This window comes from Yoonia ponticola (genome assembly GCF_014199395.1).
In the GTDB taxonomy this organism is placed as follows: Bacteria; Pseudomonadota; Alphaproteobacteria; order Rhodobacterales; family Rhodobacteraceae; genus Yoonia; species Yoonia ponticola.
In genome coordinates this window covers 1-53,375 of record NZ_JACIJM010000017.1, presented here as the reverse complement: position 1 = coordinate 53,375, position 53,375 = coordinate 1, and the positions used below count along the sequence as shown (strand labels likewise).

Below are 53,375 nucleotides of genomic sequence, written 5' to 3'. Positions count from 1 at the left end.
AACTCGTCTGTAAACCGTATTCCTTTGTTCATATCCGTCTCTCCTTGGTTCCAAAATTACCAAGCAAAGCGTCTACAAATCTAGGGGCACCTCAATGTTTGATTGATCTGAAGTTTTGAATTTCTATGTTTTTTATTTTCAAGTGAACGCCAACGCATGAATATAAGTGTTTCAAATAAGCCGCCCAAACCCAATTTGAGCTGGGGCTACTCAGTCAAGCGCCATACTGATCACGGACGTGATCGTTAAAAAGTTCCCTTGGACCGTGCTTCAAGTAAGCTCTCATAGAGCGCTTCTGGGACATTGTAGTAATGGTACTTTCCCGAGCCTGTGAACCAGATCGAAAGTGTGCCACTATCCCATTCGACACGCGACATTGCAGATGAATTTACATAGGGCATACAAAGTTCACGATTTTTTATTTATTCAACGTCAATAAGTCACGGGTTGTTTGAAGTTGCAAGGCACTCGGGTTTATGGTGTTAATTTTTCAGAATTGATTGCGGGAGGTACTGTTTAGAATGCGCTTTGTTCATGTTGCGGATGTCCATCTGGGTAAGCCCTTCGGTAACTTCGATGAAGATACACGCGCCTCATTGAAGACAGCGCGCCTCGAAACATTGAAAGCAATAGGTGCTCTCGCCGTTGACCACGGCGCGGACTTTGTTGTGATCGCGGGCGATACTTTTGATGCCGAGGCCCCACCATCAAGGCTGGTGAAACGCGCGTTAGATGCGATGGCTGCATTTCCTGATCTGACTTGGGTCTGGCTGCCGGGTAACCACGATTCTTTGGCAGCCGTTGATCTTTGGGAACGTTTGGAGCGAGACAGGCCTGACAACGTGATCTTAGCGACCTCCCCTCAGGTCGTTGAAATCGGCACTGACGTTGCGATCCTTCCAGCGCCTCCGTCAGTCAGAGCGCCAGGCTACGACCTGACAGAATGGATGGATACCGCCGAAACCGGTGTCCGCATGCGGATTGGTTTGGCCCACGGCGGCGTGACGGATTTTGGATCAGAAGACGGCGGGCTGGCGACAATTCCGCCAGATCGCGCCGAGACGTCAAACCTTGATTATCTGGCGCTCGGTGATTGGCATGGGCAAATGCGTGTCACATCGCGGACGTGGTATGCAGGCGCACCTGAGGCGGATGGTTTCAAAGGTCACGCAGCTGCAGGTGTTTTACTTGTTGAGATCGATGGGCAGGGTGACACTCCTCGTGTCGAACAGGTTCCGCTGGGAAGGTACGCGTGGCACCGCATCGAAGTTGGGTTCTTTCCGGGCAATGATCCGGTGGCTGTTTTGGAAGAAGCGCTGCCCAAGGATGATCGTAGCTTTGCACTTGTGCGGTTTTTTGGGACAGGCCGTTTGGGCTTGTCCGAGCTTGCCGCATTGCAAACCGCTTGCCGAAACATCGCTGATGACTTTCACTTTTTCGAGGCCAACTTAATGAAAGTAGGCGTTGAGCAAAATCCGGATGATCTAAACCTGATAGCTGAAACGGGTGCGTTGCGAGTGGCCGCACAGAGTATTTTTGAGGTGACATCGGTGGAAGGCCGAACCGAGGACGACGCACGTATCGCTCGGATGGCGCTGTCACATCTGTTCCATCTGGCGCAAGAGATCACGACGTGAAACTACGTAAACTCACCCTGCATAATGTCCGCCGATTTGCGAACAGGACTGCTGTGCTCGGGCCTTTCGGTGATGGCTTAACAACTATTTCAGCTGAAAACGAAAACGGCAAAAGTACTTTTTTCGACGCGCTTCACGCTTTATTTTTCTATGAATACGGATCGGGCAGGAAGGAACTGAAAGAAATGCAACCGTATTCCGGTGGGGCAATGCGGATCGCCGTCGAGATAGAACTCGACGGCGAGAATTACCTTATCGAGAAGGTCTTTAACTTGAAGAAGGCCGGATCGTCCGTAACGATCACTGCAATGGCAAACGGTACGATCCTGAAACAAGCAGACGATGCTGAGCAGTGGATTCAGCAAAACATTCTGACGGTAAATAACGGACCTTTCGGACTGCTATGGGTTCGTCAGGGCACTATTGGTGTGGACGTCAGCCCTGATGGAATTGACGCACGCAGGAATGTCATGTCGAGCGTGCGGGGTCAGATCGATGCGGTAACGGGCGGACGTCGTATGGACAGCATTGTCCAGCGCTGCAAACAAGACCTTGATGCCATCAGCACTAAGCAAGACAAGCCAAAAGCGGGCAGCCAGTGGAAAGACGCCGTAGACCGCATAGACCAGCTGAGCGAAGAAAATGACAAGCTAGCTAATTTAGTTGCAGCCCTCAGTAATGATTTGGGTTTGAAAAGGCGGGTCGCAACCCGTCTTCGTGAACTGCAAGCGCCTGAACTTCGCGTCTTGAGAACCGATGCGATAGCCAAGGCAGAAGAGCAGCTTACAGCAACGCGGGAACATGACCGCAAAGTGCAGGCGGCGCAAAAGGACATTCAGATTCTTCGCAATGAGGAACAAGGCCTTGAACGAGACATCAAAATCATCACAGACAACCAGGATCGGCGCAAGGCGATTGCGGACGAGATCGCCGTAAAGGAAACCGCTGTTAAAGAGGCCCGTGATGCCAAATCAAAAGCCCAAGACGACATCACCAAATTACAAACCAAGATCAGCGAACATGAACAAGACCGCCGCACTCAAACTGAGGAACTAAGACAAATCCGAAAGTCCGAGCGCGAGACCGACAAGCGCAAACGTTTGGCTACGCTGTCTGATCTATCGCAGCAGTTGAAAGCCCCGAAGCAACAGCTCAGCGATGCGGCCGTTAATTTGGACAGTGATGAGATCACGGAGGCAGTCGTCGATAGGTTGTCTGACCTTGAGCGTCGCCGAGATATCGCAATTGAGACACGTAAAATTCAATTCGCTCGGTTCACTGTGTCAGCGGACACATCACCTGCAAATATTGACAGTACGGATATCCCGAATGGTGAATATCGCCTGATTGATCAAAAACTGACTGTGAAACTGCCCGGTTTTGGAACGATGTCGTTGCAACCCGCTGAAGGTGTTGGGCAAGGGATAGCCGATCCAGAGGCACTACAATCGGAGCTCGATAATGAATTGCTATCACTGGGTTTAGGAACAGTCGTTGCGGCACGGCAGGCACACGCGACGTGGCGAAAGGCGACACAGGACCATCAGGCCGCTCAGCTGCAAATCAGGGCATTGGCACCTGACGGCCTGGAAGCGATTGAGAGGGAGTGGGCCACGCTTTGCGATGAGCTGAGCCATCCAATAGACCAGTTTGCTATGTTTGCAGCAAACAGTGGGCAAGAAAAAATCTCGTCAGAGGCGAAAGAAAGAGGCATTTCAAGTCTTGATGAAGTTATTGCGCAGCTACGTGAAGAACTGTCTCCGCTGCAAGAGGAGTTGGCCACGCAAGCAAGTGCATTGACCGAGGTCGAAGTACTTTCGCTCAGGTTGCGTTCAGATCAAGAAGAGCTTGCGGTATCAGAGGGCGAAAACGAGGCTCTGGACGGTCTTACAAAAGCTAAAGAGGCCAAGGAAGCTGAAATCGTGGAGGAACGCACTAAACTTGAAGCGCTGCAGGTAGCCTCCGCGGACCTTTCGGCTGCAATCTCTCTGCATGAACGGGCAGTGCAAGCGGACAACGAAGACAGAAAAGAAATCCATCGACTGGAACGTGATCTGGCCAGACTCGATGGAGCCATACAAACGCAAACTGAGGGTTCCGTTGAGGAAAAACTGGCTGAGGTTTCGGGAAAGTTGCTTCGTGCCAAAGAACGTGCCGCTCAATTTGAAGATCATGTAAAAGCCTTAAGGCTGCTGGTTGAACATCTCGATGCCGCCAGAACAGATGCGCAAGAGACTTATTTTGAACCTGTCCGCAAGGAACTGCTCCCTTTGCTGCGACAACTACATGCTGGCGCAGACTTTCAAATAGACCCTGACAAGCTTTTGATTGATACGATAACTCGAGATGGTGTGACGGACAGGATCGGCGCCTTGTCTGGCGGGGCATTTGAGCAGATTGCGATCCTCACGCGACTTGCATTTGCAAGGTTATTTGCAAAGCACGGAAATCATGTACCAATTATATTGGATGACGCTTTGGTTCACACTGACGATGAGCGAATTTCAACTATGTTCAATATGCTGGCCCAGATCGCTCGTGACCAACAGATCATCGTATTGAGCTGCCGAACACGCGCATTTTCTGATCTTGGCGGAGAACGCGCTTTCATTGCCGAATTGAAGGATGGCGTAGAGTATCATTGATAGATCGAAATGATTTAGCCCAAGTCCGGCCGATGCTTTGCGAAAAATGAATGTCAGCAATGCGAAAGCTGCACCCCGGCTACTTGCAACGTTATCAAAGTCCGCTCTGGGCCGTGAAGCGGGATCATTCACCAAGGGCGGAGACCAGTCATTCGCTGAATGTGCGCGATGTGATATTTTCAACGGCGACAGCCGACATTCAAGTGGTAAGAGATTGTAGATTCATTCAATGATGCGGTGCGGAAGGCCCCCTCGAGCCAGCACAGTGAATTGCTGTCACCGTGCCGGTTGCACTCGCAAGGGGATAATTGCGGCAAGTGCTATAGTGTTGAACTGCCGCGCAAACGAGGTGGCCAAGAAACACATTCTCAGAAAGCTCTTAGAGCAGTCTCAGCGAAAGCTCACTTTGTCCGCCAAAGAGAAATTGGACGCAGCTCACGCCCCAACACACGGAAGTGTCGGAGCGGATGTTGGCAATTTATCCAGCAATCGCGTCACATCGGAAGCTGCGGATTGATGAGGAGCTTTGCACCCGTCTTTTTGGCATTGTAGCGCGCCACGACTTCGGCCCGTAGCGCATCGGCAAGCGAAATCTCATCAGAGCAGTCATTTGCAAAGGTTGTCGTTAACTCCTGAACAACGCGTGCGCGCATACGCCCAGCAACCTCTTGACCAACGCGGGCAAGAAAGTTGGGCAACTACCATCCGCCAACGCCCCACGCCATACCGTATCCAAGCATGCTCGTCGCTCGTTTTACTATACTCTTCAGCATTGAAGTGGTTTGCCGATTTTATAAATTTTGCGCAGATCATGGGACGTTCTGGGGTCATCCACCGTGAACATCGTTACAGGTCAGCCGAGCCTCGCTGCGATCCACCCATTCTTCCATGACTGCCTCTGCGCGGGCGATGCCCGCGTGACGCATGGCTTGCATGTATTTAACGGAAGCACCATCAGCCCGAGCATATTGCGCAACATTTTCATGAGCAGTAGTCGCTTGGTCCCAGTCTTCCAGAGTGACGCTGGTGCCAAACATATAACATATAAACGTTAAATGTTCGCGATAAGAAGCGGCTTCAACGTCGTGGGTCGCCGCAAAGACAGATGTCGCGGGCAGGATAAAGGAAATCGCAACAAAGATATTTTTCATTATGAAGGCCAAATCACCTAAGCACACTAAAATCAATATGCAGGTTGATGACCATTCACAAAGGAGGGTTTTGGAAGGATATCAAAGGTCCGCTTAGCAGTGTAATTCCGCTCTATTTTTTTCCCACGTTTCGAGGCTCCTTGATGGCATCATGATTGACCACACTCCAAGGTAGCCCAGCATTCCTATATATGCGCATCTTCTTGTGTGGGTAATCGCCCACATCATGCGACAGACGTTCACCAACCACGATGCACCGCAAATTGCGATCTCCGGTATTACGAATTGTATGGGCCACTCCGCCCTTTCGGTATCCTATGAAGTCGCCCGAACTGATAGGGTGTTCCTCGTCGCCGATAAGTGCAGTTGCATCGCCATCAAGCACATAAACGCATTCGTCTTCGTGGTGATGAAGATGATACTCGGTGGTTTCGCAACCGGGTTCGACCTCTATGATATGAAAGCCAAAGCCAGTGAGTCCTGTTAAATCACCCAACGATTTGTTCACTCGTTTCGCATTTGAATTCAGAAAATGGGCCTTGGAGAGTCCCTCCGCAGTTTCAATCTCGGCTGCGCGCACAAGGTAAACGTCATCGCCTTTGTCACGATCATTGCTGTCATTTTCCATATCGACCCTCTTCGTTGAACATTGTTGGTCTTTCTATACCACCATATATGAAAGCTCACGATGGATCAGACAATCGGACATTCGCGGTAAGAGTCTAATCGCTCCAAAAACCACCGTTTGTAGAACAGTTTGCCAAACCGGACATTGAGGCGTCTTCATCGAACGGCAACAAGGTCCGCGATGCAGTCATCCAGCTTGATGGAATGCTGCGCTTATGGGACAATGTCCGCTATGCGGGCTGCAATTGCAGCATCGAGATAACGTGGCCAACGTCCGGTTAGGGCCGTTCGTGTCAATCGATAGTGGCGAGCGGATCCAGATGTTTGACGCCCGGTACACCCATGGCTGCAACGCGGATATTTATAAAGCCCACAGGTGCAAAAAGCCTCCGAGCATCGAGTGTGGCGAGCACTCGCGGCCAAAAAAGGAAGGCTATTGGAAAAAATCAAGCTAGGGCGGGACCTCTGGAGACTTGCCTCGCGGCTCGCCATAAGCTGCATCACAGATAGTAGTCAGCCCTCAAGTGTAAACCACCCGATTTTTGATCAAGGCAGCTACTTGCGACTTAAAAGGAAATTTTCGCAGCAAAAGGAAAATCACTTTGTCGTCTGACAAGTGGTAAGTGGCGGACTGGGGAGGATTCGAACCCCCGACCCCTTGATTCGTAGTCAAGTACTCTATCCAACTGAGCTACCAATCCGTCTTGGGTGCTATAGGCCCGTGGTGAGATAGCGTCAACCACATATTTTCAAAAATCGGACACGTTATAGCATTCAATGTAAACCGCCGCCCCAATCGCGTGAATTTGTGTGCTCCGGCAATGGGTTGGATGCCTTGCGTTGTAAGGAATTGATGCGTTTTGCGGGTAGTTCGACAAGAATTACGACGGGCGCGACGACGCTCTCGTTGGCTTTATTTTCCATCGGGCAGGGGCGTTGAGCTTAAGGTTTTCATCGTATGCATGGGCGGCTACTGCCTGCCACCGCAAGTCCAACCCATTTGCCGATCTGAAAACCCGCAGTGAAACGAACGCTCTTGACACGATCGCAACATAGCACTGTCCTGTCCGCATATATTTGGGAAAGCATAAATGACATTCGACATCCGCGCGACGATGTTTCTACTCGCCTTTGCGACGCCATCATTGGCGGAGGTGACGATCAGCCATGGCTACTCTGCTTTCGGTGATCTGAAATACGAAGCAGATTTCACACATTTCGACTATGCAAATCCCGATGCGCCACAGGGCGGCACCATGAGCCAGCGGCATCTTTACGGTACGCCCACGTTTAACAATCTCAACACCTTTACCATCAAAGGCGACAGTGCGCCCGAAGTGGGCCAGCACATGTACGATAGTCTGATGGTCCATGCGTATGATGAGCCCGATGCATTGTACGGGCTGATTGCCGAAACCATCGAATATCCCGACGATTTGTCCTACGTTATTTTCAACATTCGGCCTCATGCGCGTTTCCACGACGGCATACAGATCACGGCCCAAGATGTGGTCTTCACGATCAATGCGCTGAAAACCGAAGGGCATCCTTTTTACCGTAATCTGCTCTCGGATGTGATTACGGTCACCGCTGAAACCGATCTACGTGTGCGGATCGATCTCGCGCCTGGTGCGGGCAGTGCATTCCCTGGCGATATTGGTGAGCTTCCCGTATTGCCTGCCCACTTTTACGACGACACGCCATTTGACGAAAGCTGGATGACTGTGCCTTTGGCGTCCGGTCCGTATCTGCTCGACACGATTGACGCGCCACGGACGATCAAATTTTGCAAAGATCCGGATTACTGGGCGGATGACTTGCCCGTGAATGTAGGGAAGAACAACTTTGACTGCTACGCTTATGAATACTTTGCAGACGACACCGTAGGATTAGAGGCGTTTGCCGCTGGCGAGTATCTGATGCGGGTTGAATATCGCTCGGCTGCTTGGGCGACGGCCTATGATTTCCCTGCTGCGCAACGTGATTGGGTGCAACAGTTGCTCCTGCCTGATGCACGTCCTGCTAATGCGCAGGGCATTTGGTTTAACCTGCGCAAACCTGCCTTGCAGGACGTGCGGGTGCGCCAAGCGCTTGAATACGCGTTCAATTTCGAATGGACAAATGAGACGCTGTTTTACGGCACTTATTCACGCAACGACAGCTTCTTTGAAAACACTGAGATGGAGGCGACGGGCATCGCAAAAGATGCAGAATTGGCGGTGTTGGAAGAATTCCGCGATCAATTGCCGTCTGAGGTTTTTACCGAACCGGCTTATATTCCCTACGCGGGCGTCGCGTCGCCGCGTGACCGGACCGCGATGCGCAAAGCGTCACAACTACTGGATGATGCCGGCTGGATCGTGGGTGATGACGGCAAGCGACGCAATGCTGCTGGCGAGGTGTTGTCGTTAGATTTTCCGGACAGTAGTCGCAGCCTAGAGCGTGTGATGCTGCCCTTTACCGAGAACCTCAACAGCCTTGGGATCGACGCCACTTTTGACGTGATCGACCCCAGTGCGTGGACCGAGCGGCGTCAGGTATTCGATTTTGATCTGTCCTCAACCGCATGGCAGGTCAACGTCACTCCCGGTGCCGAACTGCGAGCTTTTTACGGCTCAGATGCAGCGTGGTCCGAGGGCAGCAATAATCTCAGTGGTATTGCTGATCCCGTGGTCGATGCGTTGATCGAACGGGCGGTTTCGGCCAAGAACCGCGACGAGTTGATTGCCGCAACACGCGCGCTGGACCGTGTCCTGCGGTCAAAACATATCTGGATTGGTAACTGGCATCTCGGTGCCCACCGCGTCGCCGTTTGGGACGTCTTCGGCATGCCCGATCAACCCGCGAAATACGACTTTAACCGGGGCGTTGATTTCTGGTGGTTTGACCGCGAAAAATATCAGGCTTTGATTGACGCGGGCGCGTTGAGTGACGACTTTTGACGGGCACGCTTTTTGGCTGAATGTCGCCAGTATTTTAATCATTTCCGTAGATGGTCTTGATAAACCTTCATCCGACCCCGAGATTACGCAAGCAACGTGACCTGTGTTACACGTCTGCACAAACGGGTTCTGTGCGAGTGAGACGACTGTTATGACGTTTGATCCATTTATTGCGGCGACACGATTTGGGACGGGGCTGTCGCCTGTCCATGCGCCGCCTGCGTCTGTACAAGATTTGCTGCGTGACCTCTCTGGCGAGGATGTGATCGCACGAGCCATCCCAATCGTGCCATTCGCGACAGCCGAACCACGTCCAGAAGAATACGTCCGGCTGCGTCGCGCTGAAAATGCAGCGGAAACTGACGGGGCTAAAGCCGTAGCCAATGCCGACGTGCAGAAATGGCGTACGGATGCGCGGGCCTTAATGTACGCAAATACGATGAAAACCATTGGGCGTAGCATCGCGGCTCCGATTGGTCTGCGCGAACGGTTGACCGCGTTTTGGGCCGATCACTTCACCGCCAAAGGGCGCAATGGCCTGCTGCGCCACATGATCACACCTTTCATCGAAGAAGCGATCCGACCACATATTGCGGGATCGTTCGTGGATATGTTGCGCGCCGTCACGACGCATCCGGTCATGCTGCAATACCTTCAACAAGACGAAAGCCACGGACCGTCCAGTCCACGCGGTATTCGGCGGGGTAGGGGGCTGAACGAAAACCTTGCTCGTGAATTGCTGGAACTGCACAGCCTTGGTGTGGCGGGACGCTACACGCAGACCGACGTCACAGAGCTGGCCGAGCTGCTGACCGGATTGACGTATAACCCAACGACGGGTTTTCAGTTCGACGCGTCAATGGCCGAACCTGATAGCGAAACGGTTCTGGGCATCACTTACGGTCCAAAAGCGACACTGCAGACGATTTATACCGCGATTGGAAATATCGCGCTCCATCCAGACACTGCCCAGCATATCGCGCGAAAATTAGCGGTCCATTTTGTCAGCGACACACCAGATACAGACCTTGTGGCGGCTATGAGCGATGTCTTTATTCGTACCGAAGGCGACCTGCACGCGGTCATGACGGCAATGCTAGACCACCCCGCCGCGTGGTCGCCTGAGCAGGTAAAGGTGCGTCCGCCGATCGAATTTCTCTCGGCCGCGTTTCGGGCGCTGGACGTCGCCCCTGATGCGTTACTCGCGCTGGACCTACAAAACATGCGCCGCTGGATCGAACGACCGTTGCGGATCATGGGGCAGCCGTTTCAAGACCCCGTTGGTCCTGATGGGTGGCCGGAGGCCGCGCAGGATTGGATTATTCCACAAGGGATGGCGGGCCGGATCAGCTGGGCAATGCGTGCGCCGCAAGAGTTCCGCGACCCCTTGCCCGATCCGCGCGACTTTGTTCGGACCGCGCTGGGCGATAACCCACCGCAGGCCGTTGTTTTTGCAGCCAGTTCTGCCGAAAAAAGAAGCGATGGCGTTGGCGTCATCCTCGCATCCCCCGCGTTTCAACGGAGATAGCCCATGGACCGTCGCACATTCCTTTCCACCATCGGTTGTTCTGTCGCCGCGAGCCCGTGGATAACGCCGATCGCGCTGGCAAATGCCCCGGGCAACAACCGGATGGTTGTGATCATTTTGCGCGGTGCGATGGACGGTATCGACGCGTTCAGGCCGTTAGGTGATCCCGATTACGCACAATTACGTCCCGATCTGAATGACGGACAAGCGCTTGATCTTAACGGGTATTGGGCGTTGCATCCTGCGCTAGAACCGTTGCGCCCGCTTTGGACGGCTGGCGAGTTGGGCGTCGTGCCTGCCGTATCAACGCCCTACCGCGATAAGCGCAGCCATTTTGATGGGCAAGACATGCTCGAGGCAGGCGGCGTAGCGCTGGACGGCACGATCAATGACGGTTGGTTGAACCGGCTTGTGCAGTCGATCTCAGGGGCACCGCCGGAACTAGCCTATGCAGTTGGACGCGAACAAATGCAGATCCTCGCCGGGCCCGCGCAGACCTCGCGATGGTCGCCAGAGGCCCGCCTACATATTTCCCCCCAAGCAGAACGGCTGCTCGAACTCGTTTTGCACGATGACCCTCTGTTTCGCGAAGCATCAGAGCAAGCCATCGCCATTGCGAGCCAAGTTGACATGGATCGCGATGCAGACGTGGCGGCCGTTGAGGATATGGCTGACGATCCAATGATGGGCGACATCGTGCGCACGGGCCAGCACATTCAGATCGCCCAATTTGCTGCGGCACGTTTGCGCGGCGACACGCGGATCGCCAGCTTTTCGATCAACGGATGGGATACGCATCTCAATCAGCAAGGTGGCATCAAACCCGCGCTCGAACGGCTCTCGGATACGATTTTGACCTTGCGCGCAGGCTTAGGCGATCATTGGTCACGGACTGCCGTGTTGTGCCTGACCGAATTCGGGCGGACAGCCCGCCAGAACGGCACAAAAGGCACGGATCACGGCACGGCGGGTGCGATGCTGTACGCAGGTGGGGCCATGCGGGGTGGGCAGTTTGCAGGGCAATGGCCGGGCTTGTCCGAGGCGAACCTTTACGACCGTCGAGATATCATGCCGACTGCAGACGTCCGGGCCATGGCCGCGTGGGTCATGCGTGGTTTGTTCGGGCTGGACCGCAATCAACTGGAAAGCATGGTGTTTCCGGGGCTCGACATCGGGGACGATCCAAAGCTGATTTTGTAGGCCATTGTGAACGTCTCGAGTTTGCCTGTTTATTGGGCGCATCAGGCGAAAGGCTAAGCTTTTTGACCGCATGGCAAGCGATAGACTGCCTTTGCCGCGAAAATGACTGAAAACCTTGAAAACCGACGTCGTTTGCCACTTTATCGAACTATGCAAACGCCCCAAGCCAATTCATTCAGCCGTCGTCTGACGTCCTTGATCCACCGCATCTATCCGGATGTTGATCCCAATATTCTGTCGAGCATGATCGTCGAAGCCTTTTGGCCCGAGGGCACAAAGCCGCGCAAACGTGGGCGGTTGCCAAGCAATAATCTGTGGACCGAAAAAGATGCATTGCTGATCACATACGGCAACTCCATTTTAGATGGAGCGCACAAGCCGTTGGACTTACTACATGATTTCTTGTTGCGACGGATGAAGGGTGTTGTGAACGGCGTGCATATTCTGCCGTTCTTTCCCTATACCTCTGACGATGGTTTTGCGGTTTCCGATTTCCGTGCGGTGAATCCGCAGCTGGGCGATTGGCCTGATATTAACCGGATCAGCGAAGATTTCCACCTGATGTCCGATCTGGTGCTGAACCACGTCTCCAGCCAAGGCACGTGGTTTAACAGTTACCTGCAAGGCCAAGCGCCATATGATAAATTCTTCTTCGAGGCCTCGCCCGATGACGATTTAACGGACGTCGTGCGCCCGCGCACTACTCCGCTTTTACAAAAGGTCGAGACCGCAAACGGGACGCGCCATGTCTGGTGTACGTTCAGCCACGACCAGATTGATCTCGATTTTCGCAATCCCGAGGTGCTTGTCGAATTCTTGCGTATCATTCGCCTGCATGTGGACAACGGGATCAGCATCATCCGGCTCGATGCGGTGGCGTTCCTGTGGAAAGAGGCGGGAACATCGTCGATCCATTTGCCGCAGACCCATGCCATCGTGCAACTGATCCGCATGTTGTGTGATTACGCGGCTGAAACGATCATTTTGCTGACCGAAACCAATGTGCCCAAGGCCGAAAACCTCAGCTATTTTGGGAACCGCAATGAGGCGCATGCGATCTACAATTTCCCGCTGCCGCCGCTGATTTTGCACGCGATGATGTCAGGGTCCGCGCAATATCTAAAACGCTGGCAACGCGGCATGCCGCCCGCGCAATTGGGCTGTGCGTACCTGAACTTTACCGCCAGCCATGACGGCATCGGGATGCGCCCGGCTGAGGGGATTTTACCCGCTGAAGAACAAGCCAAAATGATTGAGACCATCAAAGACATTGGCGGATTGGTGTCGATGCGTGCACTGCCTGACGGCGGCGAGGCACCTTACGAGATCAACACCACGTTCTACGAGGCCACCGGACAAACCTTTGACGGTAAAGACGATTTCCATTTCGACCGTTTCATTTGCTCGCAGACGATTGTGATGTCGCTAGAGGGTATCCCTGCGTTCTACATTCACGCGATGCTCGCCACGCCGAACGACCTCGAACAGGTGGCGCATCGTGGCATGAATCGTGCGATCAATCGGCATCGTTGGGACTATCCGAAGTTAAACGCTCTGTTGGATGATCCGTCATCGCAGCACGCGCAAGTGCTGGCGGCACTGTCCGACAGGCTGCGTATCCGTGCCAAGCAATCCGCATTTCATCCAAATGCGACCCAATTTACCATGCCTTTGGATGACCGTGTGTTTGGCGTTTGGCGGCAGAGCCTTGATCGTCACCAGTCAATTTTCGCGCTACACAACGTCAGCGCTGAAACTGTCGACGTGTCGCATATCGCGATGAATTTGATTGACGACGAGCACTGGTTTGATCTGCTGAGCGGCGAGCCGATCGACGTCAATCAAGACGTCATCACGCTCGCCCCATATCAGTGTCGTTGGATCACTAACCGCACTTAACGATAATCTTCTTCGTCGGCCTTTGCGGCGGCATTCATATCGGCCAAGAACGTCGGATCGGCAGAATGCACGCGGTTCCACGTCGGGATGAATGGTGTCTCGTGCGGGTTGTCCAAAAACACCTGTCCTGCCCGCATGATATTTTCCGCGAACAACTCGATGGATTGTTCTTCTGTGTGGCGATCAATCGACAACCCATTCATTTTCGCGTCGTTGTAATAGGCCTCTAGCAGGTCAAGCGCACAGCGATAATATGTGGCTTTCAGCGTGCGGAAAACGTTGGGCGTGAATACGGTGCCATCGGCGGCGAGTTTGCGGAAAATCGCTTTGCAGATATCCGTGGACATCCGATTTAGACCCGCGTTGGCTTCTTCGGGGCTCAGGGTCTGGTGCTTGTGATCATACGCGTCGGAAATCTCGACCTGACAGACGGCCTTGGGCGCCAGATTGCGCCATGCTTCGGACAGAACGCCAATTTCCAGCCCCCAATCCGATGGAATCCGCAGGTCTGGCAGGATCGCTGTGCGCATTGCAAATTCACCTGACAGCGGGTAGCGGAAGCTGCGCAAATAGTCGATGTAGTCGCGGTCGCCGATCACGCGCTTCAAGGCGATCAACAACGGACTGACCAGCAGCCGCGTCACGCGACCATTCAGTTTCCCGTCGCCAATTCGTGGATAGTACCCCTTTGCCACCTGATACGGAAAATTGGGGTTGGTGACAGGATAGACCAAGCGGGCCAGCATTTCTTTGTCGTAGGTCAGGATGTCACAATCATGGATCGCCATCACCGAACTATCAGCACAGCCCAGCAGATAGCCAAGCGACGCCCAGACATTTTTGCCTTTGCCCTTTTCAGACGGGGCCAAACCCATCGCCTCTAGGCGCGCCCCAAGTGCCAGCATACGCGGGCTATCGTTCCAGATCACGATGTGGTTCTGGTTCAACCCGTCAAAGAATTTTTTGGCATGGCGGAACTGCGCCTCGTCTGCCGCGTCCAGTCCGATAATGATCCGGTGCAGATAGCTGACCTTTGACAGCTCTGACAAGATATGCGGCATCGCGGTACCTTCCAGCTCTGAAATGAGGCAAGGCAGGATCAACGAGATTTTCCGCGATTGGGCGAAAACGGATAGCTCGTGTTCCATTTCATCCGCAGATCGGGCCCGCAGATTGTGCAGGGTTGCGATGTTTCCGTTCTGATGAAAATCAGCCATTTTGGTTGGTCCTAATGCAATTCAAGTCGGTCGAGCAGATCGAGGATTGCCGTATTCCACCCTAAGGGGCCTGCGGCTGTTGTGCGTATGATTTGACCACCGGCTTCGCCTTGCAGTGGCGGCAGCGGCGGGCGATGCGGATTAGCGACCACAACGCCAAATGTAGCGTGTTCCAGCATCGCCACGTCGTTAGGTGCATCCCCAAGGGCCACGGTGTACTTGGGGTGATGGGTTTCGATAATCCGGCGCATTTGATCGACCTTGTTTCCACCAAACGAAAGCGTCAAAAAACGCCCCCCTTGTTGGGCAACAACGCCATGTGCGGTCAATCGTTCCAAGAATTCGGATTTCTGCGAATCCGTTCCTAGCCATTGCCCCGGTTCGGAGAACGCTCTTTGTTTCGCTAAAGCGGCGGCGTCATACGAGAGGCCCGTCATCTCGACCACACCGTCGATTGTGACGTCGCCGAAGCCGCGAAAAAGATCGCGTAGCTCTGTAGGAATGCCGTCTAAAATGCGACGTAGCTCGCCGTATTGCGTAGTGCTTTCAATCGCGTCCACATGGGCCGGCAATAGCCCCGCACCGTTTTCCACAATCGCAGGCCAGCTGCCTAAACCCAACTCTGTCCGCAATGCGCTGACCTCTGGGGCGGTCTTGCTACTAGCCAAGATCACGCCAGCAGAGATGTCCGACAACGCAGTCAAAGCCTGCTGTGCGGCCCCCCATTTGTAGGTGTCATGGTCAATGAGGGTGCCATCAAGGTCGGTAAAGACGATCAGGTCAATATTGGCTGTCATAGTAAATTTATGTCGGGGGACGTTTGCGATCACAAGACTCAGGTGGGGTGGGTTAAAGGTAGTTTCATGGCGAACGGCTGGATTTTCGCCATTTTATTGCGCAATAGGTTAAATATTGTGCGAATGGGTGAGGTGAAGACATTTTTTCAAGCCCCTCAAACGCCATGACGGTTCCGCGTGAACGTCAGATAAGACCTGTTCATTCTACAGATGAGATGGGTAAAATACACCATGGCATCTGATTTCCACATCCATTTCCCGCTTCGCCCCAACCGCGTCCACGAAGCGTGCGGCCCAAGCGCGTTAGGCTTTGCCTTTGCCGTGGCCGGACAACGGCGTGGGACTGTGCTTTGGGTCACAGAGGCGTGGCATGCGGATCAGATTAATCCTGCCGGGTTCGCACCGTATTTTGATCCGCGCAACCTTTTGATTGCAAAGGGCAAGGACCAAACCGACGTTCTGGCAACCGCCGAAGAGGCGTTGCGTTCCGGTGCGATTGCTTTGACCGTCATCACGGTCACAAAACCGATTGGCTTGACCGAAGGGCGGCGTTTGCAGCTTGCGGCAGAGTCTGGGAAATCGATGGGCCTGTGCCTTGTTCCTGATGGCATGGGCAGTAATGCTGCGGAAACGCGCTGGCATTGTGAACCAATCTTTGACGCTGCGGACTCGACTCTTCAGCGGTGGGAAATTATTAAGAACAAATCAGGAACATTGGCAACTTGGATAGTACGCTGGAATGTCGAGGCGCGTCGTATCACTGTGGTTTCCGAGACTGGCGAGCGACCGGTTTCTCAGGTCGCGCCCGATTGATGCGCCCTTTGCGCTAACGCATCGGCAAGGCAACACAGAGCGGCTTTATTGTCTGAACGCAGCGGCATCGCAGCAAGGTTTGCATACCGGCATGGGCTATTCAGATGCGCGGGCCTTTTGCCTTGATCTACAAACGCACCCTGCTGATCCTGCGGGCGATCAGGCGTTTTTGCAGGTGCTGGCGCGCTGGGCGAAGCGGTATTGCCCGTGGGTCGGGTTAGAAGGTGCCGATGGGCTTGTGCTGGATATCACGGGATCGGCGCATCTTTTTGGCGGCGAGGCACCGCTGTTGCATGATATACATCAGCGGTTGGCACGTGCGGGCCTGTTTGTGCGCAGCGGTGTGGCCGATACCCGTGGGGCGGCGTGGGCATTGGCGCATTACGGCAAAGGGATCGCGGCGCGGGCGCAGCAGCTGGATGCGATTGGGCAGCTTCCCGTAGCGGCGCTGCGGTTGGATCAAAAGCCGAGCATTGCCTTGCAACGCCTTGGCGTCAGATCAATCGCTGACCTGCATGCTTTGCCGCGTGCCACGATCACCCGCCGCTTTGGGCCAGAGGTACTGCTGCGACTAGACCAAGCATTGGGCACGCAAGCCGAGACCATCTCGCCCTTACCGGATCCGCCCGCATATCAGGTCCGGCTTAGCCTGCCTGACCCGATTGGCCTGCAAGCGGATGTAATGGCCGGAACGGCACGACTGCTGGATCAGTTGTGCGACAAGCTGACAGCGCAAGAGATGGGCGCACGTGTGCTGCAACTGTGTTTGCGCCGTGTGGACAAGGGGACCCAAGAGATCGACATCCGGTTGGCCCGCGCCATGCGTGATCCCCAGCGCATTCTGACGTTGTTCGAGCGCGGCATCGGCGACATTGATGCGGGCTTTGGCATTGACCAGATGCGGCTCGTCGCGACCTTGGTGGAACCTGTGGCCGTGGAGCAGGTCACACATTCGCAGGTCGAGGCGGGGGATAAACTGGACGACTTGATCACGCGCATTGGCAACCGGATCGGCTTGGATAACGTACAGCGGTTTTTACCCGCAGATAGCCACATTCCAGAGCGTAGTTTTATCGTGGCCCCTGCCGCATATTCGACGCCCGCAGGAAGGTGGGTTAGCCTGCGCGAACGCCCGATACAGATTTTCCCACCAGAACCGATCACAGGGGCAGGGGCCACACCGCCCGCATCCTTGCGGTGGCGGCGTATGTCGTTTCGGGTGGAACGTGCGACAGGCCCAGAGCGCATCGCGCCAGAATGGTGGCTTTCGGACGAAAATTGGCGCTCTGGGGTGCGCGATTACTGGAAAGTGGAAACCAAACAGGGGCGACGGCTCTGGCTGTTTTATACCCCGCAAAATCCCGCTTGGTTTGTGCAAGGGCAATTCGCATGACCTACGCAGAGCTTTGTATCACCACGAACTTCACTTTTCTGACGGGGGCATCTCACCCTGAAGAAATCGTTGCGCGTGCAGCCGAGATCGGATTGCCGGCAATCGCCATCACGGACCGCAATTCACTGGCAGGTGTCGTGCGGGCCTATTCTGCCCTTAAGATATTGCACGAAGAGGCCGAAGACCCAGCGGCATTGCCAAAGCTAATCGTTGGGTGTCGTCTGGTCTTGATGGATAGCCGCGTTGACTGGGTTGCGCTACCTTGCGACCGTGACGCCTATGCGCGGCTCAGCAGGCTTTTGACTTTGGGCAAAAGACGGGCTGAAAAAGGGGAATGCCGTCTGGATCAGCACGACATTCTCGAAGGGTGTAGGGGGATGATTTTGATCGCCTTGCCGCAGGGCAGTCTAAAGGACGGCGCCCATCATATCAAAGAGATGCAGCGGCGCTATCCCGGTCATGTATTTCTAGGCGCTGCCCCGCAGTATGACGGCAGCGATCAAGCCTATTTTGACGCTTGTGCTCATCTGGCCCATCACACCGCCACGCCGATGGTCGCGGTTGGGGATGTCTTGATGCACCACGGCAATCGCAGACAACTGGCCGATGTGCTGACCTGTATGCGCGAACATATCACAATCGACGATATCGGCACGCGGGCGCTTTTGAATGCGGAACGGCGGCTTAAAGGGCATGCCGATATGGCCCGCCTGTTTCGCAATCATCCTGCCGCGATCCGGCGATCTTTGGAGATCGCGGCACGCTGCTCGTTTAAGCTAAGTGAACTGTCATACGAATACCCCGATGAAATCTCGAAAGAAGAAAGCCCGCAACAAAGGCTGACCCGCTTAACATATGACGGTCTCAAGCGGCGTTATCCGAATGGGGCGACGAATAAGATCCATGCTCAGGTCAAAAAGGAATTGGCGCTGGTCGCAAAGCTGAAATTCCCGGCCTACTTTCTGACCGTCCATGACATTGTGCAGTTTGCCCGTTCGCAAGGTATCTTGTGCCAAGGGCGGGGGTCGGCCGCGAATTCAATCCTCTGTTATCTACTGGGCATTACCGATGTCAGCCCAGACACGATCGCCATGGTGGTTGAACGCTTTGTCTCGGAATTTAGGGGCGAGCCACCGGACATTGACGTCGATTTCGAACATGAACGCCGTGAAGAGGTGATTCAGCATATTTACAAAAAATACGGGCGGCATCGCGCAGGGCTTTGTGCAACGGTGATCCACTTCAGATCTCGGGCTGCGATCCGCGAGGTGGGCAAGGTGATGGGGCTTAGTCAGGACGTGACGGCTGGCTTGTCAGGGCAAATCTGGGGCATGTCCGACGGTGGCACTGATCCTGACAGGGTCCGCGAACTTGGCCTTGATCCGGCGGATCGGCGGCTTGCGCAGACCATTCGCTTGATCGGCGAAATTATCGGTTTCCCGCGTCACCTGTCGCAACATGTTGGCGGGTTTGTGATCACCAATGGACGGCTGGACGAACTTTGCCCGATTGCAAACGCCGCCATGGAAGATCGGACCGTCATCGAATGGGACAAGGATGACATCGACGCCTTAGGTATTCTAAAGGTCGATATTTTGGGCCTAGGGATGTTGAGTTGTATTCGAAAATCGTTTGATCTGCTTGCGCAGCATGAGAAGCAAACGTTGTCAATTGCGACCGTGCCGCAAGAAGATACCGCAACCTATGACATGCTTTGCGTGGCTGATGCGGTTGGCGTTTTTCAAGTGGAAAGCCGCGCGCAGATGAATTTTCTGCCACGGATGAAGCCCCGTGAATTTTATGATCTCGTGATCGAAGTCGCCATCGTGCGGCCTGGCCCCATTCAAGGCGGCATGGTCCAACCCTATATCAAAAGACGGCAGGGGTTAGAGCAACCCGAACCGTTTGGCAGCGCCTTGCAAGACGTGACGCGCAAAACGCTTGGCGTGCCGTTGTTCCAAGAACAAGCCATGCAGATTGCCGTCGTCGGCGCGGGCTTTTCACCAGAAGAAGCGGACCACCTCCGCAGGTCTTTGGCGTCGTTTCGCAGGATGGGAACAATCGGCACCTTCAAGGACAAGTTCGTCAATGGGATGCTCAAGAACGGTTATGACCTTGAGGTGGCCGAGCGATGCTTTGGTCAGATCGAAGGGTTCGCTGATTATGGTTTCCCCGAAAGTCATGCTGCCGCCTTTGCCATGCTCGCTTATGTGTCTGCATGGCTCAAATGCCATCATCCTGCGATTTTCGCCTGCGCTTTGCTGAACTCGCAACCGATGGGGTTTTATGCGCCTGCCCAAATTGTGCGCGATGCGCGGGAACACCAGATAGAGGTGCGCCCGATCAGCGTGAACCACAGCGCGTGGGATAACACGCTGGAACGGCGGATGGATGGCGCATTGGCGCTTAGGCTCGGGTTCCGTCAGATCAAGGGCTTCAAAGAAGAAGACGCAGGCTGGATCGTGGCAACACGCGGCAACGGATATTCGGATCCCGAAGGTGTGTGGCTGCGAGCGGGGACCGCGCCTGCAACGCTGGAACGCTTGGCCGAAGCGGATGCATTCTGCGATATGGGGCTTAATCGGCGCGACGCGCTTTGGCAGGTCAAGGCGATCCGTGGGCAGCAGCCGTTGCCGCTATTCAATGACCGCATCGAAGGCGAAGGCATTGCAGAACCCTCTGTGAACCTGCCGAGCATGAACTTGGGCGAAGAAGTTGTCGAAGATTACGTGTCTTTGCGGCTGTCCCTGCGGGCCCATCCGATGGAGTTATTACGGCCGTCGATGACCGGACTGACACCTCATGCCGAACTCGCCACCGCACCGTTACGCCGCACAACCGTCTGCGGGCTGGTGATTACACGACAACGCCCCGGAACCGCTTCTGGCGTCATTTTTCTCACGCTCGAAGACGAGACAGGTGTGTCCAATGTAGTCGTCTGGCCCAAAGTGTACGAGCAGTTCCGCCGCATCGTTATGGGCGGGCGGTTGTTGCGCGTGACCGGATATCTCCAACGCGAAGGGATTGTCGTCCACCTGATCGCGCAGCAGATTGAGGATATGTCGCACGGCCTCACGGAACTTGGGCATCCTTTGGACGAGGCGATCGGCGAAACGCAGCCGCAAGCCGATGACACACCGCGTCCCCGCAAACATGCCAGTCGCGCGATGCACCCCCGCGATCAGGCAAAACGGGTGTTTCCAAGTCGGGATTTTCACTGAATGGCACGGCGCGTTTAACATCGAATCCTGCGTTTCGTGCGGTTGATGTACGGAACGCACACAAGGTATATGCAGTATAACTATCGCTGCAATGCAGCATTTACTGCCTGTAAAACGCGCGCGTGCTGGCGATAACGCTTAAAAATCAGGCAGGTCAGCCCGACACGTTTCCAAACGTCTCTCCCGTTATTGCCTAAGGCGTCATTTGGCGCGGACGGTCTACTTGCCTCTAATCAAGAGGCATCAGAGCCGGGCGAGGGCGAAATCATGGAAAATGAGACTTCTCGCAGGGCCGCAACATAAGCTGCGACAAAGCCGACCAGCGACCAATGCCTGCAACATAGGCGGTCACTTGGATCGGAATAGACCGCAGCCCAACTGGGGGACCGAACCTTTGACTACGTCCAAGAGACTTCTTTCTACTATTTCAACTTTGACATTTATGGCCGCAGCGAGCGGCGCTTATGCACAAGATTGCACCATCAAGGTTGGTGTACTTCATTCGCTGTCCGGCACAATGGCGATTTCTGAAACAACACTCGCTGAGACCATGCAAATGCTCGTCGAAGGCCAAAACGAAGCAGGCGGCCTTTTGGGCTGTGAACTGGAAGCGGTTGTCGTTGACCCTGCATCCGACTGGCCACTGTTCGCTGAAAAAGCACGCGAATTGCTGACCGTGCACGAAGTCGACGTTATCTTCGGCAACTGGACATCCGTATCGCGTAAATCCGTTCTGCCTGTGATCGAAGAACTGAACGGTCTGCTGTTCTACCCTGTGCAATACGAGGGCGAAGAAAGCTCTAAGAACGTATTCTACACAGGTGCCGCACCAAACCAGCAGGCGATTCCTGCGGTCGATTACTTCCTTGAAGAGTTGGGCGTTGAGCAGTTCGCACTGCTTGGGACCGACTACGTTTACCCGCGCACAACAAACAACATTCTCGAAGCGTATCTGATCGAAAAGGGCATCGCGCCAGAGAATATCTTTGTGAACTACACACCGTTCGGCCAGTCTGACTGGGCGACAATCGTGAGCGACGTTGTGGCACTTGGCGCAGGCGGCAATCAGGTCGGCGTTGTGTCGACCATCAACGGCGACGCAAACGTGGGCTTTTACAAAGAACTCGCCGCAGCAGGCGTCAGCGCCGACGACATTCCCGTCGTTGCGTTCTCGGTTGGCGAAGAAGAACTGTCTGGCTTTGATACATCCGAATTGGTCGGTCACTTGGCCGCGTGGAACTACTTCATGTCCGCCGATACCCCCGAAAACGAAGCGTTTATCGCGAAGTGGCAAGAGTACACTGGCGACGACAGCCGCGTGACCAACGACCCAATGGAGGCCCATTACATCGGCTTTAACATGTGGGTGAACGCGGTGACTGCGGCGGAAAGTGCCGATGTCGATGCAGTGCGCACAGCAATGTACGGTCAGGAATTTCCGAACCTGACGGGCGGCACAGCCGTCATGTTGCCAAACCACCACCTGTCGAAGCCAGTGCTGATTGGTGAAATCACCGCAGACGGTCAATTCGACATCATCAGCCAAACCTCTGAAGTCGAAGGCGACGCTTGGACAGATTACCTGCCAGAAAGCGCCGTGCTGACCTCTGATTGGAAAGACCTTGGTTGCGGGATGTACAACACTGAAACAGAAACCTGCGTTCAGTTGACGTCCAACTACTAAACCAAACGGGTGGGGCGCGTCGTTGCCCCACTCACACCCGATTTCCCTAACGAAAGACTACCGTGATGCTGCGCCTTTTGCTCGTCTGTCTTGCCCTGTGCTTCGCTGCGCCCTTCGCTCACGCGCAATCGCTCCAAGCGATTTTGCAGGATCACGCTGAGGCGATCGAAAGTCCGTCACGCAGAACCGTTGATGCAGTGATTGCATCGCTTGCCGACGCGCCCGTGGACGGTATCCCGACATTTCTTGAGGATTGGCGCGACAAAAACATCTGGATGCGGACAAGCGACGGTGTGTTTTTCAGCGTGGTTGAGGACGGCGATGGCCTGATCCTGACCGACCTTGATAGCGGCGAAGAGACGACAGTCGCCGACGACGACGGTTTTTCCCAAGCGAAACCCAATGCGGGCGTGCGGCGCGTGATCAGCGGTGCCTTGGTGCAATTTCTGCTGTCCGATCCTGATATTTCGCGCCGCATCGCCGCGCTTGAGTCAATCGGTCGCGACCCGTCCGCCGATCAGCTTGACCCGTTACGCGCCAGCATTGATGGCGAACCCGATGCAGATGTTCTCGCGCGTAAACAACAACTTGAACGCCAGTTAACTGCGCAATTCGGCACCGACACGGATGCGCGTATCGCGGCGATCAACGACCTGTCTGGCGATCTCAGCGTCGAAGTGCGCGGCGTGATCAGTCAAATCCTGACAACACGGCAATTTGTGGCCGCATCCATTCCCGACGATACAAACGTGGCGCAAATCCTCGTGATTGACGAAGACCTGACCGCTGACGAAGCCTACCAATTGCTTGTGGCAGAAGGCCTCGCGCCTGCGACCGTATCCACAGAGGATATCGTCAGCACATTGACCGCGCAGATCGCAGATGGGCAGGTGGCTGGCGTCGCCGTGGCCACACTCGACACCGATGCCGCACGCTATGCAGCTTATGAAACCTTGGTCGCAAACGGCGATGCGGCCCCGTTTGTATCGCCCGAGGAACGCGCCGCAGCATTAGACGCACACACATTCTACACAGCCTACGTAGAGCCAAACAGCGCCATCACCGACGCCGCCGAAGACGCGCAAGCCGCGATTTCGGTGCAGCTAGGTGTTGGGCAAACATTTGACCTGACGCTCGACGCGCTATCACTCGCGTCGATCTATTTCCTCGCGGCGATTGGCCTTGCGATCACGTTTGGCGTCATGGGCGTCATCAACATGGCGCACGGCGAATTTATCATGATGGGGGCCTACACGGGCTACGTCGTGCAACAGATCGTACCCGATTACACCGTGTCGATCCTGATCGCACTGCCGCTGGCCTTTATGGTGACGTTCGCCGCAGGCGTCGCGATGGAGCGGTTGGTGATCCGGCACCTCTACCACCGTCCGCTTGAGACGCTGTTGGCGACGTTTGGGATTGCCATTGTGCTGCAACAATTGGCCAAAAACATCTTTGGCACGCAGGCGCGTCCATTGACGTCACCTGATTGGTTGGCAGGGGCTTGGGTTCTCAATGACGTGGTGCAGATCAGTTATATTCGGATCGCGATTTTTGTGCTGGCGCTGCTGTTCCTTGGGCTGATCCTGTTCATCCTCAAGCGCACGCGGTTGGGCCTAGAGGTCCGCGCAGTCACCCAAAATCCCGGCATGGCGGCCAGCATGGGCATCAACCCTGACCGCATCAATATGCTGACGTTTGGACTAGGGTCCGGTATCGCTGGCATCGCAGGTGTCGCGATTGGTCTTTACGCCAAGGTCACGTCCGAGATGGGCGCGGATTACATCGTGCAAAGCTTTATGACCGTTGTGGTCGGCGGTGTCGGCAATGTCTGGGGCACGCTTGCGGGCGCGTCTCTGATCGGCTTTACGCAAAAGGGGATCGAATGGTTCAACCCGTCGAATACCTTGGCAGCGCAGACCTATATGATCCTGTTTGTGATCCTGTTTATCCAATTCCGGCCAAAGGGCATCGTCGCCCTCAAAGGCCGCGCGGCGGGGGATTGAGGACATGAAAAACACATTCATCGCCCGTAACCCATCTGTTCTTTGGTTCCTGCTCGCGCTTGCGGTGTTTACTGTCGTCGTGACGATCCTGAGCGAGGCCACCGGATTTGGCCTGATCTCAACCTCGTTTCTGAAAACACTCGGCAAAACGCTGTGCCTATGTCTGGTCGCCATCGCGATGGACGTTGTGTGGGGCTATTGCGGCATCTTATCGCTTGGCCATTTCGCATTTTTCGGCATCGGCGGCTACGCAATTGGCATGTGGCTGATGTACGCGCGAACCGAGGGGCTTGTGCAAGTTTCATTGCAATCCGCAGCACTGCCGCCCACGCCGCAAGAAATCACTGACGCCATCGGCAGCCAAATCTTTGGCGTCGTCGGCAGTTCCGATTTTCCGGTGATCTGGGCCTTTTCACACAGCCTGACATTGCAACTGTTGGCAGTGATCTTGGTGCCCGGTTTGCTGGCACTGATCTTTGGTTGGTTGGCATTCCGCAGCCGCGTGACGGGCGTTTACCTGTCGATCCTGACCCAAGCGATGACCTTGGCAATGTCGCTATACTTCTTCCAGAACGATACTGGATTGCGCGGCAATAACGGTCTGTCGGGCTTGCAAAACATCCCCGGCCTAGAGGATCGCAGCCAAGCGGTTGTGTCGCTCTGGTTCTTCTGGGCGTCCGCTGTGGCACTTGCGTTGGGCTATGTTTTGTTCGCCTATGTGGTGTCCGGCAAATTCGGATCAGTGGTACGGGCGATCCGCGATAACGAAGCCCGTGTGCGGTTTCTGGGCTACCACGTCGAGCAGTATAAACTGTTCATCTTCACCCTGACAGCAATGGTCGCGGGCATCGCGGGCGCGCTGTATTACCCGCAAGCAGGCATCATCAACCCCGCCGAAATCGCGCCAATCGCGTCGATCTATCTGGCGGTCTGGGTCGCTATTGGCGGACGCGGGCGGCTTTATGGTGCTGTCATTGGTGCGGCCTTGGTGTCGCTGTTGTCGTCATGGTTCACAGGCGGGTCCGCCCCCGACATCAACCTTGGTTTTTACGTGATCAAATGGACGGATTGGTGGCTTGTGCTGCTTGGCTTGTCGTTTGTATTGGTCACGCTCTACTTCCCCAAAGGCATCGGCGGCATCTTTGACGCGCTGGACCGCAAACGGATGGGCGGGGACGCATCATGAACAACACCCTGTTAGAAGTCTCTGGCGTGTCGGTCACGTTTGACGGTTTTCGCGCGATCAATAACCTGTCGATCCAGATTGCAGAGCCAGAGCTGCGGGCAGTCATCGGGCCGAATGGCGCGGGCAAGACGACCTTTATGGATATCGTCACGGGCAAAACGCGACCGGATGAAGGCCGTGTGATCTTTGGCGAGAAGTCGGTATCACTGCTGGGGATGAGCGAAAGCCAGATTGCGCAGGCGGGCATCGGTCGCAAATTCCAGAAACCAACGGTATTTGAGGCGCAATCTGTGCGGGAAAACATCGCGATGGCGCTGCGCAACGTGCGCGGGCCGTTTGATGTGTTGTTCGGGCGCAAAGCCGATAACAGAGAGGACCGCATTCGCGAGGTCAGCGATGAAATTGGCCTGACAAATGCGTTGGATCAACAATCAGGTGCGCTGAGCCACGGTCAAAAGCAATGGTTGGAAATCGGCATGTTGTTGGCGCAAGATCCACGCTTACTGCTGGTCGATGAACCTGCTGCTGGGATGACACCAGCCGAGCGTGAACATACAACCGATCTGCTCGTACGGGCGGCGAAAACCCGTGCTGTTGTTGTGGTCGAACACGATATGGAATTTGTGCGCCGCCTGAATTGCAAGGTCACAGTGCTGCACGAAGGGTCGGTACTGGCCGAAGGCAGCTTGGATCACGTCACAAACAACAAAGACGTCATCGACGTCTATCTGGGGCGATAAAATATGCTGGATGTCAAAGATTTAACGTTGAAATACGGCCAAAGCCAGATTTTGAACGGGATCAACCTGACCGCGCAAAAGGGGCAGATTACCGCGGTAATGGGCACCAACGGCGTCGGTAAAACGTCATTGCTCAAAGCTATCGCTGGACGGCATCCTTTTGCGTCTGGCACCATATCGTTGGACAATGTGCCATTGGAAAAACACACGGCGGTAAATGCCGCGCGGGCAGGGATTGCGTATGTGCCGCAGGGCCGCGAAGTGTTCCCGATGATGACCGTGACCGAAAACCTTGAAACCGGTTTTGCCTGTCTCGACGGTGGCGGTCATAGCATTCCCGACCACATCTACGATCTGTTTCCGGTGCTGCGCGATATGTCGGGGCGGCGTGGTGGTGATCTGTCAGGCGGGCAGCAGCAGCAACTTGCGATTGCGCGGGCCTTGATCACAAAGCCGTCGGTTTTGCTTTTGGACGAGCCAACAGAGGGCATACAACCCAACATCATCAAACACATCGGAGAGGTTATCGAAACGCTGCGCGATCAAGGCGAAATTGCAATTGTACTTGTCGAACAATTCTTCGATTTCGCCTTCGACCTAGGGGACCGTTTTGTCACGATGAGCAGGGGCAGCGTCACGCTGGACGCGCTTTCAGCAGATGTGGAACGGCAGCAGCTACTCGACCTCGTATCGGTATAATCCGCGTTAAATGCGAAACAACGGCTGCAAAAGTCGTGGGATCAACGTGCTAAACCGCAACGGTGCATCCGTGGCCGCGATACAAATACACGGCGCGCCGGCACCGGCAGTTGGGGTATGCTCCACCTCTTGATCGGCGACCTCAAGATCGCCGACGCCAAAGCTGCCGCCACTGTCGCTAAAGCTGCCCTGCAAAACCAAAGTCAGCTCAAGTCCGCCATGCGAATGATCCGGAACGGCTTGGTTCGGTGGGATATACAAAAGCCGCACAGACCCTTCGTCGTTCGCTTGCAGGATGCTTTGACGCACCCCCATACCCAGCGATTTCCAACGCGGCGGCTTGCCTTTCAAGGCTTCCATAATCGGGCCAGGATAAACACCAGACCGCGCAAAGCTCGGCTTTTCCTTCACTGGCGCATCCAAAAGGGCAAGCGTGTCGGATTTCAAACGGTCAGTCAGAACCTCAGCGCCCACGTTATCTAAAACAACGCCACCAGCTGCTTGATGCGCATCAAACGCGGCACGGCAGTCCAAGCACATGGAGATATGCGCAGCCACAACCAGCGCAAAAGGCTGCGGCAAACTGCCAGCGGCATAGGCGGCAAGCAATGCGTCAGGTATGTGATGGTTAATTGCGGTCATCTTAACGCAGTTCCTTCAAGTCGTGCCGTAATTTCTCTAGACCCAACCGGATCCGTGATTTGATTGTGCCTAGTGGCAACCCCGTTTGCGTACTGATTTCCTGATGGGACAACTCGCCCATATAGGCCTGTTCAATCATTTCGCGCTGTTTGGGTTTGAGCATCGACAGTGCCTTTTTCAGCCTGCTGGCCTCTTGTTCCATCGCAAGGATCTGACTTGCATCGGGTTCAAGATCGGGCTCGCGGGTCAATTCTTCGGGCATCGGGCGGTGATCTTTGCGGAACGTGTCAATCTGCTTGTTCCTCGCAATCTGGTAAATCCATGCTGACACTTGGGCGCGGGTCGGATCGAACTGACCTGCTTTGCGCCATACGGTTAACATCACGTCCTGCACGATTTCCTCAGCCTGCGCCGATCCCGTGCCGGATCGCATGATGAAACCCTTTAAGCGGGGTGCGAAATGATCGAACAGCGCTGCAAATGCAGCACGATCACGTCCGTCGCGCACCGCCAGCATCCAAGTCGTCTGCGGCGATACCTCAGTAGAAGGTTGCGTCACCTGTAATCTGTCCTTTTGCGGCCCCATAGCAGGGGGCCGTTCAATGGTATTTGTATGTGTGCTCGCAATCAACATAAACTGTTTACGGGCATCAAGGGAACTTAGATCATTTTTTGATCCAATTTCTTTTCGGGGTCGTAATTGATTTAAATGAGCCACCGGAGACACCATGCTAATTGATTCCAAACCGATCCACCCGCAACGCATAGCGATCATCGGCGGTGGCATTTCTGGCCTATCTGCGGCGTATCTGTTGACGCCCCATCACGCGGTGACATTGTTCGAGGCAGGACCAAAATTAGGTGGCCATGCGCGGACTGTGATGGCGGGGATGCATGGCAATCAGCTCGTAGATACAGGTTTTATCGTCTTCAACTACGCAAACTACCCCCATCTGACGCGGATGTTTCAGGACCTTGATGTGCCTGTATCGCGAAGCGACATGAGCTTTGGCGCCTCGATCAACAACGGGCAGATCGAATATGGTTTGCGCAGTCTCGGTGCGCTGACGGCACAGAAAAGCAACCTGTTCCGTCCCGGCTTTATCCGTATGTTGCGCGACGTGCTGCGGTTTAACGAAAAAGCGGAAAGCTTGGCATCCGACGATAGCGCCACCATCGGCGACTTGATGGACGACCTCAAGTTGGGCGATTGGTTCCAACGCTACTACCTGCTGCCACTCTGCGGCGCGATCTGGTCTACGCCGCCCTCTGAAATTCGCGCGTTTCCTGCGCGGTCTATGGTGCAGTTCTTCCGCAACCACGCGCTGTTGAACGCTTCTGGACAGCATCAATGGTGGACCGTGGATGGCGGCAGTGTCGAATACGTGCGGAGGCTAGAGCATTATTTGCTCGGGCGCGGCGTAGCGATCCACACTAACACGGCTGTCCGCAGCGTCGTCCGAGACGGCACGCAAAGCACAGTGCACAGCGCCGCTGGTCCACAGGAACCGTTCGACCAAGTGATTTTCGCCTGTCATTCAGACCAAGCTTTGGCCCTATTGGAAAAACCGACACAGCAAGAAAACACAGCTTTGTCCGCAATGCGGTTCCAAAACAACCAGATGATCCTACACCGTGACACCAGCCAAATGCCGCAACGGCGCTCGGTCTGGTCAAGCTGGGTGTACAAGGCCGACACAACCCGTCCCGAACCTGCAATCGGCGTGACATACTGGATGAATCGACTGCAAAATATACCTGAAAGCGATCCGTTATTCGTGTCGCTGAACCCGTCAACGCCAGTGCCAGATCACCTGATCTACGACCAAAACACCTTCCGCCATCCTGTTTTCGATACCAAAGCACTCGCCGCTCAAAAGCAGCTCGCCGCGATCCAAGGTCAAAATAACACATGGTTCGCTGGCGCATACACGCGGCATGGTTTCCACGAGGATGGCTTTGCCAGTGCTGTGCGCATCGCACGACAGCTCGAAAAACAGAGCGTCGTGTGACACATCAACCGCAACATATCGCGGGCGTGACGACGCATACGCGGCTAGGGGAAATCCGGCACAGGTTCAGCTACGGCGTGGACTATGTGCTGATTGACCCCGACGCGCCGTGCGCAAGTCCTGCGTTATTTTCGCGCAACCGTTTGAACTTGGCATCCGTGCATGACGTCGATCACGGCGGCCCGCTAAAGGCTGGACGTGGCGCTGCGTGGGCGCGGGATGTGCTAACCTCGCGCGGGCTTGCGGGACGCGCCGTGAAATTGCTACTTTTGACCCAAGCACGGTTTTTGGGGTATAGTTTTAATCCTGTTAGCTTTTGGCTTGTGATGGATGATGATGCGCTGATTGCAGTCATCGCCGAGGTGTCCACGCCATTTGGTGATCGCCATTCCTACCTGTGCCACGCGCCCGATTTCGCGCCGATCACCAAAGACACGCGGATCACTACGCCAAAGGCGTTACACGTGTCGCCGTTCCAAGATGTTAAGGGGACGTATGAATTCAGTTTTGATTTCAACGCCGACCAGATTGCCATTCGCATTTTGCATCGCAATGGGGACCAAGGCGTTGTTGCAACCTTATCCGGCTCTCGCAAGCCGCTCACGAATGCTGGTTTGCTGCGTACCAGTCTGCGTCGTCCACTTGGCGCATTCCGCACGACGATCTTGATCTACTGGCAGGCCCTGCGCCTAAAACTCAAAGGGGCTGTTTACCGCAACCGCCCGTCGCCGCCTAACTCAGAGGTAACATAATGCTTTTCCTGACCAATCGCGTGAAGCGCGACTTCATCGAAACCTGTAGCCAGATTCACACCGGCAGCCTGCGCTTGCGGACACCTGAGGGTGAAGTGTTCGACTTTGGCCAAGGCAACCCCGCCGCCGAAATGCACATCTTTGATTGGTCGGTGGTATCCACGATTGCGGCACGGGGCGATGTCGGGCTGGGCGAAGCCTATGTCGCAGGGTTGTGGGAATCCCCGTCAATCGAAGACCTGTCAGTGGTCGCGTTGGCAAACCTCGAACATTTCCGCGGTTACGCTTTCGCAGGCTTCTGGCAAACGCTCAAATTCCGCATTGTGAACCGCCTGATGCGCGCTAATTCGCAACGCGGTGCTGCGCGGAACATTCGCGCGCATTACGACGTTGGCAACGAATTCTACCAGCTTTGGCTCGACGAAAGCATGACTTATTCCTCCGCGATCTACACGGCAGACGACACCGATCTTGGTCGCGCACAGGCCCGTAAATATGACCGCATCCTAGACCGATTGGGCGAAGGCGATCAGGTGCTGGAAATCGGCTGCGGTTGGGGCGGTTTCGCTGACCGCGCAGCGGAAAGCGGGCGTCATGTGACTGGCCTGACCATTTCCCCTAGCCAGAAAGGCTACGCTGATGCGCGGCTCGATGGACGTGCAAACATCCAACTTCAAGACTACCGGAAAACCACGGGAAAATACGACAGTATCGTGTCGATTGAAATGATCGAAGCGGTTGGCGAAGAATACTGGCCGACGTATTTCGCAACACTCAAAAGCAGCCTGCGCGAGAATGGACGCGCGATGATCCAAGCGATCACCGTGCCAGACGACTATTTCAAAACCTATCGGCGCGGCACCGACTACATCCGTCAATACACCTTTCCCGGTGGCATGTTACTGTCCAATGCCGTGATCGCCGAACAAGCTAGCCGCGCTGGGTTGGTTGTCAAAGACAGCTTCGCATTTGGCCACGATTATGCCCGCACTTGCAGCGTTTGGAATGACCGTATGCTTGAGAAATCCGACCGCATTCGCAAACTCGGTTACGACGATAGTTTCATCCGTAACTGGCGGTTTTACCTCAGCACATGTGCCGCGTCTTTCTCAACCGACAATACCGACGTCGTTCAGGTGGAGCTGGCACATGCCTAAGTCTGAAACGATCTGGATCATCGGGGCGAGCGACGGCATCGGGGCCGCACTCGCGCGGGAATGGGCAAAGCAGGGCGCGACTCTGATCCTGTCCGCCCGCTCTGAAGAGCCATTAGAGAAACTCGCGGCTGACCTTGGCCCCGATCATGTCGCACTTCCGTTGGACGTCAGCGACCGCGATAGCCTGGACGCCGCGGCCAGCAAAATCGCGGACCTTGGGCAGGTGGACCGCGTGGTGCATCTGGCCGCAATCTACGATCCGGGTAAAATCGCGGACCTCGACCCAAAGACGGCCGCGCAGATCGTGACCGTCAACCTCACGGGCAGTTTTCACATCTCGCAAGTCGCACCAAAAGTGCTGCGCGAGGGTGGCCAGCTGGCGCTCTGCGGGTCGGTTGCCGGATATATCGGTTTACCGCAGGGCCAGATCTATTCAGCGTCCAAAGCAGGGGTGATCAATCTTGCGGAATCCTTGCGTGCGGAAATTGCAGGACGGATCGACGTGCGCCTGATCTCGCCCGGTTTTGTCGATACCCGCCTGACGCAACGCAACGACTTTAACATGCCCGCGATGGTCACGCCGGAGACCGCCGCCACCGCGATCATCGACGGCCTGAACAAGCGCCGTTTCGAAGTCCACTTTCCACGCCGTCTGACCCTTGGGTTAAAGCTGCTCAGCGCTTTACCGTATTGGGCGGCCCTGCCGCTCACACGACGCCTGACGAAATAATCCGAACCACGCGAGCCACCTCAGAAAAAGAGCGACCCCATGAAAATTCTGGTTTTATATTTCTCAACCGCCGCGGTCTTTCTGGTTGCCGATGTTATCGGGCTCCGGTTTATCGTGAAACCCGTGTTCGATCGACATATCGGGCATCTGCTCGCGGACTCGTTTCGCGTCGTGCCTGCTGCACTCTTCTATCTCGGCTACGTCGCGGGCGTGCTGTGGTTCGTCTCGATCCCAGCGCTACGCAATGGCGATCCGTTGGCGGCACTGCTCGGCGGTGCTGCACTCGGTCTGATGGCTTACGGCACCTATGAATTCACCAACTACGCAACGCTGCAAGACTGGTCCGCACAGCAGGTCATGGTCGACACGTTGTGGGGCGGGGTGTTGACTGGCGTGTCTGCATGGGCTGGCGTCATGATCGCCCGCGCAATCGGGTAGGTTCGATCCAGTAATAACGCGTTGTGCATGATCGGAAACGACTGTGCCAATACGGCCCATCCTTGGGAAGTAAAATTCACCTCGGGGAATATTGTAGTATTGACGGGTGGTTGTGTGTCAGGAACAAAACAGTACTGGCCGCAAAACCTCATTCAATGACAGGATTTCCCGCATGAGTAACTACGCCCTGACCGTCACCAGCCCATCAAGCCGTGGTATCGTGGCTGCTATTGCGAATTATCTTGCCGATGCTGGCTGCAACATCACGGATAGTGCGCAGTTTGACGACAAGGAAACCGCCAACTTCTTTATGCGGGTCAGCTTTGACACGCCAGACGGTCCGGATTTGGCTGCAATGGCCGAAGGGTTTGCCAAAACCGCAGAGCATTTCGGGATGACGTTTGAATTCCACGACGAGTCCGAAAAGATGAAAGTCGTGATCATGGTGTCGCGCTTTGGGCATTGTCTGAACGATATTCTGTACCGCTGGCGCATCGGGGCGTTGCCGATTGATATCGTCGCTGTGATCTCAAATCACATGGAATATCAAAAGGTTGTCGTGAACAATGACATCCCGTTCCATTGCATCAAAGTGACCAAAGAGAACAAACCAGAGGCCGAAGCCCAGATCATGGCCGTCGTTGAAGACACAGGCGCGGAATTGATCGTGCTGGCGCGTTATATGCAAATTCTGTCTGACCAGATGTGTCAGAAAATGTCAGGCCGGATCATCAACATTCACCACTCGTTCTTGCCAAGCTTTAAGGGCGCAAATCCATACAAACAGGCGTTCCAGCGTGGGGTGAAACTGATCGGGGCGACATCGCATTATGTGACCGCTGATCTCGATGAAGGTCCGATTATCGAACAAGACACCGTGCGCGTGACCCACGCCCAATCGCCTGACGACTACGTGTCACTTGGACGGGATGTGGAAAGCCAAGTGCTCGCCCGCGCGATCCACGCCCATATCCACCGCCGCGTGTTCTTGAACGGCAACAAAACCGTCGTCTTCCCTGCGTCACCAGGGTCCTACGCATCTGAGCGTATGGGGTAGTCAAACTTGGGTCTCTGTCTCAATGCGAGCCAGAGACCTTTTTCGTTTTAAGCGACAGAAAACAACGCCAGCCAAATCCCGACAAACATCGAAATTCCGCCGAAATTCACCCACATGTGCCATGTCGCATAGCGGTACGGCATGTCCTTGCGAGCGTAGAATATCGTGCCGATAGCGTAGGATGCACAGCCCGCGAAAATCGCCCATAAGGTCGTTATAGGCACGTTCTTCAGGTCAGGAATGGCCAGCAATCCAATTGCCCCCAAGCCGAAATAAGATGCGGTCGACCAACGCGATTTGACCTGTTCGTCGGTGATCTTTTTCCACATCGCGATCGCGGTGACGGTCCAACACACCGCAAGCATGGTCATGGTCCACGATGTCCCCGCCTGCACAAAAAATGGTGTGAAGGTGCCTGCGATGCTGGGATAAATCGCTGCGTGGTCAATCCGGCGCAACTTTGGACGTAAGCTGTGACGCTTTGAAAAGTGATAGGCGAAAGACGCTAAGTTTGATCCGAGAGCCGCTGCGACATAAACGATCACGGCCAGAACAAGACTGGTGTCCAGTTCTGAAAATGCCTTGCGTATCAATGAACTGCCCGCGACTAATATGAGGCAAAGCCCAACGATATGAACGACCAGATCTGCGAAACGGTAGCGCGTGGGCAAGCTTGGGAACGTGACGACAGACATTTCAAAGCTCACCCATGATTTACAACTGATTTATGCGGCGCAGATCGCCACAACCCCAGTAAAAGCCGTGCGGAGATACCAGCGTTGCGGCGTATTTGTCCAGCCGGATCGCGCGTTAACTGTGCGGCAACGATCATCGGCAACTTGCGGCGGCCCCGACATACAACAGGCTAGAATTTCATCCATCGTCGGGCTATCACATCGCAAAACGAACGAGGTCAGATCATCATGCGCAGCCGTACAATTTACACCATCTTTGCCGTTATGCTTGTCGCGAGTTGTAGCGGCGGTGGTTTGGGCCTTGATCGCACAATCGTCGCAGGCACCGGGCCTGACGATCTGCTCAAATTGCGCTCTGGTCCGGGCCTTGGCTTTAACGTAGTCTTAGGTTTGCCGGACGGGACCGCGCTTAATCGCGGCGAATGCGTGACCGAGGTCGGTCAACGCTGGTGCAAGGTTTCACTGGCGGACGCACCGCGCATGTCCGGTTACGTGTCTGCCGATTATCTCGCAGACCGTTAATCGTTACCTGCACCACCCTGAATTATAACGACGAACCAAGGTAGAGACATCATGAGCGGATTATTAGCCCTGTTGGACGACGTGGCAGCGATTGCAAAACTGGCCGCGGCGCAACTTGATGACATTGCCGCGCAGGCAAGCAAAGCTGGCGCAAAAGCCGCGGGCGTCGTCATTGATGACGCGGCAGTGACACCGAAATACGTCACGGGCCTGCCCGCCGCGCGAGAATTACCCATCGTCTGGAAAATCGCGCGCGCCTCGTTTTTCAATAAACTGGTGATCTTGCTGCCGCTGGCCTTGCTGTTGAATGCATTCCTGCCGTGGCTTTTAACGCCACTTTTGATGATTGGTGGCGCATATCTGTGCTTCGAAGGGGCGGAAAAGGTCTGGCACTTGATCTCGCCGCACAAGGACCACGGGCCCCAGCAGGCAGAAACGCTAGACGCAGCCCACCTCGAAGAGCAGCGCGTCAAAGGGGCGATCAAAACCGACTTCATCCTGTCGGCAGAGATCATGACAATCTCGCTCGCACAAATCGAAATCGACACGGTTTGGATACAAGCGGTTGCACTCGCCGTCGTCGCCATCGGGATCACGGCGCTGGTTTACGGTGCCGTTGCGTTGCTGGTGAAGGCAGATGATTTCGGGATCATGCTTGGCGCAAAAGGACGGCTTGCCGCAACCCGTGCTGTCGGGCGCAGTATCGTGAAATCCATGCCTTCGGTGATGGTTGTTATCGCGACGATTGGCACGGTGGCGATGCTTTGGGTCGGCGGTAGCATCATCGTTCACGGGTTGGACGTCTTGGGCTGGCATCTGCCTTACGAGCAGATCAAACACGCAGCCAAAGCGGCAGCAGAGGCTATCGGCACAGCAAGCGGTTTTGTCACTTGGGCAGTTACCGCAGGGTTGGACGGTATTGTTGGGCTGGCAACCGGTTTCGTTCTGATCCCGTTTGTAACCCGTATCTTGGCACCCGTGGCCGGTTGGCTATTTCCTGAAAAGGCCTAATCACTCAGTCGCGGCCAAGACGGGCAGGGGCGTTTATGGCCCGCGCCCTACACTTGGCCGCCTCAAGACATACGCCTATTCGCTCGCGAGAATGACGTCGAAATTCACCGACAGATACGGCTCATTTACCTTGCCTGATATGGCCATACCATCTGGGAAATCAGCGGCGGCTTTTTCATGGTATGTCATCACCAAATCGTCGCGCACACCAAACACCGTATCTTGGTCCAGATATTGATCATCCTCGGGGAACACTTCCGTCACTAGCGTCCGATATCCCGGTGCTTTGATGATGTAATGCAGGTGCGACGGACGCCAAGGGTGACGCCCACAAGCCCGCAGGATATCACCCACAGGACCGTCAGACGGCACGGTATACTCGACAGGCTTCACCGTCGTAAACGCATAGCGCCCGTCATCGCCTACAGTCATCAGACCATGGAACGAAAACGTATCTTGTTCTTCGTCTTGGCTCGCATACAGCCCGTTTGGTGCGGTCTGCCAAATGTCGATCTCGGCACCCGCAATCGGGTTGCCGTCCGTGTCACGAATGACCCCTTCAGCTAGCAGAACGGGGCCGCCAAAGTCGCGCTTCATGTCGCCGCCAACCTCCAAAGGTGGCGCGCCAGACACGTGGAACGGCCCCAAGACCGACGACGAGGTGGCATCATCACGCGAGTGCAGCATGTCGATCAACGACGACAATCCCAGCACATCGGACGCCAGAACAAATTCGTGGCGGTCTTCGGTTTCAATGGCAGCACATCCTTCGAGGAACGCGATACCTTGCCGCCATTCGTCATGCGTCAGTTTCGTGTCCCGTGCAAAATCATGCAGATGCTGCACTAGCGACCCCATGACTTCACGCATACGCGGGTCCATTTCAGGGGCCATATAGCTTTTGAACACATCGGTAATGTTGTCTTTTGTTACGTTGCGCATGGCAGTTATCCTTAAAGTAGAGCGAGGCTGAGTATCGGAAATTCGATCAAAACGAGCAGGATGATCAACATCACGAATGCAAACGGGAGCGCGCCCATAAAGACATCCTTCAGCGTGATGCTATCGTCATCGAGCGTCGATTTAATCACGAAACACGATATGCCGAGTGGGGGTGTAAGCAATCCGATCTCGGCACCAACGACCGTGACAATTCCGAACCAGATCAGTGACAGGTCCAGTGCTTCGACAAGCGGCAGGAACAATGGGACGACGATCAGAATGATGGACGCCGTGTCCAAGATCGTGCCGAGGAAGACCATCAGCAAGATATAAAGCAGCATGATAGTCCAGAAACCGGCAGAGTTCCCAGCAAGCAAGTCTTGCAACTGGTTTGGCAGTCCGGCGAGGCCCAGCATACGCGAATAAATTGACGCGGCTGTGATCAGGAACAAGATGGCGGCTGTGATGTGACCTGTTTCTAACAGTGCTTCCCAGAACCCTTTCAGTGACATGGACCGGCGAACTATCGCGATGATCAGTGCGACCAAAGACCCAGTCGCACCCGCTTCAACGGCTGTCATCCAGCCTGTGTAGATGCCGCCCAGAACAACTGTGATCAGTCCCAATGTTGGCAGCGTTTTCGACGCGATCTCGCGTTTGCTCATCCATTCGGTGTCGTCAACGGTACGACCGCCCACAAAACCGGGTGTGTAGCGACCCATGAACCAGATCGCCGCGACATATGCGATGGCAAGCATGATGCCTGGAATGACGCCAGCAAGGAACATGTCGCCAACCGATTGTTCGGCGACAAAGCTGTAGATAATCAACATCGCGGATGGTGGAATAATCATACCCAATACAGAGGATCCGGCGACCACACCCACCGCGAAACGTGGGTTATAATCCTGCGCGATCATCTGCGGCACGGATACTTTGGTGAAAACCGATGCGGATGCAATCGACGATCCGGTCACTGCAGCAAAGACCGCGTTGGCCCCAACCGTCGCCATGCCGATGCCGCCTTTGACCTTGCGAAAACGCATTGTCATCACTTCGTAGATGTCACTGCCAAGTCCTGCCTTGGCCACTATTAATCCCATAAAGGTAAATAACGGTATGGTCGCAAAACTGTAGACCATCGCGCTGTCGCCTACCGCGACTTTAAGCAGGTTCAAGGACAAGGTGAAATTGTCACGCATGATCCAAATGGACAGGATCGATACCATGCCAAGAGCTACAGGGATGTAGACACCGGAATAGATCAGAAAAACGATGGCGACGACCGAGATGAGGCCGATTTCAATAGGAGTCATGATTTTGGCCCGTTTGATGTGTTGTCGTCATGTTCGGGGGCGCGGATCAACTGTGGGCGATCCTGCGCGGTAATGACTTTGAGAATGAAGATAACGCAGGCTAAGGCGCTGCCGGATGCGATCACCAGCTTGATTGGCCACCACGGCAGGGTGAACAAGCCGCGCACACCGAAGAAATCTTGGGTGCCCCACATTTTGATGAATTCAGGGAAGGTGATGTAGGCGATCAGGAACATAAAGATCGCAGAGATCGCATTGATGATACGGCGCAATCCGGACGTGAAACGTGGACGGCGGCTGTGCATCAGGTTCAGAAAACCGTCTGACCGCGTCAGGCGATCCACCCGCACAACGTCGGCGATTTGTAAGAAGACGATAAACACCACCGACATCTGCACGATTTCATACGTCCCCTTGAGGGGGGCGTTGAACACGCTGCGGGCGATCACGTCGGCGTTCAAGATCACCATCAAGGCGAGAACGGTCAACGTTCCGGCCGCATTGGCGGCGATTGCAAGAGAGTTGGCGACCCGGGACAGGCCTGCCACAAAGGATTTTAGCATGATTTTGGCCCTTTCCCGGGTCGGTCGAAGTTTAAGGTTGTGTCCAGTCGCGAACACCAACAAAGCCTTCGGCTTCGAGTTTTCCGAGGTAAGCGGCCAGCATGCCGCTACCGTCTTCGCCATTCGCATTCAGACCTTCGGCCCATTCTTGTGCAATGTTCGGAATACCCGCAGCCCATGCCGCGCGATCTTCTGGTGACACGTCGATGATTGTGCCGCCAGCAGCGAGGTATGCCGCCTCGGATTCAGCCGCGATATCCATGGCGATTGACGCAAGACGGTCGCGGTAATCGATTGAAACGGCCTGCAATACCTCTTTGACTTCGTCGGGCAAGGTGTTCCAGAAATCTTGGTTCGCTGTGACAGTCTTGGAGTTCACAGCGCCCAAATCAGCACGCAACATGTAGGGTGCAACCTCTGAAAAGTTGAACGTTGCAGCCGCTTCTGGCCAGACCAACGCGCCATCGACCAGACCGGTTTGCAGCATGTTGTAGAAGTCGGTCAAACCACCTGGAACGCCAGCTGAATCCTTGATGCCTTCGAGGTAACGCAAATTCAGACCTGCGCCCGCGATCTTGGCACCTTCGAGATCACTGATGCTGGAAATTTCGCTGGTGTAAAAGATTTCGTAGCTGTTCAGCACGACGCCCGTGGCCAGATAAACTTGGTTCTGGGCTGCAAATTCGTTCTGCATCGCAGGGAATTCACGTGCGATTTCGTCGATTGCTTTGGCGACAGCGCGTGCATCAGACGACACAAACGGTGTGACCGCAGCAAGACCCTGACTAGGCAGTTTGGACGAGTGGAAAATCGTTGTGACGATCCCGATATCACCCAGACCCAGTTGGATACCTTCCAGAACGCCGCGTGGCTTTACGATCGTGCCGTTGTAGTTTTCCTGCCAGTCCATCACGTAATTGCCGGTTTCGGCAAGGCGGCGGTCAACTTCGGGAATAAAGAAGTTCGAAAACTCTTCGATCCAAAGCGATCTGTCTGGATAGCCGTCGATAACGACCGCAGAGATGGTTTCCTGCGCGGCTACCGGCAGAGCGGTCATCGTCGCGAGTGCAACCCCCATAAGGCCGCGTCGTGTCCAATCAGTCATGTGTTTTTCCTCCCAGAAAAGCGGGCGCATTGGCCCAATTTAGTTTATGTTGCCTTCACCCAATTTACTGTCAGGTCTGTGCCGGCTGCTTCGAACAGCTTGGCGATGGCACAGTATTTCGCAGTCTCACGCCCCACCAAATCCAAGTCTTCTTGGCTGGCGGCGGTATTGCAATTCACCGTGAGCGTGACTTCTGGAAACGGCACGTCGATCTCTTCCTCCATGAGAACGCCGCGTCGGTCGAATTTGCAGGCTGCGTCGATATTGATTTCTCCCAAATCAATTCCGAGACGTTTTGCATTCTTATGTCCAATCACATTTGTACATGCGATCAGTGCCGTCATCGCGGCTTCAGTCGGGGTTGGTCCTAAATTGGTACCACCCCGTTCTGTTGGTTCGTCGATGATCACGTGCAGGTCGCGCACCGGAATTTCTGTCCGCGCAGGCGTCGGGCACGCAGCGGATGCGCGATAGGTCACAATCGTTTTGGTTTTGATAGCCATGCTCATACCTCTGCTAAATGACGCTACATACCTGATCGAATTCAAACCGTGGTAGCTTTTGAAACAATGCCGTCTCGTCAGCGTAGCCGATATTGCACAGGAAATTCGACTTTAGCGTCGTCCCTGCAAAAAACTCTTCATCGACAATCGCGTTAGAAAAGCCCGACATCGCACCCACATCCAATCCGACTGCACGGGCCGCGATCATGAAATACGCACCCTGCAATGTGGCGTTGCGATAAGCGGTATCCTCGCAATAGGCATCATTGCCGTCGAACAAGTGGCGACGGTCTTCGTGCGGGAACAAGAATGGCAGCTCATGCCAGAAATTCATGTCCTGCGCGATAATCGCAGTCACAGGCGCGCCCATCATCTTTGACACGTTCTGTGGTTTAAGCGATTTCGCGAGCCGTTCTTTACCCTCTTTGGATTTCACGAAAATGAACCGCGCAGGTAGCGTGTTCATCGACGTTGGCCCATTGATGACGATCTCGTAAATTTCTTCAAGCATACCCTCAGGGATCGGCGTGTCAGTCCACGCGTAATGCGACCGCGCATCGCGCAGGATCAGGTCAATCGCATCATCGGATAGGCGGTCGATCCGGCCACGCAATGCGCGGTGATCGGATTGCGCCTTGGCCCGCAAACGGTCGAGTTCTGCACCTACTGGGGCGTTCATGCCGACGCTCCCGCGGCTTTGTGGTCCTTTTCGTCAACGATAGGGTTTGAGCAAATGCCGATACCTTCGATCTCGACGTCCACAACTTCGCCCGGAACCAACCAACGCGGGTTCGGTTTCTTGGCGTGACCAACACCCGGAGGCGTGCCCATTGCGATCAAATCGCCCGGCTCAAGCGTTGTGTATTCGGAAATCGTCGCAATCGTTTGTGCGACTGACCAAATCATGTTGCCAGTGTTTGATGATTGCAAAATCTCGGTGCCAACGCGGCTTTCGATTTTCAGACCAGCAGCACCTTCTGGAACTTCGTCAGGTGTGACCACGATTGGGCCGATAGCGCCTGTGTCGTCAAAGTTTTTACCCGGTGTCCACTGATGTGTCTTACGTTGATAATTGCGCACAGACCCGTCGTTGAACACGGTGTAGCCGAATACGTGATCCAAGGCGTCGGCTTCGGAAATGTGACGACCGCCTTTGCCAACGATCAGCATCAATTCAGCTTCGTAGTCCAGTTGATCGGAACATGTTGGACGCACCAAAGGCGCACCCGCAGCCATGATCGAATTTTTTCCGCGCATGAAAAGGGCGGGGTAATCAGGAATGTCGTAACCACCTTCTTTGATGTGGTCGGTATAGTTCAGCCCGAGACAAATGATTGTACCAGGCTTTGCCACAGGCAGCGCAGGTGTGATTGATGCGACGGGAACGCTTGGGGCGCCGTCAATCTTGGCAGCGACTGATTCTGCCAGTGCAGGATCGCCGATCAATGCCATCAGATCAGAGCCAACAGCCGCGTCCAAAGCCGTCAAATTAACGGCTTCATCGCCCTTTACCGCGAAAACGGCTGTGCCGCTCTTTGTGTTGCCTACCAGATATTTCATGTGCGTAATCCTTGCCAGTTCACAATATTTCTGGCTACAATATCATCACAAGTCAATAAATATCGATATTTTTAACAGAAGGTAAAAACATGGTAGCGTGGGCAGACTATAAGAAAGAGGCAAAGTCGCGGGGGGCATTGGCTCTGGAACTTTACGCGGCAGTGACAACGCCAGCAGGTGCACCCGAAGCCGTGAAAGCATCGCTCGCGGATCATCTTGCATATCAGGCGACGCTTGAACGGGCGGGCTCATTGGCGTTTGCGGGACCAATGTCCGACGAATCCGGTGACAACATGCAAGGCATGGGGCTGATTATCTATCGGGCTGCGGATATGGACGCCGCACGGGCCCTTGCCGACGCCGACCCGATGCACAAATCCGGTGCTCGTGTATATGTCTTGCGCCGTTGGATGATTAACGAGGGGTCGTTGACGGTTTCAGTCGGGCTATCTACTAACCACGCAACATTGACCTAAAAGGCAATCGGCATGAACATTATGGACGAGACGAGCGGCAAAGAAGCATCTGCTACCCGTGGGGCCTATATGTCCTTGCGCGATATGATCCTGACCGGCGCACTGCCTGCAGGTGAAAAACTAAAGATCGAGCAGTTGCGCAAGCTGCTCGATACAGGCGCGTCGCCCGTCAGAGAGGCGCTGAGCCTGCTGACCTCTGACATGCTGGTGGAACGTATCGACCAACGCGGGTTTCGGGCGGCACCCGCGAGCACCGAAAACTTTGCGGAAATCCTCAAGCTGCGCTGTGTGCTCGAAGACATGGCATTGCGCCAATCGATCACATTGGCCACGCCAGAATGGGAAGAAAACCTTGTGCTTGCGCATCACAGGATGAAGCAGCTGACTGGGGCCGCGACATTCGAGGACGCGCACAAATTGTTCCACATGGCATTGCTCGCCAATTCGTCGTCTCCGATGTTGGAACGCTTTTGCAGTCAGCTTTATGACTTGAACATCCGCTACAGAAACCTCGCGTCCAGCGGCCGCAACTACCAAAAACGCGACATCACAGCCGAGCATGAAGAGATCCTCGCGTGTGCCGTGCGCCGTGATGCTGATGCGACGTCTACTGCATTGCTCAGTCACTATCGCCTCACGGGCGCATACCTGACGACCCAGCTTGTGAACCTGTAGTTTTGCCGATTTAAAATATAAGTTTGCATTAATATCGATATTATCGCAGTGTTGATTCCACAACGGGGGACACCATCGTGCAACGCAATCGATTTCTCAGCGATATCCTAACGACTTTGTTTGACCGCAGCGGGACGATCCGCAGCGTCAATGATACCCGCGACATCTATGCGTTATGCAACGCGCTGTTGTCGGCAGAGGGCACCGTTTCGGGGCAGTCCCTCGCGGCGACTGTGCTTGAACGGTATCGCAAGTTGTCCGACGACGATAAACTGTCGTTTTTCAAGTACTTGAACGACGATCTGGATATCGATGCTACGGACCTGTCCGCGCTTGTCGCCACCTATGCGACCGACCCGACGCCCGACGCATTCAAGAACCTGTCGAACGCGGCCGAGCCCAGACGCCAAGAGTTATTGCGCCGCCTGAACCAACCCGTGGGGGCGACCGCTGATATCGTGGCCATGCGCGTGGACCTGTTGCACGTGCTCAAGGATCATCCTGAACTTGCCCGTACCAACCATGATTTCGTCCACCTGTTTCGTAGCTGGTTCAATCGCGGCTTCTTGGTGCTGAAGACAATCGATTGGGACACGCCCGCGCGCATTCTCGACAAGATCGTCGCCTATGAAGCTGTTCACCAAATTAACGATTGGGATGATCTGCGCCGCCGTCTGTATCCACCCGACCGTTGCTGCTTTGCGTTCTTCCACCCTTCAATGCCAGACGAGCCGCTTATTTTTGTCGAAGTCGCATTAACCAAAACCGTCCCCGGTTCTGTCACCAAACTGCTGTCGAATGGCCGCACGCCGCTGGGTGCTGATGATGCCAAAGTCGCCGTGTTTTACTCAATCTCAAACTGCCAAAAGGGCCTCACCGGCATCAGCTTTGGCAACCTGTTGATTAAACAAGTCGTCGCGGAATTGTCGCTGTCTTTCCCGCAGCTAGAGACTTTTGTCACGCTATCCCCGATCCCCGGTTTGACCCGTTGGCTGGCTACGCAAATCGACGACACGGATCACGGCCACGTCGCAACCACGATTCTAGGCGGGCAGGGCAGTGCTGCGGACATTCGCGCTATGGCGGCCCGTTATTTGCTGATGGCAAAGCGCGGCGACGGCATGCCGCTTGACCCCGTCGCACGCTTCCACCTCGGAAATGGCGCCGAAGTTTACGACATCCACGCGGATGCAGACACGTCTGACAACGGCATTGCCCAATCAAGCGGCGCAATGGTTAACTATCTCTACGACTTGTCACAAACCCAACGCCACCATGCCGATTATGTCTTTAAATCTATCGTCACCGCAGCAAAACCTGCGCAATCTTTGTCCACGGCAGCCTTGTCGCCCAAACCCAAGGAAACCACATCGTGACCAATACTCTTTACGATGCACTTTTCGCGCAACATGCCCAAAATGCGGCTGTGTTTATGACGCTGGATGACGGAACCCAACTGAGCTACGTCGATTTTATCACCCGCGTCGCCCGCATTGCGCATGTGCTACAAGACGCAGGTGTAAAACCGGGTGACCGCGTCGTCGTGCAAGCGCCAAAGCTCATGGATACGATTGCGCTGTACGGTGCCGCCGTGCAGGCTGGGGCGGTCTACCTGCCGCTGAACACCGCTTACACGCAAACTGAACTCGCTTATTTCATCGAAGACGCGGCCCCCGCATTGGTGGTCTGTGATGCCAGCAACGCCGACGAAATTGCAGCGATTTGCAGCGACGACACGAACGTCCTGACACTGTCAAAAGACGGCAGCGGGTCGCTGTCCACACAAGCCAACGACAAGCCCACGACATTTGAAACCGTGCCACGCGGGCCGGACGATCTGGCCGCGTTGCTCTACACGTCAGGGACAACCGGTCGGTCAAAAGGCGCGATGCTAAGCCACAAAAACCTGCTCTCCAACGCACGCGCATTAACTGACTTGTGGCAAATCACCGACGCTGACCGCTTGATCCACGCCTTGCCGATCTTTCACACGCACGGCCTGTTCGTGGCGATGAACACCTCACTTTTGGCTGGCGCGCAACTGCGCTTCATGGCCGCCTTTGATGTCGATACCATCGTGGACGAAATGCCGACCTCCACCATGCTGATGGGCGTGCCGACGTTCTACACACGGCTGCTGGGCGACGCCCGCCTGACAAAGGATCTGGTCGCAAATATGCGGTTGTTCGTATCCGGCTCCGCGCCGCTGCTCGCCGAAACCCACACCGCATTCGAAGACCGCACGGGCCACCGCATACTTGAACGCTACGGCATGACCGAAACCAACATGATCACGTCGAACCCGTTCGACGGCGAACGGCTGGCAGGCACCGTAGGCTATCCGCTACCCGGCACCGAGGTCGAAATCACCGATAACGGCGCACCTGTCGCTGCCGGCGAAATCGGCATGATCGAAGTGCGCGGCGACAACGTGTTTCAAGGTTACTGGAACATGCCCGAAAAAACTGCCGAAGAGCTACGTGATACCGGATTTTTCATCACGGGTGATCTTGGCGTGAAAACCGAAGACGGCCGTATCGCGATTGTCGGCCGTGAAAAAGACCTCATCATTTCAGGCGGCTACAACATCTACCCCAAGGAAATTGAAGACGTCATCAACGACATCGACGGTGTCTCGGAAAGCGCTGTTTTCGGCGTGCCACACCCTGATTTCGGGGAAAGCGTGTTGGCCGCGGTTGTCCTGGAAGATACCACCGTGACCGCCGACGCCATCGCGGCACGCGTTGAACCACACCTCGCGCGGTTCAAACATCCACGTCGCTACATCATCACGGATGAATTGCCTCGCAACACGATGGGCAAGGTGCAAAAGAACGTTTTGCGCACCGAGCACAGCACATAATAGCGACTGCGTTGAGGCGCTAAACGGACACTTAAATGTGGTCCCAACGCCTTAGCATCCAGTACCATTGATCCGGATTTGTCCGAATGCGAGCCGATAGGCTGTCATTAAACGCACGCGTCATCGTGATGTTGTCACTGTGCGGGATCGGCGCCTCAAACTGCACGTCGAAGGTATTCCCGTCTTCATTCCGAATGCCGTAAGCTGGGATCATCGGCAGATCGTATTTCAACGCAAGTTGCGCTGCGGAAAGCGATGTCAGCGCATCAATGCCAAGAAACGGAATGTGCGCACTTTCCGAGTATTTCTCGTCCAGCAAAATAGAAATGATGCCACCAGCACGCAGATGGCGCACAAGCGCCCGCGTGCCCACGCTGCCTGTCGCAAGGATCGGTTTACCGCCAGCCTCGATACCCGCGAAAATACGACGCTCATAATGGGGGTTTTTGTTCGGACGGTAAACAGCACCGCTTTCAAGCCCGTTCATTTTGACGGCAGCACGAACGGCTTCCCACTGACCAAAATGGCCCGACACAATGATCGCGCCCTTACCTGCAGCACTCGCGTCCTTCAGGGCAGCCAATCCGGGGCCCGAGGCGTTAAACTTATGGTGTTGCGTCTGGAATTCGACATCATGGTAAATCTCGAACAGCGTCCGCCCCATCTGCTTGCCCATATTCTGGCCAAGCGTCACGCGATCACGGCGCTTCATTTCGGGGAACACGCGGCGCACTTCACGGTCAAACCGATTTCTGGCAGGTGGAAACCACCGCATGATGATCCCAAATGTTGTACCAAGGCCACGCGACCGCAGGTCAAACGTGCGCCACCGAACAGCCGTGAGGGCCGACCAAAGCGGCAAGTATCTGACGTGATGTATAAGTGATTTAAGCGATGTAGAAAGCATGGCTCCTTATGATCAAATTCAGTGACAAAACCAGCCGAAAATGCTGACGGCCATGGGCGTCGGTCTGATGATCAATGAGGTGGAGGCTGGCGACGCGGATTTTCGGTGGGGGGGAACGCGCTAAACCCTGCTGCGTAACGCGTGCAGTTACGACAGCCATCACGCTACCTGATCGCTATGAAGTGCCTCTAAAGACGTCATTGGTTGTGTGAGGAATTGTTTGCTGGGATGGTAAACTGCTGCAATGGTAAAGGTACTAGCCCAAAGTTGATGTAAAGTTATTTGACGTACAGATTGAAGAAACCGTGCGTTTTTCTATTTCCCACGCCGGAACAGTCAAATCAGCTATAACTGCGTTGCGGACGTGTACAACTTACAACAACTAGGTCCAGAGAAGCAGTCAAAGCGGGCAGGCGGAATGTCTTATAAAATCTCCAGACGAGAAACGTTAAGCGGGCTTCTGTCCTGTGTCGCTGGCCCCATTTTTGCGCAAGAGGGTGGTCACGGATTGCGTGATTGGCAGCCACGGACTTATGACGACGGTTTGATCCCGAACTTTTCGTTTGAAGTGATCGAACTCTCGTTGCGCGGTGCGGTCGGTGTCTTTGCGCTCGACACAGAGACAGGTCGGGCAAGTGGTTGGGGCGAGAATATTCGCGTTCCCTTAAACAGCACTTTTAAAGTGCTGTTGTCAGCGATTGTGCTGCGGCGAATTGATGCGGGTATCGAGAGTTTAGAGCGTAAAGTGGCAGTGCAAGCCTCGGATATCGTGGCTTGGGCACCGGTCCTAGACCATCGCATCGGTCAGTCGATGTCCATTGACGAGCTGTGCAATGCCTGCATGACCCTTAGTGACAACGCCGCCGCTAATATCCTCTTGCGCACAATGGGCGGTCCAGCGGGTTTGACGGCTGCCTTGCGCGAGATTGGCGACGAGGTGACGCGCATTGATCGGTACGAGCCAGACTTGAACAACGCCTCAGACGGCGTGGAGCTGGACACGACAACGCCACATCAAATGGTATGGAACTTGAATGCGTTTCTGCGTGGCAGTCTGTTGAACTCACAGCACAAGGCTTTGCTTTTGTCGTGGATGGTGGGCAACACAACAGGGGGTGACCGCATTCGCGCTGGCACACCCGCTGATTGGAGAGTCGGTGACCGCACGGGAACCGGACCCGCTGGCGAGACATCAACCGTTGCCGTCATCTATCCGCCCAGCCGCCAGCCATTGATTATGGCAGTTTATTTGCGTGGATCACCCCATAGTCCGGCCAAGCAAAGTGAAACCCATGCAGAACTTGCGCGTATCGCCACAACCAACGTCATTTTGCCGCCATACGATCCCTACGCAAATGACTGAATTTTTTGCGCTGCTTCTGTGTGTGTGCTGTGATCGGTTTGTCGCCAATCTCTGCGCCATGCAGTGATGTCTGATGGGCCGAACTTTGTTTAGGTTCACTGCTCAAATCCCTAGTGCTGCCTCCCGTTGTGTCCCTTGTCCTAGCTCGATCTGTTGGACAGGTGCTTGCCAAAAGTGTCGGATGACTCTAATCAGTGATTCGTTATGTTATAACATAACGAATCACTGATTGACCGGAGAAATCTTTTGCTACACTTCACCATCAAACGCGCAGCCGTCATCGCCATTGGTGCGCTGGTCACACTTGCAACGCAGGCCCCCGCCCAAACGTCAAATTCCGCAACAACGGACAGCCAAAGCCACGCACATCAGGCTCATGAACCGTCGCTGGTAGATGAGGCAGACGTGCAGGCACGCGGCCTGTCAGATTGGGAAAACGATTGGCAGTCGATCTACCCCTTTTTGCAAGACGGCACATTGGACGCCGTGCTGGCGCATAAGGCAGAAGACGGTGACAAGACCGTCGAAGAATACCGGGCGTATTACACCACGGGCTATGCCACGGATGTGGATCGCATTCTGATCGACGGGTCCAGTGTGACGTTCTTTCGGGATGGCCAGCCCGTTCAGGGACAATACCAAAACGACGGCTATGAAATTCTAACCTACGAATCCGGTAGCCAAGGCGTGCGTTACATCTTTGAAAAGTCCGGTGGCGACGAAGCCGCGCCGCAGTTCATCCAGTTCAGCGATCACATAACTGTGCCGACTAAGGCGGACCACTACCACCTTTACTGGGGCGATGACCGTGCAGAACTGCTGACGGAAGTCACGAATTGGCCGACATATTTTCCAGCCGATCTTAGCGGTGCTGAAATCGCGGAAAGCATGATTGCGCACTAATCCGCACATCAACACAGCACGCTTGTCACATCAGGCTGGCGTGCCAATCATCCGCTGAACATCTCATCTCAAGGGCTACGCAGAATGAATATCCAATCGGTGACCACAGATACACGCCTTCCTGTTACTGTCCTCTCGGGCTTTTTAGGGGCTGGCAAAACGACGCTTCTCAATGAAGTCCTGCAAAACCGTGACGGACGCCGTGTTGCCGTGATTGTAAATGATATGTCTGAGGTGAACATCGACGCCGACCTCATTCGCGATGGTGGCGCAAACCTAAGTCACACAGAAGAAACTCTGGTTGAAATGACGAACGGGTGTATTTGTTGCACCCTGCGCGACGATCTGCTGCAAGAGGTCAGCCGCCTCGCGGCAGAGGGGCGCTTTGACTACCTTCTCATTGAATCCACGGGTATTTCAGAACCGCTGCCCGTCGCCGCGACATTTGATTTTCGTGATGAAGACGGGGTGAGCCTGTCTGACGTGGCGCGATTGGACACGATGGTTACCGTTGTCGACACGGTCAACCTGTTGAACGACTACGCCAGCCACGATTTCCTGCGTGATCGCGGAGAGGTCATGGGCGAAGCGGATGATCGCACGCTTGTTGATCTGCTGGTCGAACAGATCGAGTTCGCCGATGTGGTGATCCTGAACAAAGCCAATGATGCAGGGCGTGCAAGCGTCGATGCGGCACGTATGATCGTTGTAGCGCTGAACCCGGATGCGCAGATTATTGAGGCGGATTACGGCAAAGTACCCCACGACCGCATTTTCGATACGGGCCTGTTTGACTTTGACACTGCGCATGAAAACCCGCTTTGGGCGAAAGAGCTGTACGGGTTTGCCGATCACATTCCCGAAACCGAGGAATTCGGGATTTCGTCGTTCGTGTATCGTGCGCGCCGCCCGTTTGTCCCAGAAAAGATACACGCGGTTCTGACGGGATCACTGCCCGGCGTCATTCGTGCCAAGGGCCACCTTTGGATCGCCACGCGCCCCGACTGGCTGGCGGAATTTTCGCTTGCTGGTGCGTTGAGCAGCATCAAACCGATGGGTATCTGGTGGGCAACTGTTCCCGAAAATCGCCGCCCGACGACCCCGCAAGCAGTCGAGTATCTGAAGCATCACTGGCAAGAGCCTTTCGGCGATCGTCGTCAAGAATTGGTGTTCATTGGCACAGGGCTGGATAAGGCGGGCATCACTGCCGCGCTGGATGCGACCCTTGTTGAGAATGCGCAGGCATTTACACCCGACGCTTGGGCCAGCCTGCCAGACCCGTTTCAGACGTGGCGCCGCGCACCTGACGGTGTGTGATCGATTTGATCATGCAAAACGATGTTTCGAACCGCCGCAAAAGCAATGCGCGAACAAGTTTGCCGCGCTCGAAACGCGGGGGAAATCCGATGGCAGCATATGACAGATTGCCGTCGGATTTGCGCGAATGGCTCAGGCAAGCCGCGCTTCCGTGGTCACCCCGCTCCGCACTTCGCGTATGGAGGACCGCCCTAAATAACCACGAAAACGACCGAACCGCGGCCCAAGCTTACCTTTGTCAATTAGAACGCAAAATGCTCAAACAGGACTTTAAAAAGACTTGGGGTGTTGAACCGCGCTAACAACCTCTTTTGGAAGTAATCCAACAAAATTGTTTTTGAAACGCGCTCAAGAACGGTGTGCTCGAAAGGCTTCCGGCACAGCTATCAGCAGCAAGAGCGCTGCTGCTAAAATAAAAAGCCAGCTTCCGACAATCTGAAACAACAGCGCACCGCAAAAGCCACCGAAGGTAAAGCAGGCAAGGGTCAAACTGTGCAGCCAGAGCTGTGGCGCTGCCGCGCGCCGCGACGTTTCATTGCCGACCAATGCCGCCAATTCTATCCCGATGTCAGTCGCCATTCCCGACACATGGGTTGTGCGGACCCGCGCCCGCGAAATCATCGTCGTCACAGCGTTTTGAAGTCCCATGACAAAGCTGAGGGCGATGACCAAAAACATCTCGTGTTCTGCGGGCGATGCCATGACAAGTAGGGCGCCTACCAGCAGAAGTATGATTGCCTCTGCGGTAATTGCTAAAGCATAGATCGCGCGAATACGCATTTTTTCACCGGCTTGAATGGCAAGTGCTGCCATACTCGCGCCGCAGATGAAGGCGACGACAAGCCCCAGAAAAGAAAACGCAATAGGGACCGCGCCATTCGCCAAGTGGTCTGAAAAAGCCGCAATGTTTCCTGTCATGTTTGCAGTGAATGAACCGGCAATAAGGAACCCGACGGCGTTCAGCGCACCTGCAATGGACGAAAGTAGAGCAGCCAGAACCAGATCAATATTTGATGTGCGGGCATCGCCAACATTGATGAGCATCATAATTCTCAATAGTTATTTTTATAAGTCGTGGCATTTCACCCAGATTTGCGCAACTGTCACTGAGACGCGGCGCATTCAGCCTAGATTGACGTTATACTCTGTGCTGTATCCTCAATATCAGAAAGTCGAAAGCTTCAGTGGCGCTTCCTATCAAGCAGCTTCGATTTCTGGCGTTTGAACATCGGCGTTCTTAAGTTGCAGCGCCATGATTTCCGTAAAGGGCAGAGACGGGTTCGCTTCGGCCAGCATGCCGACCTTTATCCAAAACTCTGCCTGCGCATTGATCGAACGGCACATGACCGAACTGGATTTGCGCAGCTCTTCGTGCAGCGTGTCTCCGATTTTAACGATGCCCATCGACGTCTCTCCTTTTCTTGGTATGTGAAGTGTATATGATTCGTATACGCCGGCGGCTGCCTGCGGTCAATCTTACCGCGACTGCAACCACGGAAACATGAAAGAGACCGCATGATGAACGGCTATATCAACGTGCCTGACGCATCAAAAACGCAAGGCGCACGGAGAACCGACAGCATAAAGTTATATGGACCGGACGCCTTTGCGGGGATGCGCCGCGCGGGGGCTCTAACCGCCAGATGCCTTGATGGGGTTTTTGACCTTATCCAAAGCGGCACCGCATTGTCGCAGATCAATACCTTCGTCCTCGACTTCGCGGCGACCCATGACGCAAAGCCAGCGACGCTGGGTTACAAGGGCTACCAATACGCCTGCTGCACCTCAGTTAATCACGTGGTTTGCCACGGTTTTCCAAACGAAAAGAAGCTGCGCGACGGCGATATTGTGAATGTCGATGTCACGTTGATCTATGACGGATGGTATGGCGATTCCAGTCGGATGTATGTGGTTGGCAAGCCAAAGCGGGCAGCCGAACGCTTGATCCGGATCGCACATGAAGCCATGATGCAGGGCATCAAAGCGGTGCGCCCGGGTGCACGTCTGGGTGATATCGGCCACGCAATTCAGAGTTACGCACATTCCGAACGGTGTTCGGTGGTGCGCGAATTTTGCGGCCACGGCATTGGTCAGGTCTTTCACGACGCGCCTGATATCCTGAACTTTGGCAAAGCCGGTGAAGGTCCAGAGCTACGAGAGGGAATGATTTTCACAGTTGAACCGATGATCAATCTGGGGCGCGGTGAGGTGAAAATGCTTGCTGACGGCTGGACTGCCGTGGCGCGCGACAAGTCCCTTTCGGCACAATTCGAGCATTCGATAGGTGTGACCTCGGATGGTTTCGAGGTTTTCACATTATCGCCTAGCGGCCTTCACCTGCCTGGAGTTGAACACTGTCTGACGTCAGCGCCTATGGGACCAAATGGCGTTATTTGATAAGAGAGTGTTTCTGGCTCATCGTCACCACTGAGGAGTGGAAGATGAGACAAACAACGACGAGCCCTGGCGAGAAGATCGTCA

General features: G+C 54.8%; 50 protein-coding genes and 1 tRNA gene. 31 read left to right on the top strand and 20 right to left on the bottom strand.

Translation table 11 applies throughout. The annotated features are described in order from the left end of the window. Nucleotides 1–245 precede the first annotated feature (245 nt). A complete protein-coding gene (locus tag FHS72_RS18685) occupies nucleotides 246–377 on the bottom strand; it encodes a KTSC domain-containing protein (protein WP_425511125.1) in 132 nt (43 codons plus the stop codon). A 144-nt stretch (nucleotides 378–521) separates the two neighbouring features. Between FHS72_RS18685 and FHS72_RS17755 the strand changes: the two genes are divergently transcribed. Then, nucleotides 522–1,637 (top strand): metallophosphoesterase family protein, encoded by a 1,116-nt coding sequence (locus FHS72_RS17755; protein WP_183531081.1) that lies wholly within the window; start codon nucleotides 522–524, stop codon nucleotides 1,635–1,637. Beyond that, nucleotides 1,634–4,282, top strand: coding sequence for an AAA family ATPase (locus FHS72_RS17750; RefSeq protein ID WP_183531080.1), 2,649 nt, complete (start codon nucleotides 1,634–1,636; stop codon nucleotides 4,280–4,282). The genes FHS72_RS17755 and FHS72_RS17750 overlap by 4 nt, the downstream gene beginning before the upstream one ends. Nucleotides 4,283–4,776: 494 nt before the next feature. Here the strand turns inward: FHS72_RS17750 and FHS72_RS17745 are convergent, their stop codons facing one another. The 4 genes from FHS72_RS17745 to FHS72_RS17730 form a co-directional block, all read right to left on the bottom strand. After that, the gene (locus FHS72_RS17745; RefSeq protein ID WP_183531079.1) at nucleotides 4,777–4,980 is read right to left on the bottom strand and encodes a hypothetical protein; all 204 of its coding nucleotides are present in this window, start codon (nucleotides 4,978–4,980) and stop codon (nucleotides 4,777–4,779) included. 129 nt (nucleotides 4,981–5,109) lie between these two features. Continuing rightward, nucleotides 5,110–5,433, bottom strand: coding sequence for a hypothetical protein (locus FHS72_RS17740; RefSeq protein WP_183531078.1), 324 nt, complete (start codon nucleotides 5,431–5,433; stop codon nucleotides 5,110–5,112). Nucleotides 5,434–5,545: 112 nt separating this feature from the next. Next, nucleotides 5,546–6,061, bottom strand: coding sequence for a cupin domain-containing protein (locus tag FHS72_RS17735; protein ID WP_183531077.1), 516 nt, complete (start codon nucleotides 6,059–6,061; stop codon nucleotides 5,546–5,548). Nucleotides 6,062–6,684: 623 nt separating this feature from the next. Beyond that, nucleotides 6,685–6,761: transfer RNA gene (locus FHS72_RS17730), tRNA-Arg, on the bottom strand. A 390-nt stretch (nucleotides 6,762–7,151) separates the two neighbouring features. Here FHS72_RS17730 and FHS72_RS17725 point away from each other — a divergent pair. The 4 genes from FHS72_RS17725 to FHS72_RS17710 all read left to right on the top strand — a co-directional run bounded on the left by FHS72_RS17725 (nucleotide 7,152) and on the right by FHS72_RS17710 (nucleotide 13,629). Continuing rightward, a complete protein-coding gene (locus FHS72_RS17725) occupies nucleotides 7,152–9,002 on the top strand; it encodes an extracellular solute-binding protein (protein WP_183531076.1) in 1,851 nt (616 codons plus the stop codon). Between the two features lie 151 nt (nucleotides 9,003–9,153). Then, the gene (locus FHS72_RS17720) at nucleotides 9,154–10,530 is read left to right on the top strand and encodes a DUF1800 domain-containing protein (protein WP_183531075.1); all 1,377 of its coding nucleotides are present in this window, start codon (nucleotides 9,154–9,156) and stop codon (nucleotides 10,528–10,530) included. A gap of 3 nt (nucleotides 10,531–10,533) precedes the next feature. Continuing rightward, nucleotides 10,534–11,730 (top strand): DUF1501 domain-containing protein, encoded by a 1,197-nt coding sequence (locus tag FHS72_RS17715; RefSeq protein ID WP_183531074.1) that lies wholly within the window; start codon nucleotides 10,534–10,536, stop codon nucleotides 11,728–11,730. A gap of 150 nt (nucleotides 11,731–11,880) precedes the next feature. Continuing rightward, nucleotides 11,881–13,629 carry a sugar phosphorylase gene (locus tag FHS72_RS17710; RefSeq protein WP_183531083.1) on the top strand — a complete coding sequence of 583 codons (1,749 nt, stop codon included), beginning with the start codon at nucleotides 11,881–11,883 and terminating at the stop codon, nucleotides 13,627–13,629. On the opposite strand, the gene FHS72_RS17705 is transcribed toward FHS72_RS17710, so the two are convergent. Further along, nucleotides 13,626–14,846, bottom strand: a complete 1,221-nt coding sequence (locus FHS72_RS17705; RefSeq protein ID WP_183531073.1) for a glycosyltransferase family protein — start codon at nucleotides 14,844–14,846, stop codon at nucleotides 13,626–13,628. The two genes, FHS72_RS17710 and FHS72_RS17705, sit on opposite strands and share 4 nt — an antisense overlap. Before the next feature lie 11 nt (nucleotides 14,847–14,857). Then, on the bottom strand, nucleotides 14,858–15,643 hold the full coding sequence (locus FHS72_RS17700) for an HAD-IIB family hydrolase (protein WP_183531072.1): 786 nt from the start codon (nucleotides 15,641–15,643) through the stop codon (nucleotides 14,858–14,860). A 231-nt stretch (nucleotides 15,644–15,874) separates the two neighbouring features. Here FHS72_RS17700 and FHS72_RS17695 point away from each other — a divergent pair, with 231 nt between their 5' ends. The 8 genes from FHS72_RS17695 (at nucleotide 15,875) to urtE (ending at nucleotide 27,385) form a co-directional block, all read left to right on the top strand. Continuing rightward, nucleotides 15,875–16,456: an ImuA family protein gene (locus tag FHS72_RS17695; protein WP_183531071.1), complete on the top strand. Its 582-nt coding sequence runs from the start codon at nucleotides 15,875–15,877 to the stop codon at nucleotides 16,454–16,456. Then, the gene (locus FHS72_RS17690; protein WP_183531070.1) at nucleotides 16,383–17,849 is read left to right on the top strand and encodes a Y-family DNA polymerase; all 1,467 of its coding nucleotides are present in this window, start codon (nucleotides 16,383–16,385) and stop codon (nucleotides 17,847–17,849) included. The genes FHS72_RS17695 and FHS72_RS17690 overlap by 74 nt, the downstream gene beginning before the upstream one ends. Beyond that, a complete protein-coding gene (locus tag FHS72_RS17685) occupies nucleotides 17,846–21,070 on the top strand; it encodes an error-prone DNA polymerase (RefSeq protein WP_183531069.1) in 3,225 nt (1,074 codons plus the stop codon). The genes FHS72_RS17690 and FHS72_RS17685 overlap by 4 nt, the downstream gene beginning before the upstream one ends. A gap of 442 nt (nucleotides 21,071–21,512) precedes the next feature. Next, the gene (gene urtA, locus FHS72_RS17680; RefSeq protein ID WP_183531068.1) at nucleotides 21,513–22,754 is read left to right on the top strand and encodes an urea ABC transporter substrate-binding protein; all 1,242 of its coding nucleotides are present in this window, start codon (nucleotides 21,513–21,515) and stop codon (nucleotides 22,752–22,754) included. A gap of 65 nt (nucleotides 22,755–22,819) precedes the next feature. Beyond that, on the top strand, nucleotides 22,820–24,760 hold the full coding sequence (gene urtB / locus FHS72_RS17675; RefSeq protein WP_183531067.1) for an urea ABC transporter permease subunit UrtB: 1,941 nt from the start codon (nucleotides 22,820–22,822) through the stop codon (nucleotides 24,758–24,760). Nucleotides 24,761–24,764: 4 nt separating this feature from the next. After that, nucleotides 24,765–25,946 (top strand): urea ABC transporter permease subunit UrtC, encoded by a 1,182-nt coding sequence (gene urtC, locus FHS72_RS17670; protein ID WP_183531066.1) that lies wholly within the window; start codon nucleotides 24,765–24,767, stop codon nucleotides 25,944–25,946. Beyond that, nucleotides 25,943–26,686, top strand: coding sequence for an urea ABC transporter ATP-binding protein UrtD (gene urtD / locus FHS72_RS17665; RefSeq protein ID WP_183531065.1), 744 nt, complete (start codon nucleotides 25,943–25,945; stop codon nucleotides 26,684–26,686). Before urtC ends, urtD begins: the two co-directional genes overlap by 4 nt. 3 nt (nucleotides 26,687–26,689) lie before the next feature. Then, entirely contained in the window at nucleotides 26,690–27,385 is a 696-nt protein-coding gene (gene urtE, locus FHS72_RS17660) for an urea ABC transporter ATP-binding subunit UrtE (RefSeq protein ID WP_183531064.1), read from the top strand. A gap of 6 nt (nucleotides 27,386–27,391) precedes the next feature. On the opposite strand, the gene FHS72_RS17655 is transcribed toward urtE, so the two are convergent. Both FHS72_RS17655 and FHS72_RS17650 read right to left on the bottom strand, forming a co-directional pair. After that, nucleotides 27,392–28,027: a ChrR family anti-sigma-E factor gene (locus FHS72_RS17655; protein ID WP_183531063.1), complete on the bottom strand. Its 636-nt coding sequence runs from the start codon at nucleotides 28,025–28,027 to the stop codon at nucleotides 27,392–27,394. A 1-nt stretch (nucleotide 28,028) separates the two neighbouring features. Then, nucleotides 28,029–28,613, bottom strand: coding sequence for a sigma-70 family RNA polymerase sigma factor (locus FHS72_RS17650; RefSeq protein ID WP_246414864.1), 585 nt, complete (start codon nucleotides 28,611–28,613; stop codon nucleotides 28,029–28,031). Nucleotides 28,614–28,755: 142 nt separating this feature from the next. Here FHS72_RS17650 and FHS72_RS17645 point away from each other — a divergent pair, with 142 nt between their 5' ends. The 6 genes from FHS72_RS17645 to purU all read left to right on the top strand — a co-directional run bounded on the left by FHS72_RS17645 (nucleotide 28,756) and on the right by purU (nucleotide 34,173). After that, the gene (locus FHS72_RS17645) at nucleotides 28,756–30,039 is read left to right on the top strand and encodes an NAD(P)/FAD-dependent oxidoreductase (RefSeq protein WP_183531062.1); all 1,284 of its coding nucleotides are present in this window, start codon (nucleotides 28,756–28,758) and stop codon (nucleotides 30,037–30,039) included. Then, nucleotides 30,036–30,791, top strand: a complete 756-nt coding sequence (locus tag FHS72_RS17640) for a DUF1365 domain-containing protein (protein ID WP_343042715.1) — start codon at nucleotides 30,036–30,038, stop codon at nucleotides 30,789–30,791. The genes FHS72_RS17645 and FHS72_RS17640 overlap by 4 nt, the downstream gene beginning before the upstream one ends. Continuing rightward, on the top strand, nucleotides 30,791–31,948 hold the full coding sequence (locus FHS72_RS17635; RefSeq protein WP_183531060.1) for an SAM-dependent methyltransferase: 1,158 nt from the start codon (nucleotides 30,791–30,793) through the stop codon (nucleotides 31,946–31,948). The genes FHS72_RS17640 and FHS72_RS17635 overlap by 1 nt, the downstream gene beginning before the upstream one ends. After that, nucleotides 31,941–32,678: an SDR family NAD(P)-dependent oxidoreductase gene (locus tag FHS72_RS17630; protein ID WP_183531059.1), complete on the top strand. Its 738-nt coding sequence runs from the start codon at nucleotides 31,941–31,943 to the stop codon at nucleotides 32,676–32,678. The genes FHS72_RS17635 and FHS72_RS17630 overlap by 8 nt, the downstream gene beginning before the upstream one ends. 39 nt (nucleotides 32,679–32,717) lie before the next feature. After that, entirely contained in the window at nucleotides 32,718–33,116 is a 399-nt protein-coding gene (locus FHS72_RS17625) for a DUF2177 family protein (protein ID WP_183531058.1), read from the top strand. 172 nt (nucleotides 33,117–33,288) lie between these two features. After that, nucleotides 33,289–34,173, top strand: a complete 885-nt coding sequence (gene purU / locus FHS72_RS17620) for a formyltetrahydrofolate deformylase (RefSeq protein WP_183531057.1) — start codon at nucleotides 33,289–33,291, stop codon at nucleotides 34,171–34,173. A gap of 47 nt (nucleotides 34,174–34,220) precedes the next feature. Here purU and trhA read toward each other — a convergent pair whose 3' ends face one another. Beyond that, nucleotides 34,221–34,868, bottom strand: coding sequence for a PAQR family membrane homeostasis protein TrhA (gene trhA, locus FHS72_RS17615; RefSeq protein ID WP_183531056.1), 648 nt, complete (start codon nucleotides 34,866–34,868; stop codon nucleotides 34,221–34,223). A 228-nt stretch (nucleotides 34,869–35,096) separates the two neighbouring features. On the opposite strand from trhA, the gene FHS72_RS17610 reads away from it, so the two are divergent. Beyond that, complete coding sequence (locus tag FHS72_RS17610) at nucleotides 35,097–35,390, top strand: SH3 domain-containing protein (RefSeq protein ID WP_183531055.1); 294 nt, start codon at nucleotides 35,097–35,099, stop codon at nucleotides 35,388–35,390. A 51-nt stretch (nucleotides 35,391–35,441) separates the two neighbouring features. Further along, a complete protein-coding gene (locus FHS72_RS17605) occupies nucleotides 35,442–36,401 on the top strand; it encodes a DUF808 domain-containing protein (RefSeq protein WP_183531054.1) in 960 nt (319 codons plus the stop codon). A gap of 75 nt (nucleotides 36,402–36,476) precedes the next feature. Here the strand turns inward: FHS72_RS17605 and FHS72_RS17600 are convergent, their stop codons facing one another. The 7 genes from FHS72_RS17600 to FHS72_RS17570 are packed head-to-tail and all read right to left on the bottom strand — an operon-like array spanning nucleotide 36,477 to nucleotide 42,390. Next, entirely contained in the window at nucleotides 36,477–37,343 is an 867-nt protein-coding gene (locus FHS72_RS17600) for a dioxygenase family protein (protein ID WP_183531053.1), read from the bottom strand. Between the two features lie 11 nt (nucleotides 37,344–37,354). Further along, complete coding sequence (locus FHS72_RS17595; RefSeq protein ID WP_183531052.1) at nucleotides 37,355–38,659, bottom strand: TRAP transporter large permease; 1,305 nt, start codon at nucleotides 38,657–38,659, stop codon at nucleotides 37,355–37,357. Further along, on the bottom strand, nucleotides 38,656–39,222 hold the full coding sequence (locus tag FHS72_RS17590) for a TRAP transporter small permease subunit (RefSeq protein WP_183531051.1): 567 nt from the start codon (nucleotides 39,220–39,222) through the stop codon (nucleotides 38,656–38,658). Before FHS72_RS17590 ends, FHS72_RS17595 begins: the two co-directional genes overlap by 4 nt. Before the next feature lie 31 nt (nucleotides 39,223–39,253). Beyond that, complete coding sequence (locus FHS72_RS17585) at nucleotides 39,254–40,327, bottom strand: C4-dicarboxylate TRAP transporter substrate-binding protein (RefSeq protein ID WP_183531050.1); 1,074 nt, start codon at nucleotides 40,325–40,327, stop codon at nucleotides 39,254–39,256. Between the two features lie 44 nt (nucleotides 40,328–40,371). Further along, the gene (locus FHS72_RS17580) at nucleotides 40,372–40,830 is read right to left on the bottom strand and encodes an OsmC family protein (RefSeq protein ID WP_183531049.1); all 459 of its coding nucleotides are present in this window, start codon (nucleotides 40,828–40,830) and stop codon (nucleotides 40,372–40,374) included. A gap of 13 nt (nucleotides 40,831–40,843) precedes the next feature. Then, a complete protein-coding gene (locus FHS72_RS17575) occupies nucleotides 40,844–41,509 on the bottom strand; it encodes a malonic semialdehyde reductase (RefSeq protein ID WP_183531048.1) in 666 nt (221 codons plus the stop codon). Further along, nucleotides 41,506–42,390 (bottom strand): fumarylacetoacetate hydrolase family protein, encoded by an 885-nt coding sequence (locus tag FHS72_RS17570; RefSeq protein WP_183531047.1) that lies wholly within the window; start codon nucleotides 42,388–42,390, stop codon nucleotides 41,506–41,508. Before FHS72_RS17570 ends, FHS72_RS17575 begins: the two co-directional genes overlap by 4 nt. Before the next feature lie 89 nt (nucleotides 42,391–42,479). On the opposite strand from FHS72_RS17570, the gene FHS72_RS17565 reads away from it, so the two are divergent. The 4 genes from FHS72_RS17565 (at nucleotide 42,480) to FHS72_RS17550 (ending at nucleotide 46,404) form a co-directional block, all read left to right on the top strand. Beyond that, complete coding sequence (locus FHS72_RS17565; protein WP_183531046.1) at nucleotides 42,480–42,866, top strand: YciI family protein; 387 nt, start codon at nucleotides 42,480–42,482, stop codon at nucleotides 42,864–42,866. A gap of 12 nt (nucleotides 42,867–42,878) precedes the next feature. Then, nucleotides 42,879–43,541, top strand: coding sequence for a GntR family transcriptional regulator (locus tag FHS72_RS17560; RefSeq protein WP_183531045.1), 663 nt, complete (start codon nucleotides 42,879–42,881; stop codon nucleotides 43,539–43,541). A 77-nt stretch (nucleotides 43,542–43,618) separates the two neighbouring features. After that, on the top strand, nucleotides 43,619–44,917 hold the full coding sequence (locus FHS72_RS17555) for a malonyl-CoA decarboxylase domain-containing protein (protein ID WP_183531044.1): 1,299 nt from the start codon (nucleotides 43,619–43,621) through the stop codon (nucleotides 44,915–44,917). After that, nucleotides 44,914–46,404 carry an AMP-binding protein gene (locus FHS72_RS17550; protein ID WP_183531043.1) on the top strand — a complete coding sequence of 497 codons (1,491 nt, stop codon included), beginning with the start codon at nucleotides 44,914–44,916 and terminating at the stop codon, nucleotides 46,402–46,404. The genes FHS72_RS17555 and FHS72_RS17550 overlap by 4 nt, the downstream gene beginning before the upstream one ends. A gap of 31 nt (nucleotides 46,405–46,435) precedes the next feature. Here FHS72_RS17550 and FHS72_RS17545 read toward each other — a convergent pair whose 3' ends face one another. Next, nucleotides 46,436–47,311, bottom strand: coding sequence for a lysophospholipid acyltransferase family protein (locus tag FHS72_RS17545; protein WP_183531042.1), 876 nt, complete (start codon nucleotides 47,309–47,311; stop codon nucleotides 46,436–46,438). 418 nt (nucleotides 47,312–47,729) lie between these two features. Here FHS72_RS17545 and bla point away from each other — a divergent pair, with 418 nt between their 5' ends. The 4 genes from bla to FHS72_RS18420 all read left to right on the top strand — a co-directional run bounded on the left by bla (nucleotide 47,730) and on the right by FHS72_RS18420 (nucleotide 51,196). After that, a complete protein-coding gene (bla, locus tag FHS72_RS17540) occupies nucleotides 47,730–48,674 on the top strand; it encodes a class A beta-lactamase (RefSeq protein ID WP_183531041.1) in 945 nt (314 codons plus the stop codon). Nucleotides 48,675–48,920: 246 nt separating this feature from the next. Next, on the top strand, nucleotides 48,921–49,577 hold the full coding sequence (locus FHS72_RS17535) for a metal-binding protein ZinT (RefSeq protein WP_183531040.1): 657 nt from the start codon (nucleotides 48,921–48,923) through the stop codon (nucleotides 49,575–49,577). A gap of 84 nt (nucleotides 49,578–49,661) precedes the next feature. Further along, a complete protein-coding gene (locus FHS72_RS17530) occupies nucleotides 49,662–50,894 on the top strand; it encodes a GTP-binding protein (protein ID WP_183531039.1) in 1,233 nt (410 codons plus the stop codon). A gap of 11 nt (nucleotides 50,895–50,905) precedes the next feature. Beyond that, complete coding sequence (locus FHS72_RS18420; protein ID WP_221235474.1) at nucleotides 50,906–51,196, top strand: DUF6525 family protein; 291 nt, start codon at nucleotides 50,906–50,908, stop codon at nucleotides 51,194–51,196. Between the two features lie 46 nt (nucleotides 51,197–51,242). On the opposite strand, the gene FHS72_RS17525 is transcribed toward FHS72_RS18420, so the two are convergent. Next, nucleotides 51,243–51,941, bottom strand: coding sequence for a YoaK family protein (locus FHS72_RS17525; protein WP_246414863.1), 699 nt, complete (start codon nucleotides 51,939–51,941; stop codon nucleotides 51,243–51,245). 150 nt (nucleotides 51,942–52,091) lie between these two features. Beyond that, the gene (locus FHS72_RS17520; RefSeq protein WP_183531037.1) at nucleotides 52,092–52,298 is read right to left on the bottom strand and encodes a ParD-like family protein; all 207 of its coding nucleotides are present in this window, start codon (nucleotides 52,296–52,298) and stop codon (nucleotides 52,092–52,094) included. 114 nt (nucleotides 52,299–52,412) lie between these two features. Between FHS72_RS17520 and map the strand changes: the two genes are divergently transcribed. Further along, on the top strand, nucleotides 52,413–53,291 hold the full coding sequence (gene map / locus FHS72_RS17515) for a type I methionyl aminopeptidase (RefSeq protein WP_183531036.1): 879 nt from the start codon (nucleotides 52,413–52,415) through the stop codon (nucleotides 53,289–53,291). The last annotated feature ends 84 nt before the right edge of the window (nucleotides 53,292–53,375 follow it).

Bases quoted from the DNA above. Each gene is read 5' to 3' on its own strand.
- FHS72_RS18685 (WP_425511125.1), bottom strand. From the start codon at position 377: ATGTCGCGTGTCGAATGGGATAGTGGCACACTTTCGATCTGGTTCACA.
- FHS72_RS17525 (WP_246414863.1), bottom strand. From the start codon at position 51,941: ATGATGCTCATCAATGTTGGCGATGCCCGCACATCAAATATTGATCTG.
- FHS72_RS17685 (WP_183531069.1), top strand. From the start codon at position 17,846: ATGACCTACGCAGAGCTTTGTATCACCACGAACTTCACTTTTCTGACG.
- map (WP_183531036.1), top strand. From the start codon at position 52,413: ATGAACGGCTATATCAACGTGCCTGACGCATCAAAAACGCAAGGCGCA.
- FHS72_RS17580 (WP_183531049.1), bottom strand. From the start codon at position 40,830: ATGGCTATCAAAACCAAAACGATTGTGACCTATCGCGCATCCGCTGCG.
- FHS72_RS17545 (WP_183531042.1), bottom strand. From the start codon at position 47,311: ATGCTTTCTACATCGCTTAAATCACTTATACATCACGTCAGATACTTG.
- FHS72_RS17630 (WP_183531059.1), top strand. From the start codon at position 31,941: ATGCCTAAGTCTGAAACGATCTGGATCATCGGGGCGAGCGACGGCATC.
- FHS72_RS17560 (WP_183531045.1), top strand. From the start codon at position 42,879: ATGAACATTATGGACGAGACGAGCGGCAAAGAAGCATCTGCTACCCGT.
- FHS72_RS17735 (WP_183531077.1), bottom strand. From the start codon at position 6,061: ATGGAAAATGACAGCAATGATCGTGACAAAGGCGATGACGTTTACCTT.
- FHS72_RS18420 (WP_221235474.1), top strand. From the start codon at position 50,906: ATGCAAAACGATGTTTCGAACCGCCGCAAAAGCAATGCGCGAACAAGT.
- FHS72_RS17520 (WP_183531037.1), bottom strand. From the start codon at position 52,298: ATGGGCATCGTTAAAATCGGAGACACGCTGCACGAAGAGCTGCGCAAA.
- FHS72_RS17595 (WP_183531052.1), bottom strand. From the start codon at position 38,659: ATGACTCCTATTGAAATCGGCCTCATCTCGGTCGTCGCCATCGTTTTT.
- FHS72_RS17635 (WP_183531060.1), top strand. From the start codon at position 30,791: ATGCTTTTCCTGACCAATCGCGTGAAGCGCGACTTCATCGAAACCTGT.
- bla (WP_183531041.1), top strand. From the start codon at position 47,730: ATGTCTTATAAAATCTCCAGACGAGAAACGTTAAGCGGGCTTCTGTCC.
- FHS72_RS17710 (WP_183531083.1), top strand. From the start codon at position 11,881: ATGCAAACGCCCCAAGCCAATTCATTCAGCCGTCGTCTGACGTCCTTG.
- FHS72_RS17585 (WP_183531050.1), bottom strand. From the start codon at position 40,327: ATGACTGATTGGACACGACGCGGCCTTATGGGGGTTGCACTCGCGACG.
- urtD (WP_183531065.1), top strand. From the start codon at position 25,943: ATGAACAACACCCTGTTAGAAGTCTCTGGCGTGTCGGTCACGTTTGAC.
- FHS72_RS17570 (WP_183531047.1), bottom strand. From the start codon at position 42,390: ATGAAATATCTGGTAGGCAACACAAAGAGCGGCACAGCCGTTTTCGCG.
- FHS72_RS17530 (WP_183531039.1), top strand. From the start codon at position 49,662: ATGAATATCCAATCGGTGACCACAGATACACGCCTTCCTGTTACTGTC.
- FHS72_RS17690 (WP_183531070.1), top strand. From the start codon at position 16,383: ATGTCGAGGCGCGTCGTATCACTGTGGTTTCCGAGACTGGCGAGCGAC.
- urtE (WP_183531064.1), top strand. From the start codon at position 26,690: ATGCTGGATGTCAAAGATTTAACGTTGAAATACGGCCAAAGCCAGATT.
- FHS72_RS17720 (WP_183531075.1), top strand. From the start codon at position 9,154: ATGACGTTTGATCCATTTATTGCGGCGACACGATTTGGGACGGGGCTG.
- FHS72_RS17700 (WP_183531072.1), bottom strand. From the start codon at position 15,643: ATGACAGCCAATATTGACCTGATCGTCTTTACCGACCTTGATGGCACC.
- FHS72_RS17645 (WP_183531062.1), top strand. From the start codon at position 28,756: ATGCTAATTGATTCCAAACCGATCCACCCGCAACGCATAGCGATCATC.
- urtB (WP_183531067.1), top strand. From the start codon at position 22,820: ATGCTGCGCCTTTTGCTCGTCTGTCTTGCCCTGTGCTTCGCTGCGCCC.
- FHS72_RS17610 (WP_183531055.1), top strand. From the start codon at position 35,097: ATGCGCAGCCGTACAATTTACACCATCTTTGCCGTTATGCTTGTCGCG.
- FHS72_RS17575 (WP_183531048.1), bottom strand. From the start codon at position 41,509: ATGAACGCCCCAGTAGGTGCAGAACTCGACCGTTTGCGGGCCAAGGCG.
- FHS72_RS17625 (WP_183531058.1), top strand. From the start codon at position 32,718: ATGAAAATTCTGGTTTTATATTTCTCAACCGCCGCGGTCTTTCTGGTT.
- trhA (WP_183531056.1), bottom strand. From the start codon at position 34,868: ATGTCTGTCGTCACGTTCCCAAGCTTGCCCACGCGCTACCGTTTCGCA.
- FHS72_RS17755 (WP_183531081.1), top strand. From the start codon at position 522: ATGCGCTTTGTTCATGTTGCGGATGTCCATCTGGGTAAGCCCTTCGGT.
- FHS72_RS17705 (WP_183531073.1), bottom strand. From the start codon at position 14,846: ATGGCTGATTTTCATCAGAACGGAAACATCGCAACCCTGCACAATCTG.
- FHS72_RS17725 (WP_183531076.1), top strand. From the start codon at position 7,152: ATGACATTCGACATCCGCGCGACGATGTTTCTACTCGCCTTTGCGACG.
- FHS72_RS17650 (WP_246414864.1), bottom strand. From the start codon at position 28,613: ATGGGGCCGCAAAAGGACAGATTACAGGTGACGCAACCTTCTACTGAG.
- FHS72_RS17715 (WP_183531074.1), top strand. From the start codon at position 10,534: ATGGACCGTCGCACATTCCTTTCCACCATCGGTTGTTCTGTCGCCGCG.
- purU (WP_183531057.1), top strand. From the start codon at position 33,289: ATGAGTAACTACGCCCTGACCGTCACCAGCCCATCAAGCCGTGGTATC.
- FHS72_RS17655 (WP_183531063.1), bottom strand. From the start codon at position 28,027: ATGACCGCAATTAACCATCACATACCTGACGCATTGCTTGCCGCCTAT.
- urtC (WP_183531066.1), top strand. From the start codon at position 24,765: ATGAAAAACACATTCATCGCCCGTAACCCATCTGTTCTTTGGTTCCTG.
- FHS72_RS17605 (WP_183531054.1), top strand. From the start codon at position 35,442: ATGAGCGGATTATTAGCCCTGTTGGACGACGTGGCAGCGATTGCAAAA.
- FHS72_RS17600 (WP_183531053.1), bottom strand. From the start codon at position 37,343: ATGCGCAACGTAACAAAAGACAACATTACCGATGTGTTCAAAAGCTAT.
- FHS72_RS17565 (WP_183531046.1), top strand. From the start codon at position 42,480: ATGGTAGCGTGGGCAGACTATAAGAAAGAGGCAAAGTCGCGGGGGGCA.
- FHS72_RS17740 (WP_183531078.1), bottom strand. From the start codon at position 5,433: ATGAAAAATATCTTTGTTGCGATTTCCTTTATCCTGCCCGCGACATCT.
- urtA (WP_183531068.1), top strand. From the start codon at position 21,513: ATGGCCGCAGCGAGCGGCGCTTATGCACAAGATTGCACCATCAAGGTT.
- FHS72_RS17590 (WP_183531051.1), bottom strand. From the start codon at position 39,222: ATGCTAAAATCCTTTGTGGCAGGCCTGTCCCGGGTCGCCAACTCTCTT.
- FHS72_RS17695 (WP_183531071.1), top strand. From the start codon at position 15,875: ATGGCATCTGATTTCCACATCCATTTCCCGCTTCGCCCCAACCGCGTC.